Genomic DNA, 40,851 nt, shown 5'->3' with positions numbered 1-40,851 from the left:
GCTGTTGAGTTCTCAAGGAACGGACACTTCCTTCAGGCGGCTTTCACACCGGCCCTCCGGGCGCTTCGTTCTTTCGTGTTTCCAGCTTATCAGATCCTCGCGGCCGTTCTTACCGGCGTTTGTTTCTCTGAATTCCCGCTGGAGGGATTTCCTTCGACTTCGCTCCGAAGCTTATCAAAGCTTTCGGTGTGCTCAGTTCCGGGGTTTGCCTTACGCGGAGGGCGCGCATTCGTGAAGCGCACTCACCTCGATTCGGCGGTGTCGTAGACACTAACGCCTGGACCAGGTCGTTGTCCAACCTGTCCCAACCGTTCAAACCTACTAGCCCACCCCCACCACGTCAATGGTTTGGCCGGGATGCGAGAAGAGTAGCAGGTCAGGAGCCTGTTGATCACATCGGCTCAGGCCGCGACCGGCTGCAGGTCCGCCCGGTCGGCCGCTTCCAGGTCGCCGGTCTCACCGGTCGCCGCGGCCTTCCGTCCCAACACGAGGGCGTAGAGCAGGAATGCCACCTCGGCCAGCCCGCCGATGGAGATCCGGGCCCAGGTGGGCAGGCCGGACGGGGTGACGAAGGCTTCGAGGACTCCGGCGACGGCCAGGACCGTCGCGAGGCCGATTCCCATGCCGACGATCGAGCGGCCCTGCTCGGCCAGCGCGGTCGCGCGGGTGCGCGGGCCGGGGTCGATGACGGTCCAGCCGAGCCGGAGGCCCAGGCCGCCGGCCACGAAGACGGCGGTCAGCTCCAGCAGGCCGTGCGGGATGAGCAGGCCGAGGAAGACGTCGAGCCGGCCGGCCGAGGCCATCAGACCGATGCCGACACCGAGGTTGAGGACGTTGGTCCAGAGCACATAGAGGACGGGGATGCCCAGAGCGACGCCGAAGACCAGGCACTGCACCGCGATCCACGCGTTGTTCGTCCAGACCTGGGCCGCGAACGAACTCGCCGGGTGCTCCGAGTAGTACGCCTCGAACTCGCCGCCGGGCATGGTCAGCTGGTGCAGCGCCTCCGGGGTGACCAGGCTGTTCCGGACCTCGGGGTGGTTCGCCATCCACCAGGCGATCAGGGCGGTGCCGAACAGGGAGACGAGGGCGACCGACAGCCACCAGCGGCGCGCGCGGTAGAGCGCGGCCGGGAAGCTCACCGTGTAGTAGCGGGCGACGTCGCGCCAGCCGCTGGTGCGGCTTCCGGTGACCGCGTCCCGGGCCCGGGAGACCAGGCTGGTCAGGCGCCCCTCCAGCGTCGGGTCGGGGGCGGCGGCCTGGACCTTGGCGAGGTGACCGGTGACGCGCTGGTAGAGGGTGACCAGCTCGTCCGCCTCCTCGCCGGTGAGCCGGCGGGTCCTGGCGAGGGCGTCCAGCCGGGCCCACTCCCCCTGGTGGGTGGCGACGAAGACGTCCAGGTCCATTCGGCAGCTCCATGGTCGGCGCAGGGCGCGCGGGCAGGCGGGTGCGGACAGGTGGGCCCAGCATGCCAGGGCACGGGGGTGACCAGTGCGGGCGGGACCTCCCGGTCCGTTCGGCCGGGCCCGTTCGCTCCGCCCGGGACCTCCCTTCCCGAGTGGCCGCGGGGCCCCGTATGTTGACGACTGCAATGACGGGGGCGCGGGGGCCGATCCGGCGGACGCTCTCCGCCACGAACCGCGACCTGCACACCGCGGGCCCAGGATCCGCGGGCCACGAACCACCGACGGGAACGGACGGGTGTCTTGAGCGACCTGGTGACGGGTGAGGCGGTCGTCCTCGGCCTGCGCACGGCGAAGCTTCCGAGTCGTGCGCTGGCGATCGGGCTGGACCTGACCGTCGAGCTCGCCGCACTGCTGGTGTGCACCCTGACGCTCAGCGTCGCCCTCGTCGACCTCGACCCGGCGGCCCTCGCCGCCCTCATGATCGGGCTGACCGTCTTCTTCATGGTCGCGGTGCCCGTCATGGTCGAGACCTTCACCCGCGGGCGCTCGCTCGGAAAGGCGGCCCTCGGTCTGCGCGTGGTGCGCGCCGACGGCGGGCCGGTGCGGTTCCGCCAGGCGCTGGTCCGCGCCCTGGTGGGCTTCTTCGAGATCATCGTGCTGAGCGGTGTGCCGGCGGCCATCTGCTCCGCGGTGTCGGCGGACGGCCGGCGGCTGGGCGACGTCTTCGCCGGGACGCTGGTGGTCCGCGAGCGCGTCCCGGGCGCCAGCGGTGCCGCGGCGGCGCTGCCGCCGGTGCACCCGCAGCTGCTGCAGGCCATCGGCGGCGAGCTGGTCGCCCTGGACCTCTCCGCCGTACCGGAGCCGCTCTGGCTGGCGATCCGGCAACTGCTCGGCCGGGTGGGCCAGCTGGACCCGGCGGTCGCGCACCAGATGTCGGCCCGGCTCGCCGACGACCTGGCCGCCCGCACCGGCCATCCGGTCCCGTACGGACTGCACCCGGCGGCGTACCTCGGAGCGGTGCTGACCGAGCGGCAGCGGCGCGAGTGGACCCGGGCCCAGAGCCAGGCGTTCCAGCAGGCCCAGCCCGGCCCGACGCTGACGATGCCCCAGATGCCCCAGGTGCTCCAGGCGCCCCAGATGCCTTCGATGCCCCAGTCCCCGGTGCAGGCCCCGGCCCCTGCCACCGCGCCCGCCCCCGCCGCACCGGCCGCACCCACCCCCCAGCCGGCCACCGGCCAGACCACCGGCCCGGCCACCCCGCCGGCCGGCAGCACCGGCTTCGTACCGCCCGCCTGAGCCCCGCGCTACCCGCCGAACTCCGCCGGCCAGGCGTTCGGCGGCGACTCCAGCTCCTCCAGCTCCACCCCGGCCGCGGCCAGCACCACGTCTCCCGCCAGGTGCACCACCTGCTGCTCGCCCGTCTCCAGGTCCGCCACCTGGTACCGCTCGACCAGCAGCGGGCCGGTGTCCGTCTCGTGGGTGTCCACGCCCTCCAGCAGCCAGCCCTGGTCGAAGGTGCGCGGAGCGAGCACCGGCTCCGTGAACGCGACCAGGCGCACCCGCGCGCTCGCCCCCTCCCGCAGCCGCAGCAGCCGCGCCGTGGCGACCAGGAAGCCGGGCGAGCGGCCCGTGAAGCCGTGGGCGCGGTCGTGCCCCTCCGCCGCGTCCTCCCCGGCCGGGTCGGCCGCGGCGGTGCGCACCCAGGCCACGCCGTCCACCGCACCGCCGCGGACCTGCCAGCCGCCGGCCCGCAGCTCCATCCGCAGCGGTCGGGCCCGCGAGTCCAGCGTCAGGTCGCACGTGCCGAGCACCTGTCCCTCCGGCCCGTACGTCTTGGAGACGTACCGCCAGCCGGCCGCACCGGGCGCGCAGCTGAAGCGCTCCTCGCCGAGCAGCACGTGGTCATGGGTGTCGTGGAGCGAGTACCGGCCGTTGGGCATGCCCGAAGCCTACGTCGACGATCTCCGCCGACCGGCATGCAACGTCCGGGCGGGCGGCCGCATTAGAGGGGGGACGGCGCGCAACCGCGCCGCTGGTTCGGGAGGAAAGGGGGCGGGGATGGCGAAGCAGGCACGCGACACGGAGTTCACCAAGTACGTGGCTTCGAGGAGCGGCTGGCTGCGGAAGGTCGCCTATCTGCTGTGCGGGGACTGGCATCGGGCCGACGACCTGGTCCAGGAGGCCATCACCAAGCTGTACGTGAACTGGGCGCGGGCCGGCCGGGTGGAGAACCTGGACGGCTACGCCCGCACGGTGCTGGTGAACACCTTCCTCGCCGAGCAGCGCTCGCCGTGGTGGCGGCGGACCAGCCGGAGCGGGAGCGCCCCGGACGCCGAGGCCGTGGCCGTCGACCTCGACGCGTCGCTCGACCTCCGGCAGGCGCTGGCCGCCCTGCCACCGCGGCAGCGCGCCACCGTGGTGCTGCGCTACTACTGCGACCTGACGGTCGACCAGGCCGCCGAGGCGATGGGCTGCTCCTCGGGCAACGTCAAGAGCCAGACCGCGCGGGGGCTGGACACCCTCCGCCGCACCCTCACCGTCCGCCCCGTCGCCGCAGAGAGGACGCCATGACCGGCAACGAGCACCCCGACCTGGCCGAGCAGTTGGTCGCCCTGGCGGACGAGCCCGCCCCGGCGGCCGGGTACGACCCGGGCCGGGCGATGGCGCGGGGCCAAGCCGTGCTGCGCCGCCGGCGGCGGACGGCGATCGGAGCCGTGGCCGCCGCGACCGCCCTGGTGATCGGCGGCACGCTGCTGTTGGCCCCGGCCGGCAGCACCGCTCCCGCCACGCCCGCGGTCGCCCCGACCGTGACGGTGTCCTCGACCGCGTCGCCGAGCGCCACTCCGAGCGCCGCACCGACCCGGTCCGGGGTGGACCCGCTCACCACCGAGGTCCGGTTCGGCTGGCTGCCGGACTGGGTCGGCGGCAACAGCGGGATCGGCTACGAGACGGGGTACCACGGAATCTTCGCCGAGGCCCGCGGCAAGGGCCAGACGGCCCCGCGCATCCTGCTCAGCCTGTACCCGGCCGGCCCCGAGCCGGAGATCGAGCAGGGCCCGGGCGAGAAACGCGAGAAGGTGGCGACGACGCCCGTCAACGGTCAGCCGGCGTTCTGGCTGGTCGACCCGCAGGAGCAGCCCGGCAAGTCGGAGCGCCAGCTGCGCTGGAAGACCCCGTCGGGCCGGTGGGCGATGATCCGGGCCTACGGCGGCCGGGCGGAGGACCTCGCCGACGACGTGCTGCTCCGGGTGGCGGCCGGGGCCGAGTACGGGAAGTGGAACGTCCCGCTGCCGGTGAGGTTCGCGCCGCTGCCGAAGGTGTTCGAGGCGACGGACGTGATGCTCTCGAAGCCGTCCACGTGGGACGGCGCGCTCCCCTGGCAGCTGTGGCTGATGTTCCAGTTCGAGGGCAAGAACGTCTCGGTGAACATGGAGCCGGTCGGCCCCGGGCCCAGCCCCTCCCCCACCGGGACGGACGGCTCGCCCTACACCGACCCGAACCCGCCGGTCTGCCGGGAGGAGAAGCAGATCCGGGTCTGCGTGGCCGCGAGCGCGGGCGTCGCGCCGTCGTTGGAGCAGATCGGCGGTACGGAGGGCCTGCTCTCCCGCACCGAGGTGCTGGGGGTGGACGAGAGCACCTGGACCACCGACGTCCTGCGTCCCTGATCCCGGGCCCGGACGCGCCGGTGGCCGGCACCCCGCCCAGGGGTGCCGGCCACCGGCGTTCGATCAGCGCGTCCGGACCGGTGTCCGGACCGGCGCGTCCGGATCAGTAGCGGTACTGCTCCGGCTTGTACGGGCCCTCGACCGGGACGCCGATGTAGTCGGCCTGCTCCTTGGTCAGGGTGGTCAGCTTCACGCCCAGCGCGTCGAGGTGCAGGCGGGCGACCTTCTCGTCCAGGTGCTTCGGCAGCACGTAGACGCCGATCGGGTACTGCGCGGTCTTCGTGAACAGCTCGATCTGAGCGATCGTCTGGTTGGCGAAGGAGTTGGACATCACGAACGACGGGTGGCCGGTCGCGTTGCCCAGGTTCAGCAGGCGGCCCTCGGAGAGCACGATGATGGTGCGGCCGTCCGCCTTGCGCCACTCGTGGACCTGCGGCTTGACCTCGGTCTTCACGACGCCCGGGAGCTTCGCGAGGCCGGCCATGTCGATCTCGTTGTCGAAGTGGCCGATGTTGCCGACGATGGCCTGGTGCTTCATCCGCGCCATGTGGGAGGCCAGGATGATGTCCTTGTTGCCGGTGGTGGTGATGAAGATGTCGGCCGTCTCGACGACGTCCTCCAGGGTGGCGACCTGGTAGCCGTCCATCGCCGCCTGGAGCGCGCAGATCGGGTCGATCTCGGTGACGATGACGCGGGCGCCCTGGCCGCGCAGCGACTCGGCGCAGCCCTTGCCGACGTCGCCGTAGCCGCAGACGACCGCGACCTTGCCACCGATCAGGACGTCGGTGGCGCGGTTGATGCCGTCGATCAGCGAGTGGCGGCAGCCGTACTTGTTGTCGAACTTCGACTTGGTGACCGAGTCGTTGACGTTGATCGCCGGGAACAGCAGCTTGCCGTCGCGGTGCATCTCGTACAGGCGGTGGACACCGGTGGTGGTCTCCTCGGTCACGCCCTTGATGGTGGCGGCGACCTCGGTCCACTTGTTCGGGGTCTCGGTCAGGGTGCGGTTGAGGAGCTCCAGGATGATCCGGAACTCGTCGTTGTCCGCGGTGGCCGGGTCCGGCGCGGCGCCGGCCTTCTCGAACTCGACGCCCTTGTGGATCAGGAGGGTGGCGTCACCGCCGTCGTCCAGGATCATGTTCGGGGTCTGGCCGTTCGGCCAGGTGAGCGCCTGCTCGGTGCACCACCAGTACTCCTCCAGGGTCTCGCCCTTCCAGGCGAAGACCGGCACGCCCTGCGGGTTCTCCGGGGTGCCGTTCGGGCCGACCGCGATGGCGGCGGCGGCGTGGTCCTGGGTGGAGAAGATGTTGCAGGAGCACCAGCGGACCTCGGCACCGAGGGCCGTCAGGGTCTCGATCAGCACGGCGGTCTGCACGGTCATGTGCAGCGAGCCGGTGATGCGGGCGCCGGCCAGCGGCTGGGACTCGGCGTACTCGGCGCGGATCGCCATCAGGCCGGGCATCTCGTGCTCGGCGAGCTGGATCTCCTTGCGGCCGAACGGGGCCAGGGAAAGGTCGGCGACCTTGAAGTCACCGGTGATGTCGGTCGACATGCGTCTGCTCCTCGCGGATGGGGTGGGGCATGGCCAAGGTCCTCGGGTGCGTCGCGGCAGGGCGGGGCCGCACGGGTGCGCGGCAACGCCGGGGCCACCGGAACGGAATGCGATGCACCGGTGCCCTGCTGCTCAGCACAAACCGTCGGAGGACCTCTCTCCCTCAATCGGTGCGCGCCCCCGGTGGGGGACGGGCCGCCGATCGACCGCCATCAGCAGCGACGTTCTGGCTCTGGAGACGAATCTACACCGGCGGCCCTTGAGTCAGCCTCGCGTTGGACCTTTTCGGCCGGGCGCGGCTCAGTGCGCGCCGGGCGGCGGGCCGCCGGGGGTGGCGAACGGGTCCTCGCCCGCGGCCTCCTTCTCGGCGCTGTAGATGTCCGGCTCCAGGTAGATGACGCGGGCGATCGGGACGGCCCGGCGCACCCGCACCTCGGCGGCGTCGATGGCCTCCGCCACCTGGGTGGCGGTGTCCTCCGCGTTGACCGCGATCTTGGCGGCGACCAGCAGCTCCTCGGGGCCGAGGTGCATGGTGCGCATGTGGATCACCCGGGTGACGGTGTCGTGGTCGACCAGCGCGTCGCGGATCTCGGCCACCACTTCCTCGTGGGCGGACTCGCCGATCAGCAGCGACTTGGTCTCCACGGCCAGCACCAGCGCGATGGCGATCAGCAGGACGCCGATCGAGATCGTGCCGACGCCGTCCCAGACCGCGTCACCGGTGATCACGGTCAGGCCGACACCGAACAGCGCCAGCACCAGGCCGATCAGCGCGCCGGTGTCCTCCAGCAGGACGACCGGCAGCTCCGGCGCCTTGGCCCGGCGGATGTAGGCCGGCCAGCCGTGCCCGACCTTGTCCTTGACCGCCTCGCGGAAGGCGGTGAAGAAGGACCAGGCCTCCAGCAGGATCGCGAAGACCAGCACGCCGACCGGCCAGTACCAGTTCTCCAGCTCGTGCGGGTGGACGATCTTCTCGTAGCCCTCGTAGACGGCGAACATGCCGCCGACGCTGAACAGCACGATCGAGACCAGGAAGGCGTAGACGTAGCGCTCGCGCCCGTACCCGAACGGGTGCTCGGGGGTGGCCCGCCGCTGGGAGCGCTTGCCGCCGACGAGCAGCAGCACCTGGTTGCCGGAGTCGGCGAGCGAGTGGACGCCCTCGGCCAGCATCGAGGAGGACCCGGAGAACGCGAAGGCCACGAACTTGCCGACCGCGATGCCCAGGTTCGCGGACAGGGCCGCCACCAGGGCCTTGGTACCGCCTTCGGTGCTCATGCTCGGGAGGATCCCTCCGCCGGGGGCGTGCAGCCCGCGCTCGTCTCGGTCGTGCGCAGGCCGGGCCGGGCCGACCTGCGGCAGGAGGCGTCGGCCCGTCGCCGCGTCACCGCGTCGCCGTCGTGCCCGTCGGGGCCGCCGAGTCCTGTCGAGCGCATACGGTACCCGGCCCGCCGGACCGCGATCAGGACTGCGCCGCCGCGAGCCCGAGGTAGACGGCGGCGAAGTCGGTCAGCGCGACGAGGTCGGTCAGCGCGTGCAGCGGCTCGGACCGGGCGCTGGCGTACTCGGTGAGCCGTACGTCGTGGGCCGCGGCCAGCCGGTGCGCGCGGCTCGCGCCGAAGCTGCGCGGGCCCTCGTCGTCGGCCGGCACCTCGGCCGGGCCGGCGTCCTCCCCGCCGTCGTCGTTCCGCCCCGCCGCCCCACCGGACCCACCGGCACCTCCTGCACCGTTCGCCGCCGGGACGTGCCGCAGCAGCAGCACCTGGAGGTGCAGCGGGTCCGGCTCCTCGACCCGGTCACGGAAGAAGTCGTCCGGGTCGGCGCCGGCGCCGAGCTGCCCGGTGAACATGCCGCGGTGCGCGACGAGCGCCTGCGGCAGCAGCCCGGACAACGCCGGGCGGCCGGCCCGGTCGGCGAGCTGGGCGGCGAACCGGACGGCGGCCGCCCCGGCCACCGGGCCCTCGGCCCAGAGCAGCGGGACGGTGCCGGCCAGCCGGGCGGCCAGGCCCTTGGCCGGGTTGGTGTACGCGGCGGCGTCCGGGCGGCAGCGGACGGCGGTCGCGTCCAGCAGGTCGGCGGCGGCGTCCAGCGCGTCGTACCGGAGCTGGGTGACGCCGAGCTTCTGGGCGAGTGCCAGCAGCGGGGTGAGGTGGGCCCAGAGCGCCGCCGGGTCCTCGGCCGGCAGGTCCGGCTCGGTGCCCGGGCCGGCCGGGGGCCGGCCGTCCTCGGGCAGGTGCGCCGGCACGTACGGGAGCGGGAGCCCGCGCACCTGGAGGGCGGCGGCGGCCAGCGGGCTGCCGGCCGGGGCGGTGACGACGATGGCGCAGCCGCGCGCGTACGCCTGCTCGGCCAGGGCGATCAGGCCCCGCTCGCCGCCGTCGGCGGAGCTGATCACCAGCAGGTCGAGCGGTCCGGCCCAGCCGGGGAGCTGCCAGGCCAGGCCGGCGGTGAAGGCGGCCGGTGCGGCGCTCCGGTCGCCGCGCGGGACCGGCTCGGCGTCGCCCGGGGGCAGCGTGGCGACCAGGCTGGCGGTGCCGGCCAGCGCGGCGAGCACCTCACCCGCGGTCAGGGCGCTGCCGTGGCCGGCGACCAGGACGGCGCGCGGGCGGCCGTCGGGGCGAAGCTCGTCGACGCCGGCCGCGCCGGCCAGGCGCAGCGAGGTGCGGACCCGCGCACCGGCGCCGGCCAGGGCGAGCAGGGCGCGGTCGTGGTCGGCACGCTGGAGGGCGGCCGGGTCGTCGAGCAGGGTGTCGTCGAGCATGCGGCGGGCCTCCGGCTGCTGGCTGGGCGCTGAGGGGCTGCGGGGTGGGGGCGCAGGTGTCCCGCCCCCCAGGATCAGGCCGGGCGGCGGGCCTCGTCCACCAGCAGCACCGGGATGCCGTCGCGGACGGGGTACGCCAGGCCGCAGTCCGCGCCGGTGCAGACCAGCTCGGGGTGGTCCTCGGTGCCGCCCTCGGTGAGCGCGGCCCGGCACTGCGGGCAGACCAGGATCTCCAGCAGGAAGGATTCGAGCTTCATGGCGTTCGGGCTCCCAGTCTCGGATGGCGGGGTGTCGGAGGGGCGGCACGGCGGTGCCCCGGCCGAGAGGAAACCCTACCGGCCGGGGCACCGGGGCCGTGCGTCAGGCGCGGACGACGGCGAGGACGCCGTCGCGCAGCTCCGCCATCTTCGCCGGGTCCTTGGCCTCGACGTTGAGGCGCAGCAGCGGCTCGGTGTTGGAGGCCCGCAGGTTGAACCACCAGTCCGGCCCGGCCACGGTGAGGCCGTCCAGCTCGTCCACCGTGGTGCCCTCCAGGCCGGCGTAGGCGGCGCGGACGGCGGCGGAGCGGTCGGCCTGGTCGGCGACGGTGCTGTTGATCTCGCCGGAGGCGGCGTAGCGGTCGTACTCGGCGGTGAGCGCGGAGAGGGTGCCCTCCTGGCCGCCGAGCGCGGCCAGCACGTGCAGCGCGGCGAGCATGCCGGTGTCGGCGCGCCAGAAGTCGCGGAAGTAGTAGTGCGCGGAGTGCTCACCGCCGAAGACGGCGTCGGTCTCGGCCATCTCCTGCTTGATGAACGAGTGGCCGACCCGGGTGCGGACCGGGTTGCCGCCGAGCTCGCGGACCACCTCGGGGACGGTCCAGGAGGTGATCAGGTTGTGGATGACGGTCGGCTCGGCCTCGCCGGCGGCCTGGGCACGGGCGATCTCGCGGGCCGCGACCAGGGCGGTGATCGCGGACGGGGAGACCGGCTCGCCGCGCTCGTCCACGACGAAGCAGCGGTCGGCGTCGCCGTCGAAGGCGAGGCCGATGTCGGCGCCGACCTCGCGGACCTTGGCCTGCAGGTCGACCAGGTTCTTCGGGTCGAGCGGGTTGGCCTCGTGGTTGGGGAAGGTGCCGTCCAGCTCGAAGTACATCGGGACGAGGTCGATCGGCAGGCCGTCGAAGACGGTCGGCACGGTGTGGCCGCCCATGCCGTTGCCGGCGTCGACGGCGACCTTGAGCGGGCGGATCGCGGTGAGGTCGACGAGGCCGAGCAGGTGGTCGGCGTAGCCGCGCAGGGTCTCCTCGGTGGAGAGGGCGCCGGGCTTCACGTCCTTGGCCGGGACGGTGACGGTGTCGTCCTCGGCGGTCCAGGACTCGACCAGTTCGCGGATCTCGGCCAGGCCGGTGTCCTGGCCGACCGGGGCGGCGCCGGCCCGGCAGAGCTTGATGCCGTTGTACTGGGCCGGGTTGTGGCTGGCGGTGAACATCGCGCCGGGCAGGTCCAGCTTGCCGCTGGCGTAGTAGAGCTGGTCGGTCGAGCAGAGGCCGATCTCGACCACGTCGGCGCCGTAGGCGGCCGCGCCCTCGGCGAAGGCCCGGCTGAGCGACGGCGAGGAGGGCCGCATGTCGTGGCCGACCACGATCGCGGTCGCTCCGGTGACCTGCGTGAACGCGGCGCCGAAGGCGCGCGCGAGGCTCTCGTCCCACTGGTCCGGGACCACGCCTCGTACGTCGTACGCCTTCACGAGCTGCTTGAGGTCGCGCACTGCGGCTCCACCCTGGTTCTCTGTCTGAATCGGCGGGCTGGTCGCCCATGGTCACGATACGTCCGCGGACGGCGCCGCTCGGCACCCGGACAGGGGGGCAGCGTACCGGCAGGCGGAGAACGGCCGGTTCGGGGCGGGGTGCGGGGTGCGGGTCAGTTGTCGGGCGAGCGCAGCACCCGCAGGTGTCCGCGGCGGCCCGCCTCGGTGGACTCGCCCTCGGGGGACCGGCCCTGACGGGGGGTCTGCGGGCGCGCGGCCTCGCGGACGGCGTTGGCGAGCGCTTCGAGGTCGTCGCTGCTGCGACGCAGCGGGCCGGCCTCGGCGGCGAGCCGGACCACCTCCCAGCCGCGCGGGGCGGTGAGGCGCTCGGCGTGCTCGGCGCAGAGGTCGTAGCAGTGCGGCTCGGCGTAGGTCGCGAGCGGGCCGAGGACGGCGGTGGAGTCCGCGTAGACGTACGTCAGCGTCGCGACGGCCGGCCGGCCGCACGCGGTCCGCGAACAACGACGTACAGAGCTCACGAGGGTGGACGGTACAGCACTCCTCGCCGGGGAGCGAAGACCGCCTGTCCGGAGGGTGTGCCGTGTCGCGCTCCGCGCGCCGTCCGTGCGCCCTCCGCCCCGGGCGATTCCCCTCCGGAGTGGTCCACTTCCGACCGTCCAAGGACTACCCTCGGCAGTGATATGGACAGCTCTGCACCGCAGTCATCGACGGGACCTTCGCGCCGCCCCCGGCACCGCGACCGGCACGGCCGGGGTCTGCGCGGCCCGCTGGCGCCTCCGCAGGTGCCGATCTCGCTCACCCGCTCCGAGTTGTTCGACGACTACGTGCGCGAGTCGGTGGAACGGCTGGAGCGGCGCTGGCCGCAGCTGATCGAGGTGGAGTTCGCCGTCCAGGAGGTGCCGCTGCAGGAGGCGGACGGCCCGGACGCGGACGGCGGCGTGCCGCTGGGCCGGGTGTCGCCCGGGCGCCAGGGGCGGAAGAGCCAGATCGTGGTGTACCGGCGGCCGGTGGAGATCCGGGCGAAGTCGCGCGAGGACCGCGCGGCGCTGGTGCACGAGATCCTGATCGAGCAGGTGGCGGAGCTGCTGGGGCTCTCGCCGGACGCCATCGACCCCCGCTACGACGAGGACTGACCCGGGGACCGGCGCGGCGCGGGCAGTGCGTCCGCCCGTACGCCCGAGGGGCGGCACCCGGTGGCCCGGGTGCCGCCCCTCGGCGTCGGTACGCACGGTCAGCGCAGGACGATGCCCGGATCCTGGGCGGCCTGCGGCACCTTGACGGTGCTGCGGTCGTCGCGCAGCGACTGGACGGTGAACATCGGAACGTCCTTGGTGGTGATCGCGAGCATCCGGGCGGCCACGACCGGACCGCCGGAGACGGTCTCCACGGTGAGCGCGAAGGCGTCCTTCAGGCCGGCCGGCTCGGGCGCCGGGAGGGCGACCGTGCCGCCGGCCGGCAGCTGGACCTCCTTGGTGGCGGGGGTGCCGCCGCCGCTTCCCGCCGAGGCGGTGACCCGGACGGTGGCGGCCTCGCCGGTGGAGGTCAGGAAGAGCGTCGACGCGCCGCCGCCGCGGTTGTCGGCCACGGTGGCCCGGGCGCCGACCGGGACGGTGCCGGAGAGCCAGGCGGCGTCCGACTTGCCGTTCTGGGCGGCGCGGTCGACCCGCAGGCCGGCCACGACCGGGGTGGGGTGCTTGTCGTCGGTGGGCGACAGCCGCAGGCCGGCGACCTCGTCGCGGGTGACCTTGCCGAGGTCGACCGAGGCCACCATGCCGGCCTTGACGTGGATCGACTCGTTGCCGGCCGGGGTGAACCAGCCGTTCTTGCCGGAGAGCTGGATCTTCAGGTCGGCGTCGTCCTCCGGCGGCGCCCAGACCACCAGGTGGGCGCCGGCGGTGTCGGCGGGCAGGCCGGGCATCACCTGGGTGGGAGCCGGGTCGGCGGAGGCGGGCACCCAGTCGGCGCCCTTGTTGCCGTCGGCGGCGTGCAGCGCGGCGCCGACCCGGCCGCTGCGGACGACCACGTGCACGGCGAGGTCGGCGACCTGGCCCTTGCTGATGGTCGGCAGCAGGATCGACTGCGAGCTGCCGGGAGCGACCGTGATGCCGTTGGCGGCGTCGTTCTCGATCAGACCCTTGTCGCCGTAGAGCTTGATGTCGACGACGGCGGCGGTCGCCTCGGGGTTGACCAGGCTGACGTAGTCGGTGCGGTTCTCGGCGGTGCTGGCGCCGGCGAACCAGAAGCTGGTGCCGGCCGGGGTGCAGGTGATGCCGGAGAGCCCCAGGCCGCGCTGCTCGGTGACGGTGGTGGTCTGGGTGACCGTGAAGCCGGGGGCGAAGGCGCCGGTGGCGACGGCCCCGGTGCCGGGGGCGGTGTCCCCGTTGGCGGCGGGGGCGACCACCGGGGTGCCCGGCTTGGCCAGGGTCAGCCGGGCGTCGGCGGGCGCGCCGCCCTTGTCCGCGGCGGGCTTGCCGGTGGCGGCCGGCGCGGGCGCCGACGACGGAGCGGCGGAAGGCGTGGCCGAGGGCGCGGTGGTCGGCGGGGTGGCCGGCGCGGCCGCGTCGGAGATCCAGCCCGCCCCGGCCGCCGCACCCTCGCCGGCGGCGCCGCCGGGCGGGGTGTACGCGGTGAGGCTGGTGGAGCCGGTCAGGCTCTGGAGCGGCTGCGGGCAGACCACGGCCGTCCGCTCGACCTGCGCCGAACTCGCGGCGCCCTGGTCGGCGCCGGCCGGGGTGGCCGGCGGGCGCAGCTCGGCGATGCCGAACACCACGGCGAGCACGGCGGCGGCGGCCAGCAGCGACTGGGTGGTCTTCGTGCCCCCGGAGCCGCCCCCGAAGGAGCCGCCCCGGGCGCCGGGGGCCGCGGCGCCGGTGCTCCCGTACGCCCCGGGACCGTCCGTCTCCTCGGCGCCGTCGAAGGCGTCGTCGAAGGTGCCGTCGGCGGGGCCCAGGGGCTCGTCGGCGGCCTTCGACCGCCTCGTGAACGCGGGCTTCTTCATCGCGGGTCAGCTCCCCGATCCGTGGTGGTGCGGGTACCGGCCCGGCCCGTTGGTGTGGTCCGGGTCATTCGGGTCGTAGTAGGGCTCGCCCTGCGGCTGCCCCGGCACCCACGGCTGGGCCCCGTCCTGCTGGTAGGGGGTGTAGCCGTACTGCGGGTCCTGCGGGTACTGCTCGTAGCCCGGCTGCCCGCCCTGCGGGTAGCCCTCCGGCTGGTAGCCCCCGGTGGCGTCGTAGCCCTGGCCGCCGCCGTACGGAGCGGCCGCCGGCTGCTGGGCGTAGGGGTCGTACTCGTAGCTGTACGGGTCGCCCTGCTGGTAGGCCTGGTAGGGGTCGGCGTACGGCTCGGCCTCCTGGGCGGCCGCGGCCGCGTGGACCGGCTCGACCGGCGGTGCACCGGCGGGCTGCTGCGGGATCGCGCCCGGCGCGCCCTCGTACACGCCGCCGTCGCCGTCGCCGGGCTCGCCGCCCTCGCGCTCGGCCATCCGGCGGGCCCGGCGGCTGCCCGGGGCGGGCGCCTGCGCCTGGGCGGCGGCCGCCAGCGCGGCGGCGGCGACCACCTCCTCCGGCAGGTCGTCGTCCTTGTGGCTGCGGCGGCCGGGCAGGGCCAGCACCAGGACGGTGAGGCCGAGCAGCGCCTGGGCCCAGATCCAGCCGGTGTGCGCCAGGCTGCCCTCCCGGGTGACGACCAGGCGGCCGGCCCCGGCGGGGAGCTTGAAGCCCTGTGCCCAGCCGTCGACGGTGACCGACTCCAGCGCGGTGCCGTCCAGGGTGGCCTTCCACTCGGGGGCGGCGACCTCGGCGAGGCGCAGCACCCGGCCGTCGGGGCCGGCCGGGACGGCGGTGTCGATGTCGCGCTCGCCGGCCGGGACCGCCACGGGGGTGGCGCCGGGGGCGGTGACCATGGCGCGGGTCGCCGGGGTGCCGGTGACCTGCCAGAGCGCGGCGCCGCCGTCCTGGTTGGCCTTGACCAGGCCGGGGGTGGTGTCCAGGACGTCCTTGAAGGCGGCGATCGCCGGCTTGTCCACCAGCACGTAGGCGATGCCGTAGCCGGCCAGGGCGCTGGCCTGGTCGGCGCCGGAGCCGGCCAGCAGGCTGCCGACGACCTTGCTCAGGCCCTCGGTGGTGCCGGTGGCCGGGTCCACGGTGGACTCGGCCTGGCCGAGCGTCAGCCCGGCGCCGCGCACCAGCGTGTAGCGGACCGAGCCGCCCTTGGGGTCGCCGGTGACGGCGAGGGTGCGGGAGCGGTCGGTGGTGCCGGCCTCCTCCGCGATGAAGGCGGGCACCTGGGCGGACCCGCCCCGCTGCAGCGGGCCGTCGGCGCCGGTGACGGCCCACCAGACGGCGGTGCCGATCGGGGCCAGCACGGCGGCGGCCACCACCAGCGCGGCGACCGGCTGGCGCCAGCCGAAGGCGATGCCGGCCACGCGGGCGTTGGCGCCGTCGGCGCCGATCGCGGCGGCGGCCAGCAGGGCGACGCCGGCCAGCAGGGAGGCCGGGCCGGACCACGCGGGCACGGCCGGGCCGCCGGAGGCGGGGGTCACCGAGAGGCCGGCCACCGCGACCGTGAAGACCAGGCCGGCGCCGGCCGCGCCCCAGGCCGCCAGCACCGCGCGGCGGCGGTCGGCGCGCAGCAGGGCGGCCAGCGCGGCGAGCACGATGCCCGCCGAGAGCCAGACCGGCGGCACGCCGGCGCCGCCGGGGTTGACCAGAACCAGGCCGAGCGCGCTCGCGCCGCCGCCGTGCAGCCCGGGCAGGCCGGCCTCCATGAGCAGCCGCTGGGGGTGCGTCAGCACCTGCAGCGACCAGGGCGCGAGCACCAGCACCGGGACGGCGAGGATGACCAGGACGCGCAGCCCGAGCAGGCGCAGCGCGGTCCCGCCGGAGCCGAAGGCCCCGCCGCGCACCACCGCGGCGACCAGCGCGGCCAGGCAGAGCGGTACCGCCAGCGCCCAGGCCAGCGGGACGAAGGCGGTGGCCAGGGTGAGCAGCAGGACGGTCATCCAGACCGGGCGCCAGCCGGGCCGGGCGCCCTTGGCGGCGCTCTCGGCGCGGATGCCGAGGCCGGCGGTGATCGCGGCGGCACGGGCCAGCGGCGGCAGCAGCACGGCGAGGACGGCGGTGCCGATCCGGCCCTGGGCGAGCGCGCCGGTGGCGGCGGGCAGCAGCGCGTACGCGGCGGCGGCCCAGGCGCGGACCAGCTTTGAGTCGATCAGCGGCCGGGAGACCAGGTAGGCGCTGACGGCGGCGAGCGGCACAGCGAGGACGACCAGCAGGGTGACCGCGAGGTCGGCGTGGTCGAACAGCATCCAGGAGAGCACCGCCAGCACGCCGAGGTAGGGCGGGGCGGCGGCGGTGGAGCCGGTGCCGACGGGGTGCCAGGCGTCCGCGTACATCGACCAGAGGCCGCCGGCGCCGCCGGTGGCGGGCAGCAGCGCGCCGCCGAAGAGCTCGCCGCTGCCGAGCAGGCTGCGGCAGGCGACCAGGGCGAAGACCAGCAGGGCGGCGAACAGCACCGGGGCCGGGCGCCTGGCCAGCTTCTTGATCAGCGCGAACTGCTCGACGACCAGGTCCTCGGCGTCCTCGTCGCCCGGTCCGGCCTCGACCGAGCCGTGCCGTCCGGCGCCGGCGTCGTCACTGCCTCCGATGCCGAGCGAGCTGATGACGCCCTCGACGGCGAGCCGGGCGGTGGCGCCGGGCGCCGGGAAGAGCGAGCGGTCGTCGAGCGCGTCGGCGGCCCTGGTCCGGGAGCGGCGTGTGCGGGCGGCCAGCAGCCGGGGCAGCCGGATCAGCTCGTGGCCGAGGCCGGCGAGCTCGTCGAAGGCCTGCTTCGGGTCCTTGCCGAGGAGGTTGGTGACGACCCGCAGCAGGGTGCCGAGCACCAGCCGGAGCAGGACGTAGGGGAAGAGCACGCCCTTGGAGTTGGCGAGCAGCGTGTAGACGGCGCCGGCCTTGTCCACCCGGTGCGGGTGGGAGGAGGCGCAGTCGATGGCGCGGCGTTCGCGACTGGCCGCCTCGGCGTGCCGCAGCACGGCGTCGGGGGCGATCACCACGCGGTGGCCGGCGGCGTTGACCCGCCAGCAGAAGTCGGCGTCGTCGCGCATCAGCGGCAGCGCCTTGTCGAAGCCGCCGAGCTCCTCGAAGACGTCGCGGCGCACCAGCATGCCGGCGGTGGAGACGGCGAGCACCGGGCGGACCTGGTCGTGCTGGCCCTGGTCCTGCTCGCGGCGGTCGAGGCCGGTCCAGCGGCGGCCGGAGCGGGCGATGGTGACGCCGACCTCCAGCAGCTGGCGGCGGTCGTACCAGCTGCGCAGCTTGGGGCCGACCACGGCGGCGCTGGGGGTGGAGTCGGCGACCTGGAGCAGGCGGCGCAGGGCGTCGGTCTGCGGCTCGCAGTCGTCGTGGAGCAGCCAGAGCCATTCGACGGGCTGGGTCTCGCGGGGGCCGCCGCGGCCGAGGTCGTCCTCGTGGCCGAGCGGGTCGCCGAAGTCGTCCCAGCCGCCGGTGACCGGGTCGTACCCGGAGGGGTCGAGCCGGTAGGAGAGGTCCTCCGGGCGCAGCGGCGGGCTGTTGAAGACGGCCTCGGCGACGGCGGTGCCGAAGCCGGCGCGGCGGCTCAGGACGGTCGGGCCGCTCTCGGGCAGCCAGTCGGCGAGGGTGTCGGCGAGCAGCTGCGGGGAGTTGTCGGTGGAGCCGGTGTCGACGGCGAGCACCCGCTGGACCTGGCGGTCCTGGCCGAGCAGGCCGGCCAGGGCCTGCGGCAGCCAGCGGGCACCGTCGTGCGAGACGATCACGGCGGTGACCAGGTGACGCGGGTAGGCGGGCGGCCTGGCAGCGGTGAAGCCGCTCTGGTGGCTGTAGACGGTCATCGAGTGCGCGGGCCCCAGTTCTCGGTGGACACAGCCGGTGAACGGCAACCGGATGGCGCACCACACTAACGGCTCCGGATGGCGCCTTCGTCCGCGGTGCCGTGGAGAGGCTGTGGACGCGGGCTCCCGGGGCGGGGCACGGCGGGGCCCGGGGAACACGAAAGCGCCCCACCACCGCGGTGAGGCGCCCGTAACTGCTCTGCGGTTGTCGAAGGGTCGGCAGGGTCAGCTGGGTCAGGGGCCGACCCGGTCAGACCGCGCTCTTCTTGAGCCGGCGGCGCTCGCGCTCGGAGAGGCCGCCCCAGATGCCGAACCGCTCGTCGTTGGCGAGGGCGTACTCCAGGCACTCGGAGCGGACCTCACAGGCGAGGCAGACCTTCTTGGCCTCGCGGGTGGAGCCGCCCTTCTCCGGGAAGAAGGACTCGGGGTCGGTCTGGGCGCACAGCGCGCGCTCCTGCCAGCCGAGTTCCTCTTCGTCCTCCTCGATGCCGTCACCGATCAACAGCTCAAAGAGCTCGCTCATGTGGCGCGCCTCCTCTGCCCCTATTTGGCGTCCCCGTGGTTGCCGTTGCCTCGTGCGGCCGACGACACGAGTGAAATTACAGTTGCGTCACTCTGGCCCAGTCAAGCCGAGCTCTGGTATTGGGGCCAGGATTCACTCCCCGGCACCAAGCCGTTACGAATAGTGTACATATCCGGACAGATCGGACTTTCCGACCGGATCGCTTCGAACCATCCGCAACCACCCGCCGAGTGACGCGCAGTCACCATCGCAGGCCGGTCATCGGCCTGCCTTCCCGGCGATCTTCTCATCGAAACATAGAGGGTGATTTATCACCCCATCGTGTGGTTCATGCCCTATAAGGCCCGATTGCCCCGGCTCCGGAGTTGACATCGACCCCTCGGGTGCGGTCTCCTTTCCCCCATGTCAGAGTTCGCCAGCCCCCGGAGCGGTTCCGCGCTCCGCCGTGCCGTGAACTCTTGTTGTCGCCTCTGTTCCTGCTGTATCTAGGCGCCCGCGTCCCACCGCGCGCCGCCCAGGAACCACAGAGGCCGCCCGCGATTCCCGCCCCAGGACATCCCGGATCCGGCTGATCCCCGACGAACCAGCCGTAGATCCGAGGACGACTCCCGTGCGAACGACCCGCATCCGCCAGCGCAACCGCGACCGCGACCGCAACAAGGCCGCCCGCCGAGGCCTCGCGCCCACCACCCCGGCCGCCGCTCCCGCCCGCACCGCCCTGCCCTGGGCCGACGGCCTGAGCGACGTCTCCATCGCCGGCGACCCGCTCGCCTTCCCCCACCTGGCCCGCACCGACCTGCCCGGCCACCCCACCACCGTCGCCGGCTACGCCCGGCTGGTCCGCGAGATCGCCGCCGACCGGGCCCGCTGGGAGCCGCTGGTCCGCTACGACGCCCTCACCCGCTGGTACGCCCGGCTGGAGACCGGCCCCGGCTACGAGGTCTGGCTGCTCAGCTGGCTGCCCGGCCAGAGCAGCGGATTCCACGACCACGGCGCCTCCTCGGGCGTGATGACGGTCGTCCGGGGCGAGCTGGTCGAGCGCTCGCTCACCGGCGCGGGCGAGGCGGTGCGCACCCTGCGCCCGGGCGGGCAGAGGGTGTTCTCCTCCGGCTACCTGCACGAGGTGGTCAACGGCGCGCTGGAGCCCGCGGTCTCCATCCACCTCTACACGCCGGGCCTGACCGAGATGAACCAGTACGGCGCCCCGGCAGTCCCCGAGCAGCACCCCGGGCACACCCCGGAGCACACCCCCGAGCAGGCCGAGGCCCGCTGAACACGGGCCCCGGCGCGGTCGGTCGACGGTCGGGCTGACGACCCGTCGCTGCGTGGCAGGATGGGCGCATGCGCATCGTGGCACTGGCAGGCGGGATCGGCGGAGCGCGTTTCCTGCGCGGACTCCGGGAGGCCATCGGTCCGGAGGACGAGATCACCGTCATCGGCAACACCGGTGACGACATCCACCTCTACGGGCTGAAGGTCTGCCCCGACCTCGACACCCTCATGTACACCCTCGGCGGCGGCATCCACGAGGAGCAGGGCTGGGGCCGGGCCGACGAGACCTGGTCGATCAAGGCCGAGATGAAGGAGTACGGCGTCGGGCCGGAGTGGTTCGGCCTCGGCGACCGCGACTTCGCCACCCACCTCGTCCGCAGCCAGATGCTCACCGCCGGGTACACCCTGAGCCAGGTCACCGAGGCGCTCTGCGTCCGCTGGAAGCCGGGCGTGCGGCTGCTGCCGATGAGTGACGACCGGGTCGAGACCCATGTGCGGATCACGGACGAGAACGGCACCCGGGCGGTCCACTTCCAGGAGTACTGGGTCCGGCTGCACGCGGCCGTCGACGCCGAGGCGATCATCCCGGTCGGCGCGGACACCGCCAAGCCGGCGCCCGGGGTGCTGGAGGCCGTCGCCGCCGCCGACGTCATCCTCCTCCCGCCGTCCAACCCCGTCGTCTCGATCGGCACCATCCTCGCCGTGCCCGGCATCCGGGCCGCGATCGCCGCGGCTCCCGCACCCGTCGTCGGCCTCTCCCCGATCATCGGCGGGGCGCCGGTGCGCGGCATGGCCGACAAGGTGCTGGCCGCCGTCAACGTCGAGGCCACCGCGGCGGCGGTCGCGCTGGACTACGGCAGCAGGACGGCGCTGCGAAGCAGCACGGGCGAGGGCGGCGGTGGGCGACGGGAGGGCCTCCTCGACGGCTGGCTGGTGGACACCGCGGACGAGGCGGCGGTCGCCGAGGTCGAGGCCGGCGGGATCGCCTGCCGGTCCGTCCCGCTGCTGATGACCGACGTCGCCGCCACCGCCGAGATGGCCCGGGCCGCGCTCGCCCTCGCCGAGCAGGTGCGGGCGTGAACCCGGCCGCCGTGCAGGTCCTCCCGGTCGAGGGCCTGCCGGAGGTCGACGCCGGCGCCGACCTCGCCGGGCTGATCGCCAAGGCCGGCGCCTACGAGGACGGCGACATCCTGCTGGTCACCTCGAAGATCGTCTCCAAGGCGGAGGGGCGGCTGCAGCACGCCGCCGACCGGGAGTCCGCGATCGACGCCGAGACCGTCCGGGTGGTGGCCCGCCGCGGCCCGGTCCGGATCGTCGAGAACCGCAACGGCTTCGTCATGGCGGCCGCCGGGGTGGACGCCTCCAACACCGCCCCCGGCACCGTCCTGCTGCTGCCCGAGGACCCGGACGCCTCGGCCCGCGCGCTGCGCGCCGGACTCCGGCGGCTGACCGGGCGCCGGCTCGCCGTCGTGGTCACCGACACCTTCGGCCGGCCCTGGCGCAACGGGCTCACCGACGTCGCCATCGGCGCCGCCGGGCTGGACGTGCTGGAGGACCACCGGGGCCGCCGCGACGCCCACGGCAACGAGCTGGCCCTCACCGTCACCGCCACCGCCGACGAGCTCGCCGCCGCCGCCGACCTGGTGAAGGGCAAGGCCACCGGCACCCCGGTCGCCGTGGTCCGCGGCCTCGGCCACCTGGTCACGGCCGAGGACGGCGCCGGCGCCCGGCCGCTGGTGCGCCCCGCCGCCGACGACATGTTCCGGCTCGGCACCTCCGAGGCGCTGCGGCAGGCCGTCACCCTGCGGCGCACCATTCGGGCCTTCACCCCGGAGCCGGTCGACCCGGGCGCCGTCCGGCGCGCCGTCGCCGCCGCGGTCACCGCGCCGGCCCCGCACCACACCACGCCCTGGCGGTTCGTCCTGCTGGAGTCGGCCGGGACCCGGACGGCGCTGCTGGACGCCATGCTCGCCGCCTGGCAGCGCGACCTGCGCGAGCTCGACGGCTGGGACGAAGCCCGGATCGCCCGCCGCACCGCGCGCGGGGACGTGCTGCGCGACGCGCCGTACCTGGTCGTCCCCTGCCTGGTGACGGACGGCTCGCACGACTACCCGGACGCGCGCCGGGCCGCTGCCGAACGCGAGATGTTCACCGTCGCCATCGGCGCCGCCGTGGAGAACTTCCTGGTCGCGCTCACCGGCGAGGGCTACGGCTCGGCCTGGGTCTCCTCCACCATGTTCTGCCGCGACACCGTCCGTGCCGTCCTGGACCTGCCGCCCGCCTGGGACCCGATGGGCGCCGTCGCCGTCGGCCGTCCGGCCGAACCGCCCCGCGAGCGCCCCGAGCGCAGCGCGGACGCCTTCATCGAGGTGCGGTAGCCGCGCGAGCCTGCGGCGTGCCCGCCCGGGTGCACCGGAGCGGGCCCGGCTCACCGGCCCCGGTGGTCGTTGGGGGCGAGGCGCGGGCCGTAGCGGGGGGCGTGGGTGCCGGTGGACAGCAGCAGCCGGCAGAGGCGGTGGCGGTGGGGCCGGTAGGGCTCCAGCAGCGCGAGCATCTGGGCGTCGTCGCTGCGCGGGCGGCCCGCCAGGGCCCAGCCGACCAGGTTGGGTAGGTGGAAGTCGCCCACCGAGACGGCGTCCGGGTCACCGTTGCTGCGTTGCAGCGTCTCGGCGGCCGTCCAGACGCCGATGCCCGGGACGGCGGTGAGCCGGGCGAACGCGGCGGCCTGCTCCATCGCGGAGGCCTCCTCCAGCCGGGGAGCCAGCCGGACGGCGCGCACGACCGTCGCCGAGCGCTTCGGGTCGACGCCCGCGCGGTGCCACTCCCAGCTCGGGACCATCGCCCACTCGCGGGCCGACGGCGCCACCCGCATGCCCTCGGCCGGGCCCGGCGCCGGGGTGCCGAAGTCGCGCAGCAGGGTGCGCCACGCGCGGTACGCCTCGTCGGTGGTGACCTTCTGCTCCAGGATCGCCGGCACCAGTGACTCCAGGACCAGCCCGGTGCTGGTGAGCCGGATCCCGGCCGTCCGCCGCTGGGCGTCCCGCAGCGGGCCGGGCGGCAGGACCAGTCCGGCCGGGTCGTCCTCCGCACCGAGCAGCGCCGGCAGCCGGTCCAGCAGCCACTGCGCGCCCGGGCCCCAGACGCTCGCCTCGACCGCGCCCTCGGCAGGGCGGGCCAGCACCCGCAGGGTGCCGATGCCGGCCGGCGTCCGGGAGGCCCGCCAGACCGCGCCGTCGCCGGTGGTCCGGTATGCCGGGTCGGCCGGGCCACGGCGCAGCGGCAGCAGCGTCCGGGCCACGTCCAGGGGGTAGCCCGGCCGCCAGCGGCGCACCGCCGCCGGCCCGCTCGCGGCCTCGCCCGTCACCACGCGCCTCGCCTCCGCTGTCCGGCTCCACCGCCTTCGTCGACCATGGGGATATGAACGATACGCGGCTGCCGGAGCTGTCCTCCGCGGACGAGAGCGCGGTGCGGGCGCTCTACCACCGGGCGCTGGACGGCTGGAACCTGCAGGACGGCGCGGCCTTCGCCGGTCCGTTCAGCGAGGACGGGGAGGTGATCGGCTTCGACGGCACCCGGCACAGCGGGCGCTCGCTGATCGCCGCCGAGCTGGGGCGGATCTTCGCGGACCACGTGCCGCCCGAGTTCGTCGCCAAGGTGCGGCGGGTCCGCGCGCTCGGCCCCGGCGTGGTGCAGCTGGACGCCGTCGCCGGGATGGTGCCGGACGAGGCCGAGGACATCGACCCGGCCCTCAACGCGCTGCAGACGATGATCGCGGTCAACGCGGGCGCGGGCTGGCGGATCGCGCTGATGCAGACCACCCCGGCGCGCTACGACCTCCGGCCGGACCTCGCCCGGGCGCTGACCGCGGAACTGCGGTCCTTGATCGGGCGAGGTCCGGGGCCGGTGTAGCGAGGGGGCAGCGGGGTGGGGGTGCGGTGACGGGGTCAGCGCCCCTGGAGGTGGGCGGCCCAGGAGCGGATGTCGCCGAGCCGCTGGTAGAGGGCGCCGCCGGGGCAGTCGGTGGCGAAGGCGTCCCGGTGGCCGGAGATGGTGTCGAAGGAGACGACCGTGCCCTTCGGGTAGCGGCTCTGCGAGGAGCCGGAGGTGAGGTCGGTGGTGCCGCCGGCGTCCTGGCCGGTGAGGCCGAGCTTCCAGGCGGCGATCTTGCTGACGCCGTCGACCAGGCTCTGCTCGGGGCTGGTCGAGGTGAAGGTGCCGAGCGCGGCGACGCCCGCGCTGTCGGTGTTGAAGCCGAGGGTGTGTGCGCCGAAGACGGGCTGGTCGACCCCGCCGGCCCGGCCCTCGTAGATGGTTCCGCAGCGGTCGACCAGGAAGTTGTAGCCGATGTCCCGCCAGCCGTTGCTCTGGACGTGGTACTGGTAGATCGCCCGGATCATCTGCGGCGCGTCGCTGCACGCGTAGTCGGTGGCGGTGGCGGTGTGGTGCACGAAGACCGCCCGGACCTGCCCGGTGTAGACGAAGCCCGGGTCACGCAGCGACTCGTCGGCGCCCCAGCCGGCCCGGGTGACGATGCCCGGCCGAGGTGCCTCGTGGTCGGCCCGCCGCGCGGGTGACGATTCGGCCGGAAGGGTGCGCGGGGCGGCGGGTGCCGCGGCGGCGCCGCGACCGGGGTCGACCAGCTCGGCCCGCAGCCCGGCGGGCAGTCCGCGCGGACCGGGGGTGACCTCGACGGCCACGCCGTCGCTGGGGCCGGTCCACAGCGGCGCCGAAGCGCCCCGCGCACCGGACCGGCCGTCGCGCTCGTCGGGCGCGTCCTCGCCGTCGACGTCCAGTTGGTGCCACGCGCTCCAGGTGCCGGTGGCGATGCTGCGGGTCCGGACCCGGACCGAGGCGCCCTCCAGCGAGCCCCGGGGGTCGTCCCAGCTGACCCCGACGAGGGAGAAGGGCTTGGTGGAACGGGTCGAGGACCCGTGCTCGGTGTGGGCGAGCGGCACGGTCGTCACCGATCCGCCACCGGCCGAGGTGTGCCTGGTCGGGGCCGGCTCGGTCGCGGCGCCGACGGCGAGTGGTTGGAGGAGCAGGGCGGCGGTGCAGCCAGCGGCGGCACCGGCGAGAAGTGAGATACGCATAAAAAGGATATTGACGACAAACCGCTTCTGACGCCACGCCAGTTCACCCCGGTCCGGCGCCCCTCCCGGTCGCCCGCCCGGAGGCCGTAGGCTGGGGCGCACCATGACTTCGCCTTTCGCTGCCGATGCCCGCACCCCCGTCGAGCTGCTGCACGCTTACCTGCGAGGTGGCTCTCCCTCAGTCGACCCCGCGGCCCCGCTGGTCACCTTCTACGACGACGCCACCGGCGAACGGGTGGAGCTCTCCGCCCGGACCTTCGACAACTGGGTGGCCAAGACCGCCAACCTGCTCCAGGACGAACTGAACGCCGGCCCCGGCGACCGCGCCGCCCTGCTGCTGCCCGCCCACTGGCAGAGCGCCGTCTGGCTGCTGGCCTGCTGGTCCGTCGGGGTCGCCGCGGTGCCGGGCGGCGACCCGGCCGCCGCCGACCTGGTGGTCAGCGGCCCCGACGGCCTGGAGGCCGCCCACGCGTGCGAGGGCGAACGGGTGGCCCTCGCGCTGCGCCCGCTCGGCGGCCGCTTCCCGCAGCGCCCGGACGGCTTCCTGGACTACGCCGCCGAGGTGCCCGGCCAGGGCGACCGCTTCGCGCCGTACTCCCCCGTCACGCCGGACGCCCCGGCGCTGGAGACCGTGGTCGACGGCCTGCCGCTGAAGCTGACCGGCGACCAGACCGTTCAACTCGCCCGGGAGGGCGCCACCCGACTGGGCGTCAACACCGGTGACCGGGTGCTCTCCACCCTCTCGTACGACGACTGGGCGGGCCTGGAGGCCGGCCTGCTCGCGCCGCTGTCGGCCGGCGCCTCGGTGGTGCTCTGCCGTAACTCCGACGGGCTGAGCGCCGAGCAGTGGGAGAAGCGCATCGAGTCCGAACGGGTGACACTGCGCCTCGGGTAACCCCCGGCTCGGGCCCGGCGGGTAGGGATCCCTGCCATGGCCGAGGACGACACCGAGCACCCCCCGACCGACAGCTCCCCACCCGGGGGAACACCTCCCCCGGGCATTCCCCCGGACCAGGACCCGGACCTCCCGCCCGCACCGAGGCGCAGGCGCCGGCGGTGGCTGATGATCACCGCCGGCGCTCTCGCCTTCCTGCTGGTCGCCTGCGGCACGCTGCTCTGGATCGCCTACCGCAAGCTGGACGGCAACATCCGGACCGACTCGGCCACCGACCAGCTGCTGGCCCGGCTGGAGGCCGAGCGGCCCAGCCGCACCGCCGGCGCCAAGGGGGCGGAGAACATCCTGCTGATCGGCAGTGACGACCGCACCGGGGCCAACGCCTCGTACGGCGAGGCCGGCGGCCGGCGCTCGGACACCACGATCCTGCTGCACCTCGCGGCCGACCGGCGGCACGCGACCGCGGTCTCCATCCCCCGCGACGTCATGGTCACCGTCCCGGCCTGCGAGAAGCCGGACGGCACCCGGAGCCGGCAGGCGCTGCTGCAGTTCAACGCCGCCTTCGAGACCGGCGGTCCGGCCTGCTCGATCCGGACCGTCGAGCAGCTCAGCGGCATCCGGATGGACCACTACGTGATCCTCGACTTCACCGGGTTCAAGGCCATGGTGGACGCCGTCGACGGGGTCGAGGTCTGTGTCCCGCAGGCGATCCACGACAAGGACGCCAAGCTCGACCTGGCGGCCGGGCGGCAGACCCTGCACGGCGAGCAGGCGCTCGGCTACGTCCGCGCCCGGGAGACCCTCGGCGACGGCAGCGACACCCAGCGGATGGGCCGTCAGCAGCAGTTCCTGGCCGCCCTGATCCGCAAGGTGCAGTCGCAGGACGTGCTGCTCAACCCCGCCCGGCTCTGGCCGGTGCTGGACGCGGCGACCTCCTCGATCCAGGCCGACGGCGGGCTCTCCTCGCTGGGCGCGCTCTACGACCTGACCCAGGAGCTGCGGGACATCCCGTCCGCCGACGTGGTGTTCCTGACCGCGCCGCGCCGGCCGTACCGGTTCGACTCGGACCGGGACGAGTTCGTGCAGCCACAGACCACCCAGCTGTTCACGGCGCTGCGTGACGACCGCCCGATCACCGTCCGGCCGCCGAACCCGTCCGCTCCGGCGAGTGCCGCGGCGGGCACGTCCGCGCGGGCCTCGGGGAAGCCGTCGGGAGGCGCGTCGCCGAGCCTCGCGCCCAGCCGCGCGCCCAGCCTGGCGCCGAGTGCGTCGCCGGGTGCGCGGGTGAGCGGGTCGGCGAGCGCCTCCGACGGGCCGTTCGCGAGCCTGTCCGTCGTGCCCGGTTCGGACCGGGCCACCGGGCCGTCGCCGGCCGCCGCGACGCCGACCTCCACCACGCCGCCGTCCTTCGAGGGGCGGACCGCCGACGTGGATGCCTGCGCCGTGCATTGACCGCCGGTCAGGGTCACTCTTTTGTGTACAGATCACGATCTTGGGAGGTATTCCCCGGGAATTCCAGACGGCCCGATCACCCGCCGAATTGCGTTTTCCGAACATGGCGGAGATCACATCAGGAACAATTCCCCCACCCGGCTCGTCTAGGGTGTCCGGGTCGGTGCGCAAGCGGACGCACCGACCCGTGGACCGGCCGGAGGGAGGGAACCCGTGCAGCAGGACTGGCAGGACACCGGGCCGTACCGGCTCGACCCGGCCGCCGGCATCCCCGCCCAGCGCCGCCGACGGGCGACCCCCGGTCCGGACGCCGAGCCCGCGCCCGCCTCACCGGGTGCCGCCGCCGGGTCCGCGCACCCCGGCGGACGGGCGGCCCGCCGCAGGGCGACCACCCGGCGCAGCCGCCGGCGGGCGCTGAAGTGGACGGCCGGCGTGGGAGCGCTGGTCCTGATGGCCGGCTGCGGCAGCGCGTACTACGCGTACCAGCACTTCAACAGCAACATCACCGCCGTCAAGGTGCAGCTGGGCGACGAGGCGGAGCGTCCCAAGCCGGCCGGCGACGCCCTGAACATCCTGGTCATCGGCACCGACAGCCGGGAGGGCCTCGGCCGCGAGTACGGCGACGAGGGCAGCACCGGGCACGCCGACACGACCCTGCTCTTCCACGTCGCCAAGGACCGCAGCAATGCGACCGTGGTGAGCCTCCCGCGCGACCTGATGGTGCCGATCCCGGAGTGCCGGACCAGCACCGGAAAGACGATCCCCGGAACGTCGCGGGCGATGTTCAACGAGAGCCTCGGCCAGGAGGGGCGCGATCCGGGCTGCACCTGGAAGACCGTGGAAAAGGTGACCGGAATCCGGGTCGACCACTTCGTGATGGTCAACTTCGAGGCCGTGAAGTCGCTCTCCACCGCCGTCGGCGGGGTCGAGGTGTGCGCGGCCAAGGACATCAACGACCCGGATTCCCACCTGAGGATGAGCAAGGGCCGGCACGTGGTGCAGGGCGACGAGGCACTGGCCTTCGTCCGCACCCGGCACGCCGTCGGGCTGGGCGGCGACCTCACCCGGATCCCGCTCCAGCAGCAGTTCATCAGCTCGATGATCCGCTCGATCAAGAGCGGCGACACCCTGACCAGCCCGGCCAAGCTGTGGAAGCTGGCGGACGCCGCGACCAAGGCGCTCACCGTGGACGACGGCATCGGCAGCGTCGACAGGCTGAAGGACCTCGCGCTGGACGTCAGCAAGGTGGACACCGGGAACATCACCTTCGCCACCGTGCCGGTGGCGGACGACACGAGGGACAAGAACCGGCTGATGCTCAAGCAGCCGGAGGCGGGGCAGCTGTTCTCGCTGGTGGCCAACGACCGTTCGCTGACCGAGACCGCCACGCCGACCGCGCCCGCCTCACCGGGTGCCGCCGCCTCTCCGGGAGCGGCCGCGGGTCAGGGAGCCGCCACCGGTCAGGGACCCGCCGCGCACGCCGCGCCGGCCGGGCCGGGCGCGACGGCCCCGCCGTCGGCCTCCGCCGCGGCGGACGACGCGAAGGACCTCCGGGTGACGGTGCGCAACGGCAGCGGGACGCCCGGGCAGGCGCAGCGGACCGTCGACCGGCTCCGGGCGAAGGGCTTCGCCCGGGCCGCGACCGCCGCCAACGCGCCCGCCGCGGCGGCCACTTCGGTCACCTACCCGGCCGGGAAGGCTGCCGAGGCGGCCGCTCTGGCCGCCGTGCTGGGCCTGCCGGCCGAGGCCGTCGAGGAGGATCCGAAGGCCGGTGCCAGGGACGGGCTGGCGGTGGTCCTCGGCAAGGACGTGCCGGCGGCGACGGCGACGGCCTCGCCCGGCGCGGTGCCGACCGAGGCGCCCAAGGACCTCCAGCGCGTCCAGGCGGACGACACCGACGTCTGCGCCAAGTAGCTTCGGCCGGCGCCGCGTTGCAGTGGCCGGCGAGGTCGTGGGCGGCGAGGTCGTGGCCGGCGAGGTCGTGGGCGGCGGGGTCGTGGCCCGCGTTGCGGCGGCTCGCGAGGTCATGGCCCGCGTAGCGGTGGCTGGCGGGGTCGTGGCCCCGGCCCGTTACAGCAGGGCGAGCGTGCCGTCGGTCTCGCGGTACTCCTCGCCGGTGCGCGGGCAGCGCCAGCGGTCCGGGCCGGCCGGCTCCAGCGGTTCTCCGGCCCGGCCGACCCACTTGATCCGGCGGGCCGGGACGCCGGCCACCAGCGCGAAGTCCGGTACGTCCCGGTGGACGACCGCACCCGCGGCGACCAGGGCCCAGCGGCCCACCGTCACCCCGGCGACCAGGACGGCGCGGCCGCCGATCGAGCAGCCCCGGCGGAGCGTCACCCCGCGGGCCTGCCAGTCGTCGCTGCGCTTGAGCCGCCCGTCGACGTCGACGGAGCGCGGGTAGAGGTCGTTGGTGAGCACGGCCGCCGGGCCGACGAACACCCCGTCCTCCACCACGGCGGGCTCGTACACCAGCGCGTGGTTCTGCAGCTTGACCCGGTCCCCGATCCGTACGCCCGGGCCGACGTAGGCGCCGCGCCCGACGATGCAGTCCGCGCCGATCACCGCGTCCTCGCGCACCTGGGCCAGGTGCCAGACGGTCGTCCCGGCGCCGAGCACCGCCCGTTCGTCCACGTCCGCGCTCGGCTCGACCCGGGCACCGACGACGGACCCGCCCTCAACTGTCCCCATGGCGCCCGACGATAGCGTCGGAGCGGGGGGCGGGAGGGCGGGTCCGTGGGATTGGCCGGATCGGGTCAGCGGGCCTCGGTGACCACGTTGGCCGGGGCCGGCGCACGGCTGCCGATCACCCGGCGGGCGAGCGAGCGCGGCGAGGTGAGGAAGCCGAAGCCCCAGCTGAGGTGCATGGTGGCGAAGGCCACCGGCAGCAGGGACTTCGCCCGGAACGAGAGGCCACGCCCCTCGACCAGCGCGCCGCCGACGATCCCCGCGAGGTAGGCGCCCGGCACCGCGAGGAAGGCCGGGTGGACGGCGACACCGAGCAGCAGCCCGAGCGTGACGGCCAGGAACGCGGCCGGCGGGGCGAGGTAGCGCAGGTTGACCGAGCCCCGGTGGTAGCGGGTGACCACCCGGCGCCAGCGGCCGTAGTCCTTGTACTGCTTGGCCAGCGCCCGCACGCTGGGGCGCGGCCGGTAGGTGACCCGCAGCTGGGGGGTGAACCAGACCAGCCCGCCGTCCTGGCGGATGCGGTAGTTGAGCTCCCAGTCCTGGGCGCGGACGAACTCCTCGTTGTAGCCGCCGAGCTTCTCCAGCACCTCGCGCCGGAACACCCCGAGGTAGACGGTGTCCGCCGGGCCCGCCAGACCGCCGGTGTGGAACGCCGCGTTCCCGACACCGATCTTGGAGGTCATCGCGGCGGCGACCGCGTTCTCCCACTCGGTCTCGCCCTCGGCGTGCATGATGCCGCCGACGTTGGCCGCCTCCATCTCGCCGAGCAGCCGGACCGCCGTGGTGATGTACCCCGGGGTGAGCAGGCCGTGCCCGTCGACGCGGACCACTATCGGATGGCTGGAGCCGCGGATGGCGGCGTTCAGCCCCGCGGGTGTGCGCCCGGTGGGGTTCTCCACGGTCCGGACCCGCGGGTCCTCGGCGGCCAGCTCGGCGGCGATCTGCGCAGTGCGGTCGGAGGACGGACCGAGGGCGATGACCACCTCCATCGGCCCGGCGTAGTCCTGTTCCAGGATGTGCCGGACGGCCGTACGCAGGTGTCGTTCCTCGTTGAGCACCGGCATGATCACGGAGACCGCCGGCAGCTCCTCAGCAGCCTTGGTGTTCATCGGGGCCAACCGTACCGGTGAGGACGGGTCTCCGTCTTGTCCCGGTCTGGGCAGCTCCGCGCACCCTGCGGTGGAGGAACGTTTCATCGGTCGCGCCCACCGTACCCGCCACCCCCGGCGCGCCCTCACCCGGCCCGGCACAGGCCGCCCCTACCATCCGAGAGATGCCCGTCTCCCCCCTCACCGCCCAGCCCGAACGGCGCCGCAGCTGGCCCCGACGGCTGGCCACGGGCGTCGCCCTCGGCGTCCTCGCCACCTCCTGCGGCGGCTGGGCGGTCCTGGACGGCCTCGGCTCGATCGACCGGGTCGACGCCTTCAGCAGCGATCAGGCCCGGCCCGCCGACGACGGCTCCACCACCTTCCTCGTGGTCGGCACCGACGAGCGGGACGGCATCCCGGAGAAGACGCTCAAGGACGTGTTGCACGCGGGGGGCGAGTCCTGCCACTGCACCGACACCATGATGATCGTCCGGCTCGCCGGGGACGGCGCCCGGGCCAGTGTGATCAGCATCCCGCGCGACTCGTACGTGGACATCCCCGCCCACCGGGACCGGGTCACCCGCAAGGAGGTCCCGGCGGGCAAGGGGAAGATCAACGCCGCCTACGGGCTGGGCGGGCCGCAGCTCGCCGTCGCCACCGTGGAGCAGAACACCGGGCTGCGGATCGACCACTACCTGCAGGTGAACTTCACCGCCTTCGTCTCCGCCGTGGACGCCGTCGGTGGGGTGCGGGTCTGCACCGCCAAGCCGCTCAGGGACGAGTACTCCGGCCTCGACCTGCCCGCCGGCACCAGCACCCTGGACGGCGCCGGGGCGCTCAAGTACGTCCGCGCCCGGCACGTGGACGGCAGCTCCGACCTGGGGCGGATGCACCGGCAGCAGAAGTTCGTCGCCGAGCTGCTGCACAAGGTGACCAGCAGCGGCACTCTGCTCAACCCGGTCCGGCTGACCCGGGTGACGGACAGCGTGCTCGGCTCGGTGAAGGCCGACAAGGACCTCAGCGCGGACGACCTGGTCACGCTGGCCACCCGGATGAAGGACCTCACCGCCGGCCGGGCCGACTTCGCGACCGTGCCGCTGGCACAGGTGGACCACCAGGTGCCCGGCTGGGGATCGACCGTGGTGTGGGACCGGGCGGGGGCGCGGGCCCTGTTCGACGCGGTGCGGTCCGGGCGGCCGCTGGCGGAAACGGCCCCGGAGGCCGCCGCCGCGGCCGCCGCCGGCTCGCCCCCGGCCGCCCCGGCCAGGGAGCCGTCCGTCACGCCGGAGCAGGTGCGCGTCCAGGTGTTCAACGCGACCGGCGTGCCCGGACTGGGCGCCCGGATCGACGGCGACCTGCGGCGGGCGGGCTTCGCCACCACCGGCGCGCCGTCCAACGCCCCGGCGGGCACACCGCCCGGCCGGACGGCGGTCCGGTACGACCCGCGGTGGGCCGAGTCGGCCCGGCTCCTGGCGACCGCGCTGCCCGGCGCGGAGCCGACCGCCGTCCCGGGGCTCGGGCCCACCCTGCAGGTGTACGCGGGCGCCGACCTCCCGGGGGCGGGCGGTGCCGCGGCGGGCCCCGCGGCCGGCTCCTCCGCGATCGCGGGCGCGGGCCAGGGCTCGGCGCCCGCCCCGCCGCCTCCCCCGGCGTCCCCCGCGCCCCCGGCCGCCCCGGCCACAGCGGCGGCCGCGGCGGCCCCCTCCGGCGCGGCGTCGCCCGGCGCCGGGATCGCCGCGGAGACGGCGGCGGAGATCATCTGCCCGTAGCGAGTGCCTCACGGATCCGGCCGGGCACGCCGCAGGGACCGGGTGCTGGTTCGCACCCGGCCCCTGCGGCCCCCCGTTCGACCCCGATCCCCCCGGATCCCGGGGTCAGTCCGTCGCGATGGCCGCGAGGACGTTCATCCGCCCGGCCCGGAAGGCCGGGACGAGGGCGGCCACCAGGCCGATCACCACCGAGGCGATCAGCGTGACGGCGATGGTGCCGGTCGGCACGGACAGCGTCGCCAGGCCCTGCTCCTTCAGGACCTGCTGCCCGGTGATGCCCCAGGCCAGGCCGAGCCCGGTACCGAGGACGGCGCCGAAGAGGGCGATCACCACCGACTCCAGCCGGATCATGCGGCGCAGCTGGCGGCGGGAGAGCCCGATCGCCCGCAGCAGGCCGATCTCGCGGGTCCGCTCGACCACCGAGAGCGCCAGGGTGTTGACCACGCCGAGCACCGCGACCACGATCGCCAGGCCGAGCAGGCCGTAGATCATGTAGAGCAGGGTGTTGACCTGCTCCTGGACCAGCTCCTTGTAGCCGGCCTGGTCCCGGACCTTGAGCTGCGGGTAGTCCTTGAGCGAGTTCTCCAGCGCACCGAGCGTCTTGGTGACGTCGGCACCGGCCGCGGCCTTGCCGTAGATCTGCACGTCGAGCGGCATGTCGGCGGCCGGAACGGCCTTGGCCAGGGTGTCGATGCCGATGAAGGTCGCTCCGGCGAAGAGCGAGTCGCCCTTGCCCAGGACGGCCCCGACCGGCACGGACTGGGTGTGGCCGTTGCCGTAGTCGACCTTGACGGTGTCGCCGACCTTGAGCTTCTGCTCGGTGGCGAACTCCTCGCCGACCGCCAGCGACCCCTGCTTCAGCGACTCGACCGACCCGGACTTCACCTCCAGCCGGAAGTCGTCGCCGAAGGTCGCCGAGACCGCGGAGACGTGCTTCTTGAAGGTGCCGCCGTCCGGCAGCGAAAGCAGCGCCGGCAGGCTCTTGTGCTCGGTGACGTGGGCGAGCCCCGGCGTCCCCGCGGCGGCCTTGACCATGTCGGGGTTGACGATCCCCTGGCTGCTGGAGATCACGTAGTCGGCGCCGACCGACTTGTCGATCTGCTGGTTGGTGGACTTGATCACGGACGAGGTGAAGACCGAGGCACCGATCACCAGCGCCAGGCCGATCATCAGCGCGGCCGCGGTGGCGCCGGTCCGGCGCGGGCTGCGCATCGCGTTGCGCTGGGCCAGCTTGCCGGACGGGCCGAACACGGCCGGCAGGGCCGCGCCGAGCACCCGGACCACCGTGGTGGCCAGCAGCGGGCCGAGGACGACGAAGCCGATCAGGGTGAGCAGCACGCCGAGGCCGAGGTACTGCCCGCCGGTCGCCGCCTTGTCCGCCGTGGCCGCGAGCACCAGCAGGCCACCGCCACCGGCGGTCAGCACCAGGCCGGCGATCGTCCGGACCACGTTGGAGCGCGCCTCGGCGGGCGTGCCGTGGTCGCGCAGGGCGGCCATCGGGGCGATCCGGCTGGCCCGGCGGGCCGGTATCCAGGCGGCCAGCACGGTGATCACGATGCCCACCGCGTAGGCCGCGACCGGCACGTTCAGCCCGATCTGCAGGTCGCCGGCGTCGAGGTTCATGCCGACCGCGTTCATCAGGCCGATCAGACCCACCGCCAGGCCGAGGCCGGCGCCCAGGCCGAGGGTGGAGCCGAGCACGCCGAGGATCAGCGCCTCCACCAGCACGGAGCGGTTCACCTGCCGGCGGCTGCCGCCGATGGCCCGCAGCAGGCCGATCTCGCGGGTGCGCTGGGCGACCAGCATCGAGAAGGTGTTGATGATCAGGAAGCCGCCGACCAGCAGCGAGATGCCGGCGAAGCCGAGCATCGCGTACTTCATGAAGTTGAGGAAGGAGCCGACGCTCTTGCTGTTCTCCTCCTTCTGCTCCGCGGCCGTCTTCACCTGGAAACCGCCGCCGAGCTTGCCGAGCGCGTCGGCCTTGAGCTGCTCGTTGGTGCGGCTGCCGTCGCCGAAGGCCTCGACGGAGGTGTACTCGGCCTTGCCGAGGAGGTCCTTCTGCGCGGTCGGGGTGTCCAGGAACGCGAGCGCGGCACCCGGGTTGGTGGTCTTGAAGGTGGCGATGCCGGCGAGGGTGAACTCGTGGGTGCCGTTGGTCGCGGTGATCACCCGGATCTTGTCGCCGAGGCCGAGCTTGGCCTTCTCGGCGGTGTCGGCGTCGAGCACCACCTGGTCGGCGCCCTGCGGCACGTGACCGCTGGTGATCTCCACCGAGTTGCGCGGGGTGTCGGTCCAGTTCCCGGTCAGGGTCGGGGCACCGCCGGTCGGGCCGATGGCCTTGTTGGTGACCGGGTTGACCAGCACGGCGTTGGAGACGAAGACCTGGCCGAGGGCCTGCTTGACCCCGGCGATGGCGGCGACCCGCTCGACCGCGTCGGCCGGCACCGTGGCTGTCTTGCCGGCCGGGCGGTCGTCGTCGTCCTCGCCGTCGAGCCCGGTCTTGGCGGGCTGGACGGCGATGTCGGAGGCCGTCGAGGCGAACAGCCGGTCGAAGGTGCTGGTCGCGGTGTTGGAGAACACCAGGGTGCCGGACACGAAGGCGACCGACAGCACGACCGCGATCAGCGAGAGCACCATCCGCCCCTTGTGGGCGAAGAAGCTCCGCAGTGACGTCTTGAGCAGCATGATCCTTGGCCCGCCCGCTCAGCTGGTGCGCTTGCCGTCGAAACGGCGCATGCGCTCTAGGACGGAGTCGGCGGTCGGGGCGTGCATCTCGTCGACGATCACGCCGTCGGCGAGGAAGAGCACGCGGTCCGCGTAGCCTGCGGCGACCGGGTCGTGGGTGACCATGACGATGGTCTGGCCCAGCTCGTCGACCGAGCGGCGCAGGAAGGTGAGCACCTCGGCACCGGCCCGGGAGTCGAGGTTCCCGGTGGGCTCGTCCCCGAAGATGATCTCGGGGCGGGCGGCCAGCGCTCGGGCCACCGCGACGCGCTGCTGCTGCCCGCCGGACAGCTGGGTCGGGCGGTGCTTGAGCCGGCCGGCCAGGCCGACGGTCTCGACGACCTGGTCCAGCCAGGCGGTGTCCGGCTTGCGGCCGGCGATGTCCATCGGGAGCGTGATGTTCTCCAGCGCGTTCAGCGTGGGGAGCAGGTTGAAGGCCTGGAAGATGAAGCCGATCTTGTCCCGGCGCAGCTTGGTGAGCTGCTTGTCCTTCAGCCCGGTGATCTCGGTCTCGCCGATCCAGATCCGGCCCTCGGTCACGGTGTCCAGCCCGGCCAGGCAGTGCATCAGGGTCGACTTGCCGGAGCCCGACGGGCCCATGATCGCGGTGAAGCGGCCGCGCTGGATGTCGACGTCGACCGCGTCCAGCGCGGTGACCCTGGTCTCGCCGCTGCCGTAGGCCTTGGTGACCTGGCGAGCCGAGGCGGCGACGGCACCGGTGCCGCCGGGAAGCTGGGAGTCGTACACGGCTGCTGCTGCCGTCGTCACTGAAGTCTCCTAAGAAGTGGGCCCACCCGTTGCCCCCAGCCTCGCCGACCCCACCTGTGCTGCGACATGGTGGAGGGGATAGTCCTCGACCGGGAGTTGACCCCACCCTCCCGGTAGACCGGGGTGTCCGACCCGGCAGAACCGGGCCCCGTTCGGACGGGCGGGGATGTGATCCACGTTAGGAGTACCGGGCGAACAGCTCGTCATCCGCCGGTATGAAGCCGCACAACCGTAGTTGTACGGGGCGGGGTACCCCTCCCCCTAGGGGTAGCCGCCGCCCTCCTCAGGGTCGGCCCGTACGGGGGCTCGCGAGACCTCCCGTCAGCAGGTCAGGACGGGCGCGGCGAGCCGCTCCAGGGCCGTCGCGAACCCGTCGACCACCGGCGTCAGCAGCACGTCCGTCTCGCGCTCGATCGCCGTGGCGCCGTCCTCCCGGACGGTGATGTGGCGGTCGAGCACGAACCAGCCCTGGGTGACGTGGCCGGCGCCCATCGAGCTGAGCACCGGGCGCAGCGCGTAGTCCACCGCGAGCACGTGCGCGGCGGAGCCGCCGGTGGCCAGCGGCAGCACGGCCTTGCCGGTCAGCGCGTACTGCGGCAGCACGTCCAGCAGGGTCTTCAGCAGGCCCGAGTAGGCCGCCTTGTAGACCGGCGTGCCGATGACCACGCCGTCCGCCTCGGCGAACAGCTCGGCGGCGGCGACGATCGCGGGGTGCGCGAAGTCCCCCGAGAGCAAGGCGTGCGCGGGCAGGCTGCGCGCCTCGAAGGGGACGACGCGGTGGCCTCGGTCGGCGAGCTGCGCGTCCACGTGGCGCAGCAGGCGGGTGGTGCGGGAGGTCGCGGACGGGGAGCCGGAGACGGACAGGACGGTGGCCATGGGTTCACCTCGGGGCGGGAAGCGGGGCAGCGCCGGAGGGACGGGCGGCGCCGCGGGAGCGGGGCGACGGCGCCGGGCGAGCGGATCGGCGCCGCGTGGAGCGGCGGTACGAGGAGACGACGCGGCGCCGGCGCCACCGCGGAGCGGAGGCGGAACGGGAGGAGGGCTCTCGGCCGGGAAGGGGCCGGGCCGGACCGGGCCGGGGGGCGCGCGTCAGCCGCGACAGAGCGAACAGGACACACGCTGCAGGTCGACGTGCCGCCGACGCGTGAGAGTCCGTCGCTGATCCATGGCGGTCATGCAAACACGGTGCGTTCCGGGCGGTCAAGGATCGTTCCGGCAGGCGAACACCGGGCGCGACACATGCTGAGACAGATGTTGGGACGGACGGGGAGGCAGTGGCTTGGGGGACGGAGGGCGTGCGGACCTCCGCGGGACGTTGCCGCGGAACGATCCGGCACGTGCATCAAATCTGCTACAAGGCGCCTGGTGGGGGCCCCGGGGGGAGTCACCGCAACCGGCGTCGGGCATCCTCTCCCACATGAACACGTGGCAGGAGGGCCGCCCGGGCGGCGGCGGGAACTCGTACGGCAGCGGCAGCGGCGGCGCGTACGGGCAGGGCGGGGGCGGTACGGCGGCCGAGCCGCCGCTCCCCCCGTCGCTGAACCCGCGCGGGCCGGGTGCCCCGGCGCCGCGGCAGCCGCAGGGCCAGGAGCGCGCGCCCCAGGGGAACGCGCCGGCGCAGGCCCCCGGCTACGGCGGTCAGCAGGGCTACGGCGCGCCCGGGTACGGCGACCAGGGCTACGACGAGACCGCCTACGGCCGGCCGCAGGCCTACGGGCAGCCGGACGGCCGCCCGGGGGTGCCGCCGCAGCAGGCACCCGGCACGCCCGGCGGCCCCGGTGCGCCCGGCGGGCCGATAGGCCCGGGCGACGGCCGGCCGCCCACCGCCCGCTCGTCGCGCTGGCCGCGGCGCCGGATCGTCAAGTGGTCGGTCTTCGGCGTGGTGATCGCGCTGATGGTCACCGCCGTCTCCACCTGGTTCTGGGCGGACTCCAAGCTCAACCACGAGAACGTGCTGACCGACTACGCCGGCCGTCCGGCCGCGGGCAAGGGCACCAACTGGCTGATCGTCGGCTCCGACAGCCGCAACGGGCTCTCCGACTCGCAGGAGGAGGACCTGCACACCGGTCACGCGGGCGGCAAGCGCAGCGACTCGATGATGATCCTGCACATCGGGGACAACGGGAACACCCTGATGAGCATCCCGCGCGACTCCTGGGTGCCGATCCCCGAGCACCCGGGCGACAACGGGAAGACCGTCAAGGCCACCACCTCGAAGATCAACTCGGCCTTCGCGGCGGGCGGCGGCAAGCTGCTCGCCCAGACCGTCGAGCTGAACACCGGTATCCGGATCGACCACTACGCCGAGATCGGCTTCGCCGGGTTCGTCGGCATCGTCGACTCGGTCGGCGGCGTGGACATGTGCATCGAGCAGGACGTCAAGGACAAGGACTCCGGCCTCGACCTCAAGGCCGGATGCCAGTCCCTGACCGGCACCCAGGCGCTCGCCTTCGTCCGCCAGCGCCACCAGATGGCCGACCAGGACCTCGGCCGGATGCGCAACCAGCAGAAGTTCCTCGGCGCGCTGGCCAAGCAGGCCGCCTCGCCCGCCACGCTGCTGAACCCGTTCACCTTCTACCCGCTGGTGGACTCGGGCCTCGGCACGCTGATCGTCGACGAGGACGCCGGGCTGACCGACCTCGGCTCGCTCTTCCTCGCCATGAAGGACGTCAACGGCGGCGGCGGCAAGAGCATCACCGTCCCGATCGCCAACCCGGACTTCCGGACCAGCACCGGCGAGTCGGCGGTCAAGTGGGACAGCGCCAAGGCCAAGCAGGTCTTCGACGCGTTCAAGAACGACACCGCCGTGCCGGACGTGAAGTAGGCCCGGGACGACGTGGAACGGGAGCGGGGGCCGGGCTGTTGCCCGGCCCCCGCTCCCGTTCGGCCGTGCGCCGCGGCTACGGCGCCCGGCCGGCGGGCGCGACGGGGAGGCGGTCGAGGGTGATGCCGAAGAGCGTGCGGTAGGTCGCCAGCGCGGCCGCCTCGTCCAGGGCTTCCTCGGTGCGGGTGCCGTCGGCGGCGGTGCGGATGAGCCGGGTGCCGCTGAGCGTGACCCGGCCGCCCTCGGGGGTCGGCAGCGTGCAAGTGGTCGAGCGGGTGAAGTGCGAGTCCGGCGAGGTGGTCTGCCACCAGCAGGTCGGCACGAAGTCCGCCAGCGGGTGGGGCCGCAGGCTCAGCCGGTACTGCGGCTTGCCGCCCATCAGCACGTCCAGCTCGTCGTCGCCGCCGGGCACGATGGTGAACTCACCGGCCGGGTCGGCCTGCGGGCCGCGCTCGTCGAGGCGGAGCGGCTGCCGGCTGAAGGCGCCGAAGCCGACGTCGACCAGCCACGGCTCGTCGAGGTCCACCCGCAGCGCGAGGTGGTCGAACGGCGGGCCCGGCCGGTCGCCGTCGAAGACGCGGGCCGACAGCAGGCTCACCTCGTAGCCGAGGGAGCGCAGCAACTCGGCGAAGGAGCCGTTGAGCTCGTAGCAGAAGCCGCCGCGGCGGCGGGTCACGACCTTCTCCACCAGTGCGCCCGGTTCGAGCACCACGGGCTCGCCGAGGTGGATGCCGAGGTTCTCGAAGGGCACCGCCTGCAGGTGGGCGAGCTGGAGCTCCGCCAGCGCCGCCGGGGACGGCCGGCCGGGCGCCGGTACGCCGATCCGGGCCAGGTAGGCGTCCCGCTGGGCGTCGGTGAGGCCGTCGAACGGCGTGGGGTGGTCCATCAGCCCATTCCACCCGGACCGCGGACGGTCTGCCATCGGATATTGGACCTACGCCCTGGGCCCCGTCCGGCCGAGGCCCAGGAGCCGGGCCCGTGGGACCCGGGTCGTCGTTCCGCAGCGCCCGGCCTCCGGCTTCGGGCCGCCGTGGCAGGATCGGCAGGCACCCCGTCCGGCTACCGAAGGCAGATCGTGGCCCAGCAGCTCTACGCCGTCCTCAAGACCAACCGCGGCGACATCACCGTCCGGCTCTTCGAGTTCCAGGCGCCCAAGACCGTCCGCAACTTCGTCGAGCTCGCCGAGGGCCGGCGCGAGTGGACCCACCCCGGGACCGGCGAGCCGAGCACCGACCGGCTCTACGACGGCACCCTGTTCCACCGGGTGATCCCCGGCTTCATGATCCAGGGCGGCGACCCGCTGGGCGACGGCACCGGCGGGCCGGGCTACGCGTTCCCGGACGAGTTCCACCCGGAGCTCTTCTTCGGCCGCCCCTACCTGCTGGCGATGGCCAACTCCGGCCCCGGCACCAATGGTTCGCAGTTCTTCATCACCGTGAAGGCGACGCCGCACCTGAACCGCAAGCACACCGTCTTCGGCGAGGTCGCCGACGCGGCCTCGCAGCAGGTGGTCGACGCGATCGCCGCCACGCCCACCGGGGCCGACGACCGGCCGGTCGAGGACGTCGTCCTCGAATCCGTGGTCGTCGAGCGCCGCTGACCGTCCCCGCCACCGGCGCGGACCGGGGCGGGGGGGGGGGGGGGGGGGGGGGGGGGGGGGGGGGGGGGGGGGCCGCCCCCGCGGGGGCCCCCCCCCGGCGGGCCGGGGGGGGGGGGGCCGCCCCGGGGGGGGGGGGCCCCCCCCCCCCCCACGATGACGGTGCGACGTG

At 74.2% G+C, this 40,851-nt stretch carries 34 protein-coding genes; 14 read left to right on the top strand and 20 right to left on the bottom strand.

Features of this window, described 5'->3' with window-relative positions; translation table 11 throughout:
• Window positions 1-401: 401 nt before the first annotated feature.
• Window positions 402-1,406, bottom strand: a complete 1,005-nt coding sequence (locus ACIPSC_RS37865) for a stage II sporulation protein M (protein ID WP_400834531.1) — start codon at window positions 1,404-1,406, stop codon at window positions 402-404.
• 300 nt (window positions 1,407-1,706) lie between these two features.
• On the opposite strand from ACIPSC_RS37865, the gene ACIPSC_RS37860 reads away from it, so the two are divergent.
• On the top strand, window positions 1,707-2,702 hold the full coding sequence (locus ACIPSC_RS37860) for an RDD family protein (RefSeq protein WP_400834528.1): 996 nt from the start codon (window positions 1,707-1,709) through the stop codon (window positions 2,700-2,702).
• A gap of 8 nt (window positions 2,703-2,710) precedes the next feature.
• On the opposite strand, the gene ACIPSC_RS37855 is transcribed toward ACIPSC_RS37860, so the two are convergent.
• The gene (locus ACIPSC_RS37855; RefSeq protein WP_400834525.1) at window positions 2,711-3,346 is read right to left on the bottom strand and encodes a hypothetical protein; all 636 of its coding nucleotides are present in this window, start codon (window positions 3,344-3,346) and stop codon (window positions 2,711-2,713) included.
• Window positions 3,347-3,464: 118 nt separating this feature from the next.
• Between ACIPSC_RS37855 and ACIPSC_RS37850 the strand changes: the two genes are divergently transcribed.
• Both ACIPSC_RS37850 and ACIPSC_RS37845 read left to right on the top strand, forming a co-directional pair.
• The gene (locus ACIPSC_RS37850) at window positions 3,465-3,977 is read left to right on the top strand and encodes a SigE family RNA polymerase sigma factor (RefSeq protein ID WP_400834522.1); all 513 of its coding nucleotides are present in this window, start codon (window positions 3,465-3,467) and stop codon (window positions 3,975-3,977) included.
• Window positions 3,974-5,071: a hypothetical protein gene (locus ACIPSC_RS37845; RefSeq protein ID WP_400834519.1), complete on the top strand. Its 1,098-nt coding sequence runs from the start codon at window positions 3,974-3,976 to the stop codon at window positions 5,069-5,071. Before ACIPSC_RS37850 ends, ACIPSC_RS37845 begins: the two co-directional genes overlap by 4 nt.
• Before the next feature lie 103 nt (window positions 5,072-5,174).
• Here ACIPSC_RS37845 and ahcY read toward each other — a convergent pair whose 3' ends face one another.
• From ahcY to ACIPSC_RS37815, 6 genes are all read right to left on the bottom strand, one after another.
• Window positions 5,175-6,623, bottom strand: coding sequence for an adenosylhomocysteinase (ahcY, locus tag ACIPSC_RS37840; protein WP_400834516.1), 1,449 nt, complete (start codon window positions 6,621-6,623; stop codon window positions 5,175-5,177).
• A 300-nt stretch (window positions 6,624-6,923) separates the two neighbouring features.
• Window positions 6,924-7,898, bottom strand: a complete 975-nt coding sequence (locus tag ACIPSC_RS37835; protein ID WP_400834513.1) for a cation diffusion facilitator family transporter — start codon at window positions 7,896-7,898, stop codon at window positions 6,924-6,926.
• A 184-nt stretch (window positions 7,899-8,082) separates the two neighbouring features.
• Complete coding sequence (locus ACIPSC_RS37830; protein WP_400834510.1) at window positions 8,083-9,381, bottom strand: SIS domain-containing protein; 1,299 nt, start codon at window positions 9,379-9,381, stop codon at window positions 8,083-8,085.
• Window positions 9,382-9,455: 74 nt separating this feature from the next.
• Entirely contained in the window at window positions 9,456-9,638 is a 183-nt protein-coding gene (locus ACIPSC_RS37825; protein WP_400834507.1) for a Trm112 family protein, read from the bottom strand.
• A 103-nt stretch (window positions 9,639-9,741) separates the two neighbouring features.
• Window positions 9,742-11,127, bottom strand: a complete 1,386-nt coding sequence (locus ACIPSC_RS37820; protein WP_400834504.1) for a phosphomannomutase/phosphoglucomutase — start codon at window positions 11,125-11,127, stop codon at window positions 9,742-9,744.
• A 152-nt stretch (window positions 11,128-11,279) separates the two neighbouring features.
• On the bottom strand, window positions 11,280-11,645 hold the full coding sequence (locus ACIPSC_RS37815) for a DUF3499 domain-containing protein (RefSeq protein WP_395295953.1): 366 nt from the start codon (window positions 11,643-11,645) through the stop codon (window positions 11,280-11,282).
• Between the two features lie 162 nt (window positions 11,646-11,807).
• Between ACIPSC_RS37815 and ACIPSC_RS37810 the strand changes: the two genes are divergently transcribed.
• Entirely contained in the window at window positions 11,808-12,260 is a 453-nt protein-coding gene (locus tag ACIPSC_RS37810) for a metallopeptidase family protein (RefSeq protein ID WP_360192632.1), read from the top strand.
• 98 nt (window positions 12,261-12,358) lie between these two features.
• On the opposite strand, the gene ACIPSC_RS37805 is transcribed toward ACIPSC_RS37810, so the two are convergent.
• The 3 genes from ACIPSC_RS37805 to ACIPSC_RS37795 form a co-directional block, all read right to left on the bottom strand.
• A complete protein-coding gene (locus ACIPSC_RS37805; protein WP_400834500.1) occupies window positions 12,359-14,125 on the bottom strand; it encodes a DUF5719 family protein in 1,767 nt (588 codons plus the stop codon).
• Between the two features lie 6 nt (window positions 14,126-14,131).
• Window positions 14,132-17,992 (bottom strand): glycosyltransferase, encoded by a 3,861-nt coding sequence (locus ACIPSC_RS37800; RefSeq protein WP_400834498.1) that lies wholly within the window; start codon window positions 17,990-17,992, stop codon window positions 14,132-14,134.
• A gap of 250 nt (window positions 17,993-18,242) precedes the next feature.
• Entirely contained in the window at window positions 18,243-18,515 is a 273-nt protein-coding gene (locus ACIPSC_RS37795; RefSeq protein ID WP_238862849.1) for a WhiB family transcriptional regulator, read from the bottom strand.
• Window positions 18,516-19,251: 736 nt separating this feature from the next.
• On the opposite strand from ACIPSC_RS37795, the gene ACIPSC_RS37790 reads away from it, so the two are divergent.
• The 3 genes from ACIPSC_RS37790 (at window position 19,252) to ACIPSC_RS37780 (ending at window position 22,165) form a co-directional block, all read left to right on the top strand.
• Window positions 19,252-19,788 (top strand): cysteine dioxygenase, encoded by a 537-nt coding sequence (locus ACIPSC_RS37790; RefSeq protein ID WP_400834540.1) that lies wholly within the window; start codon window positions 19,252-19,254, stop codon window positions 19,786-19,788.
• 68 nt (window positions 19,789-19,856) lie between these two features.
• Window positions 19,857-20,867 (top strand): 2-phospho-L-lactate transferase, encoded by a 1,011-nt coding sequence (gene cofD / locus ACIPSC_RS37785; RefSeq protein WP_400834495.1) that lies wholly within the window; start codon window positions 19,857-19,859, stop codon window positions 20,865-20,867.
• Window positions 20,864-22,165 carry a coenzyme F420-0:L-glutamate ligase gene (locus ACIPSC_RS37780; RefSeq protein ID WP_400834492.1) on the top strand — a complete coding sequence of 434 codons (1,302 nt, stop codon included), beginning with the start codon at window positions 20,864-20,866 and terminating at the stop codon, window positions 22,163-22,165. Before cofD ends, ACIPSC_RS37780 begins: the two co-directional genes overlap by 4 nt.
• A gap of 50 nt (window positions 22,166-22,215) precedes the next feature.
• On the opposite strand, the gene ACIPSC_RS37775 is transcribed toward ACIPSC_RS37780, so the two are convergent.
• Window positions 22,216-23,154, bottom strand: a complete 939-nt coding sequence (locus ACIPSC_RS37775; protein ID WP_400834489.1) for a DNA-3-methyladenine glycosylase family protein — start codon at window positions 23,152-23,154, stop codon at window positions 22,216-22,218.
• Window positions 23,155-23,204: 50 nt separating this feature from the next.
• Here ACIPSC_RS37775 and ACIPSC_RS37770 point away from each other — a divergent pair, with 50 nt between their 5' ends.
• Window positions 23,205-23,696, top strand: coding sequence for an SgcJ/EcaC family oxidoreductase (locus ACIPSC_RS37770; RefSeq protein WP_400834486.1), 492 nt, complete (start codon window positions 23,205-23,207; stop codon window positions 23,694-23,696).
• A 35-nt stretch (window positions 23,697-23,731) separates the two neighbouring features.
• Here the strand turns inward: ACIPSC_RS37770 and ACIPSC_RS37765 are convergent, their stop codons facing one another.
• Window positions 23,732-24,877, bottom strand: coding sequence for a peptidoglycan recognition protein (locus ACIPSC_RS37765; RefSeq protein ID WP_400834483.1), 1,146 nt, complete (start codon window positions 24,875-24,877; stop codon window positions 23,732-23,734).
• Window positions 24,878-24,980: 103 nt separating this feature from the next.
• Here ACIPSC_RS37765 and ACIPSC_RS37760 point away from each other — a divergent pair, with 103 nt between their 5' ends.
• From ACIPSC_RS37760 to ACIPSC_RS37750, 3 genes are all read left to right on the top strand, one after another.
• Window positions 24,981-25,772 carry a TIGR03089 family protein gene (locus ACIPSC_RS37760; RefSeq protein WP_400834480.1) on the top strand — a complete coding sequence of 264 codons (792 nt, stop codon included), beginning with the start codon at window positions 24,981-24,983 and terminating at the stop codon, window positions 25,770-25,772.
• A gap of 36 nt (window positions 25,773-25,808) precedes the next feature.
• The gene (locus ACIPSC_RS37755; RefSeq protein ID WP_400834477.1) at window positions 25,809-27,224 is read left to right on the top strand and encodes an LCP family protein; all 1,416 of its coding nucleotides are present in this window, start codon (window positions 25,809-25,811) and stop codon (window positions 27,222-27,224) included.
• 213 nt (window positions 27,225-27,437) lie between these two features.
• Complete coding sequence (locus ACIPSC_RS37750) at window positions 27,438-29,138, top strand: LCP family protein (RefSeq protein ID WP_400834474.1); 1,701 nt, start codon at window positions 27,438-27,440, stop codon at window positions 29,136-29,138.
• Window positions 29,139-29,294: 156 nt separating this feature from the next.
• Here the strand turns inward: ACIPSC_RS37750 and ACIPSC_RS37745 are convergent, their stop codons facing one another.
• On the bottom strand, window positions 29,295-29,912 hold the full coding sequence (locus ACIPSC_RS37745) for a DapH/DapD/GlmU-related protein (RefSeq protein ID WP_400834471.1): 618 nt from the start codon (window positions 29,910-29,912) through the stop codon (window positions 29,295-29,297).
• Window positions 29,913-29,977: 65 nt separating this feature from the next.
• Complete coding sequence (locus ACIPSC_RS37740) at window positions 29,978-31,018, bottom strand: glycosyltransferase family 2 protein (RefSeq protein ID WP_400834469.1); 1,041 nt, start codon at window positions 31,016-31,018, stop codon at window positions 29,978-29,980.
• Window positions 31,019-31,182: 164 nt separating this feature from the next.
• Between ACIPSC_RS37740 and ACIPSC_RS37735 the strand changes: the two genes are divergently transcribed.
• Window positions 31,183-32,766, top strand: coding sequence for an LCP family protein (locus tag ACIPSC_RS37735; protein ID WP_400834467.1), 1,584 nt, complete (start codon window positions 31,183-31,185; stop codon window positions 32,764-32,766).
• 105 nt (window positions 32,767-32,871) lie between these two features.
• On the opposite strand, the gene ACIPSC_RS37730 is transcribed toward ACIPSC_RS37735, so the two are convergent.
• The 4 genes from ACIPSC_RS37730 to ACIPSC_RS37715 all read right to left on the bottom strand — a co-directional run bounded on the left by ACIPSC_RS37730 (window position 32,872) and on the right by ACIPSC_RS37715 (window position 37,425).
• Complete coding sequence (locus ACIPSC_RS37730) at window positions 32,872-35,454, bottom strand: ABC transporter permease (protein WP_400834537.1); 2,583 nt, start codon at window positions 35,452-35,454, stop codon at window positions 32,872-32,874.
• Window positions 35,455-35,469: 15 nt separating this feature from the next.
• Window positions 35,470-36,258, bottom strand: coding sequence for an ABC transporter ATP-binding protein (locus tag ACIPSC_RS37725; protein WP_374209167.1), 789 nt, complete (start codon window positions 36,256-36,258; stop codon window positions 35,470-35,472).
• A gap of 321 nt (window positions 36,259-36,579) precedes the next feature.
• Complete coding sequence (gene ssuE / locus ACIPSC_RS37720) at window positions 36,580-37,134, bottom strand: NADPH-dependent FMN reductase (RefSeq protein ID WP_400834464.1); 555 nt, start codon at window positions 37,132-37,134, stop codon at window positions 36,580-36,582.
• Between the two features lie 213 nt (window positions 37,135-37,347).
• Window positions 37,348-37,425, bottom strand: coding sequence for a putative leader peptide (locus ACIPSC_RS37715; RefSeq protein WP_380237219.1), 78 nt, complete (start codon window positions 37,423-37,425; stop codon window positions 37,348-37,350).
• A gap of 250 nt (window positions 37,426-37,675) precedes the next feature.
• Here ACIPSC_RS37715 and ACIPSC_RS37710 point away from each other — a divergent pair, with 250 nt between their 5' ends.
• Window positions 37,676-39,082, top strand: coding sequence for an LCP family protein (locus tag ACIPSC_RS37710; RefSeq protein WP_400834462.1), 1,407 nt, complete (start codon window positions 37,676-37,678; stop codon window positions 39,080-39,082).
• Window positions 39,083-39,158: 76 nt separating this feature from the next.
• Here ACIPSC_RS37710 and ACIPSC_RS37705 read toward each other — a convergent pair whose 3' ends face one another.
• Window positions 39,159-39,968 carry an arylamine N-acetyltransferase gene (locus tag ACIPSC_RS37705; RefSeq protein WP_400834460.1) on the bottom strand — a complete coding sequence of 270 codons (810 nt, stop codon included), beginning with the start codon at window positions 39,966-39,968 and terminating at the stop codon, window positions 39,159-39,161.
• Window positions 39,969-40,157: 189 nt separating this feature from the next.
• Here ACIPSC_RS37705 and ACIPSC_RS37700 point away from each other — a divergent pair, with 189 nt between their 5' ends.
• Window positions 40,158-40,682, top strand: a complete 525-nt coding sequence (locus ACIPSC_RS37700; protein ID WP_400834457.1) for a peptidylprolyl isomerase — start codon at window positions 40,158-40,160, stop codon at window positions 40,680-40,682.
• Window positions 40,683-40,851 lie beyond the last annotated feature (169 nt).

It is taken from the genome of Kitasatospora sp. NPDC090091, assembly GCF_044747365.1.
Lineage (GTDB): Bacteria > Actinomycetota > Actinomycetes > Streptomycetales > Streptomycetaceae > Kitasatospora.
The sequence above is the reverse complement of the archived record's forward strand: the minus strand, read 5'-3'. Positions and strand labels throughout refer to the sequence as shown.

What these genes read in the sequence shown, in the direction of transcription:
- ACIPSC_RS37865 (WP_400834531.1), bottom strand. Translation starts at nt 1,406, where the DNA reads ATGGACCTGGACGTCTTCGTCGCCACCCACCAGGGGGAGTGGGCCCGG.
- ACIPSC_RS37855 (WP_400834525.1), bottom strand. Translation starts at nt 3,346, where the DNA reads ATGCCCAACGGCCGGTACTCGCTCCACGACACCCATGACCACGTGCTG.
- ACIPSC_RS37850 (WP_400834522.1), top strand. Translation starts at nt 3,465, where the DNA reads ATGGCGAAGCAGGCACGCGACACGGAGTTCACCAAGTACGTGGCTTCG.
- ACIPSC_RS37845 (WP_400834519.1), top strand. Translation starts at nt 3,974, where the DNA reads ATGACCGGCAACGAGCACCCCGACCTGGCCGAGCAGTTGGTCGCCCTG.
- ahcY (WP_400834516.1), bottom strand. Translation starts at nt 6,623, where the DNA reads ATGTCGACCGACATCACCGGTGACTTCAAGGTCGCCGACCTTTCCCTG.
- ACIPSC_RS37835 (WP_400834513.1), bottom strand. Translation starts at nt 7,898, where the DNA reads ATGAGCACCGAAGGCGGTACCAAGGCCCTGGTGGCGGCCCTGTCCGCG.
- ACIPSC_RS37830 (WP_400834510.1), bottom strand. Translation starts at nt 9,381, where the DNA reads ATGCTCGACGACACCCTGCTCGACGACCCGGCCGCCCTCCAGCGTGCC.
- ACIPSC_RS37825 (WP_400834507.1), bottom strand. Translation starts at nt 9,638, where the DNA reads ATGAAGCTCGAATCCTTCCTGCTGGAGATCCTGGTCTGCCCGCAGTGC.
- ACIPSC_RS37810 (WP_360192632.1), top strand. Translation starts at nt 11,808, where the DNA reads ATGGACAGCTCTGCACCGCAGTCATCGACGGGACCTTCGCGCCGCCCC.
- ACIPSC_RS37805 (WP_400834500.1), bottom strand. Translation starts at nt 14,125, where the DNA reads ATGAAGAAGCCCGCGTTCACGAGGCGGTCGAAGGCCGCCGACGAGCCC.
- ACIPSC_RS37800 (WP_400834498.1), bottom strand. Translation starts at nt 17,992, where the DNA reads ATGACCGTCTACAGCCACCAGAGCGGCTTCACCGCTGCCAGGCCGCCC.
- ACIPSC_RS37795 (WP_238862849.1), bottom strand. Translation starts at nt 18,515, where the DNA reads ATGAGCGAGCTCTTTGAGCTGTTGATCGGTGACGGCATCGAGGAGGAC.
- cofD (WP_400834495.1), top strand. Translation starts at nt 19,857, where the DNA reads ATGCGCATCGTGGCACTGGCAGGCGGGATCGGCGGAGCGCGTTTCCTG.
- ACIPSC_RS37770 (WP_400834486.1), top strand. Translation starts at nt 23,205, where the DNA reads ATGAACGATACGCGGCTGCCGGAGCTGTCCTCCGCGGACGAGAGCGCG.
- ACIPSC_RS37765 (WP_400834483.1), bottom strand. Translation starts at nt 24,877, where the DNA reads ATGCGTATCTCACTTCTCGCCGGTGCCGCCGCTGGCTGCACCGCCGCC.
- ACIPSC_RS37760 (WP_400834480.1), top strand. Translation starts at nt 24,981, where the DNA reads ATGACTTCGCCTTTCGCTGCCGATGCCCGCACCCCCGTCGAGCTGCTG.
- ACIPSC_RS37755 (WP_400834477.1), top strand. Translation starts at nt 25,809, where the DNA reads ATGGCCGAGGACGACACCGAGCACCCCCCGACCGACAGCTCCCCACCC.
- ACIPSC_RS37745 (WP_400834471.1), bottom strand. Translation starts at nt 29,912, where the DNA reads ATGGGGACAGTTGAGGGCGGGTCCGTCGTCGGTGCCCGGGTCGAGCCG.
- ACIPSC_RS37740 (WP_400834469.1), bottom strand. Translation starts at nt 31,018, where the DNA reads ATGAACACCAAGGCTGCTGAGGAGCTGCCGGCGGTCTCCGTGATCATG.
- ACIPSC_RS37735 (WP_400834467.1), top strand. Translation starts at nt 31,183, where the DNA reads ATGCCCGTCTCCCCCCTCACCGCCCAGCCCGAACGGCGCCGCAGCTGG.
- ssuE (WP_400834464.1), bottom strand. Translation starts at nt 37,134, where the DNA reads ATGGCCACCGTCCTGTCCGTCTCCGGCTCCCCGTCCGCGACCTCCCGC.
- ACIPSC_RS37715 (WP_380237219.1), bottom strand. Translation starts at nt 37,425, where the DNA reads ATGGATCAGCGACGGACTCTCACGCGTCGGCGGCACGTCGACCTGCAG.
- ACIPSC_RS37710 (WP_400834462.1), top strand. Translation starts at nt 37,676, where the DNA reads ATGAACACGTGGCAGGAGGGCCGCCCGGGCGGCGGCGGGAACTCGTAC.
- ACIPSC_RS37705 (WP_400834460.1), bottom strand. Translation starts at nt 39,968, where the DNA reads ATGGACCACCCCACGCCGTTCGACGGCCTCACCGACGCCCAGCGGGAC.